The organism is Luteimonas colneyensis (genome assembly GCF_014836665.1).
Taxonomy (GTDB): Bacteria; Pseudomonadota; Gammaproteobacteria; order Xanthomonadales; family Xanthomonadaceae; genus Luteimonas; species Luteimonas colneyensis.
Window position 1 is genome coordinate 166,175 of sequence record NZ_JACSQJ010000004.1, and the last position, 55,504, is coordinate 221,678.

The window sequence follows — 55,504 nt, forward strand, 5'->3', positions numbered from 1 at the left end:
GTCGCGCACCAGCATGTCGGTGAGCGAGGGCGGGCCCTCCTCGTAGCTGCCGCCCAGCCCGGGGATCATGTGCAGCGCCCAGCCGCCGCGGCGCATCAGCGCGGCCTCGACGAAGTCATGGCTGAGCACCGTGCCCGCGAAGGGCTTCACCCCGCGCAGTTCCGGCAGCCCGGCGCATTCGGCGAAGGCGCGCGTGCGGATCATGGCGTTGTGGCCCCAGTAGTTGCTCTCCGCGCCGTGCCACCAGGCCACGCCGTAGGCGATCACCGGCCCGTACACGCGGCCGGCGAACTGCTGCATGCGCGCGAACAGGGTGTTGCCGTTGACGATCACCGGCAGGGTCTGGATCAGCGCGACGTCGTCGTGGCGCTCCATCGCCGCGGCCAGGCGCACCAGGGTCTCGCCGGACATCACGCTGTCGGCATCGAGGATCAGGAACTGCGGCCAGGCGCCGCCCCAGCGCCGCACCCAGTCGGCGATGTTGCCGGCCTTGCGCTCGACGTTGTCCTCGCGCAGGCGGTAGTGCACGCGCGCGCCCGGACCCAGGCGCCCAAGCAGCGCCGCGACCTCCTCGCGTTCGACGGCCTGCAGCTCCGGACGCCGCGTGTCGCTGAGCACGAAGAAGTCGAAGCGCCCGAGCTGGCCGGTCGCCGCCAGCGCCTCGTGCATCGCCTGCACACCGGCCAGCACGCGCACGGGATCCTCGTTGTAGACCGGCACCAGCAGCGCGGTCGGCGTGGACACCGCGGGCAGCGGGCCTTCGGCGTGCATGCCCATGCGCAGCGGCCGCCGCTGCAGCAGCAGCACGAAGCCGGCGATCGCGCCGACGAAGGCCTGCACGATCCACGCGAACAGCGCCACGAACAGCAGCAGCAGCACGCCCTCGAGCACGTCGATGCCGTCGCCGCGCAGCAGCCACCACATCTGGTAGGTCGCGACCAGGGTCAGCAGCACGACGCCGCCGATGACGCCGAAGCGGCGCCAGGCCATGTTCGGCGGCGTGGTCGGGCGCGGCGGGTTGGCGATCCGGCCGCGGTCGAGCGCCTGCACCGGCATCGCCAGCGGCGACTCCGGCGGCAAGAGCGGCAGCGCCGGCCGGAGGTGGCCGTCGGCAGGCACCGCGGTCACGGCGTCCACCGCGACAGCCAGGTCTCGGACAGGCGCCCCGCGTCGCCCTCCAGCCACAGCCGCATCTCCACCGCGGCGGCGTCGCCCGGCAGCAGCTCGAAGCCGACGCGCCAGTGGTCGGTGCCCGGAATGCGGTAGGCGGTGGCGTTGCGGAGTTCGCCCGCGTTCGCCGCCGCCTGCACGCGCACCGCGGCGTCGCCGCCTGGCAGCGCGCCGCCGCTGAAGTCGACCAGGTACTGCCGGCCCTGCGCGCCGTCCAGCGCGCCGCTGCGCGTGGACGCGACGCGCGCCAGCGCGGGATTCCAGTCGTGGCCGGCCGACCAGTGCAGCCGGTAGCGCCAGCGGTGTTCGCGGCCCGGCGCCAGCGGCGCGCGCGGCCGCCAGAAGGCGACGATGTTGTCGGCGTACTCGTTCGCGGTCGGGATCTCCACCAGGTGCACTTCGCCCTCGCCCCAGGCGTCGAGCGGCTCGACCCAGCAGCCCGGGCGCTTCTCGTAGCCGGCCTCGGGATCCTGGTAGTCCTCGAAGCGGCGCTTGCGCTGCATCAGGCCGAAGCCCTTCGGATCACGGTCCTGGAAGCCGCTGTGCTCGACGTGGCGCGGATTGCGCAGCGGCCGCCAGGCCTGCTCGCCACTGCCGGCCAGCAGCGCCAGTCCGTCGGAGTCGTGCACCGCCGGGCGCGGATCGTCGATGCCCGCGCGGTCGCCGGCGTCGAACTCGAACATGCTGGTCAGCGGCGCGATGCCGGCGTGGGCCAGCTCCACCCGCGGATACAGGCGCGCGTCGACGTCGAACACCGTGTCGACGCCGGGCGTGACCGCGAAGCGGAACGCCCCGGCCACGCTGGGCGAATCCAGCAGCGCATGCACCACCGCCTGGCGGGCGCCGGGCGCCGGCGTCTCCAGCCAGAACGCCCGGAACACCGGGAATTCCTCCGGCCCCGGATCGCCGCTGCCCAGGGCCAGGCCGCGCGCCGACAGGCCGTAGCCCAGGCCGCGGGCGACCGCGCGGAAATAGCTCGCGCCCAGGAACGCCGCGATCTCGTCCAGCGTGCCTGCCTGGTGCACCTCGCCGTGCAGCCGGAAGCCGGCGAAGCCGATGTCGCGCCCCGCCGGCGGCGCGGGCACGCCGTGGTCGAAGCGGAACAGCTCGCGCGCATAGTGGAAAGGCCGGCTGCGGCCGGCCTCGACCACGTGCATGTCCACGCGGTCGAGGAACATGTAGCCGCGATGGAAGAACTGCGCCTCGAAGCCGCGCCCCTCGCCGGCCCAGAGCGCACGCTCGGCGCGGTAGCGGTAGTCGCGGTAGCGGTCGTAGCCGAGGCCGGTGAGCGCCGCCGGGAGCTCGCGCGAAGGTGGAGCCCACGGCGCCGCCGCCAGGGCCCTGGCCAGCGCAGGGACGGTGTCCGCATCGAACGCGGTCGCAGCGCCGGCGGCCGTGGACGGAGTCGCCGCGCGAACAGCGGGCAGCGCCGCCGCGACCGGCAGCGACAGGCCTGCCAGCAGGAGTTCTCTTCGTTGCAAGGGGGAACCCGGGGAGCGGGGAAAGCGGCGGAATATAGCGCGCAGGCCCGCGCAGTCTTCACGCAAGGCTAACGATCCCGGCGCTGCCGTGGGGGCACGACGCGGGCGCGACGGCCCGCATGCGATCCTGCCCTGCCGTTCCCGCCGGGACCTTGATGCCGACCACCACGCCCCTCGTCTGGGAAGCCACGATCGCGCTGATCGTCGGCCTGCTCGCCTTCGACTACTTCTTCCACGTCCGCAAGGCGCACGCCCCCGGCCTGCGCGAGGCCGCGGTCTGGTCGGCGCTGTACGTCGGCATCGCGCTGCTGTTCGGCGTGGCGGTCTGGACCTGGGGCGGCGCCGACATGGGCGCGGAGTACTTCTCGGGCTACATCACCGAAAAGGCGCTGTCGATCGACAACGTCTTCGTGTTCCTGGTGATCATGTCGAGCTTCAGGGTGCCTCGCGAGGACCAGCAAAAGGTGCTGCTGTTCGGCATCACCTTCGCGCTCATCGCGCGCACGGTGTTCATCCTGCTGGGCGCGGCGCTGATCGAGCGCTTTTCCTGGGTGTTCTACCTGTTCGGCCTGGCGCTGCTGGTGACCGCGGGCAACCTGCTGGCGCCGGACGGCCACGACGGCGACAGGCCCAACGTCGTGGTGCGCCTGGTGCGCCGCGTGTTCCATGCCAGCCCGCACTACGACGGCGACAGGCTGTTCACCACCTGGCAGGGCAAGCGCGCGCTCACGCCGATGCTGCTGGTGATGCTGGCGATCGGCGGCACCGACATCCTGTTCGCCTTCGATTCGATCCCGGCGATCTTCGGCCTGACCCAGAACGTGTTCATCGTGTTCACCGCCACGGCGTTCTCGCTGCTGGGCCTGCGCCAGCTGTACTTCCTGGTCGGCGGCCTGCTGGAGCGCCTGGTCTACCTGTCGATCGGCCTGGCGGCGGTGCTCGGGTTCATCGGCATCAAGCTGGTGCTGCACGCACTGCACGAGAACAACCTGCCCTTCATCAACGACGGCGAGCCGGTGCCGGTGATCGAGATCAGCACCTGGACCTCGCTGGTGGTGATCGTGGCTATCCTGCTGGTGACGGTGGTGGCCTCGCTGACGAGCCCGAAGGGCAAGGCGAAAGTGGCGGTGTCGGCGCTGCGCGCGAAGGTGGCCGACTACCTGTCGCTGCCGGCGGACGCCGCGCCGGCGGTGCGGCGGGCGGTGTTCGCCGACCTGCGCGGCGCGCAGGCGCGGGTGGACGCGCTGGAGCCGCGCTTCAAGGCGATGGTGAAGCGGCCGGACGTGCTGCAGCACGACCTGCGATGCGCGCACGAGGCGCACGCCGAAGCCACCGCCACGCCACCGCAGCCCAGCGACCTCGGCCTGCCGCCGCCCGCGGACGACGGCGACGACCGCCACGCTCCCACAGCCTGACGCCGCTGCAATCGCCGGCGCCAGCACCGTAGGAGCAGCTATGGCTGCGACCACGACGCCAGGCGTTCCGACCACGAAGCGGTCGCAGCTGTAGCTGCTCCTACAGTTCCGGGCCGGGGGACTGCGGCGCGGCGCTCTCCTCCAGCCAGCCGCCGCCCAGCACGCGGTACAGCGTGACCCGGTTGGCCTGCTCGGCCAGGCGCGTGGCGACCAGCGCCTGCTGCGCGCTGTAGAGCATGCGCTGCGCATCCAGCTGCACCAGATGGCTGTCGACGCCGGCCTCGTAGCGCGCCGTGGCCAGGGACTCGGCCCGGGTGGCGGCATCGACCAGCTCCTGCTGCGCGGCCACCTGCTTCGCCAGCGACTCCGACTGCACCAGGGCGTCGGCGACCTCGCGGAAGCCGGACTGGATCGCCTGCTCGTACTGCGCCAGCGCGATGTCGCGGTCGGCGGTGGCCATGCCCAGGCCCGCGCGCAGGCGCCCACCCTGGAAGATCGGCAGGTTGATGCGCGGGATGAAGCTCCAGACCCTGGTGCCGCTGTCGAACAGGCCGGAAAGATCGTCGCTGGCCGAGCCGAGGCTGCCGGTCAGGCTGATCGAGGGGAAGAACGCCGCGCGCGCCGCGCCGATGTTGGCACTGGCCGCCAGCAGCCGGTGCTCGGCGGCGATCACGTCCGGCCGCCTCAGCAGCACCCCGGAATCCAGGCCGGCCGGCACCGCGGCGATGCCGGTGACCGGCGCGACGCTGGCGTCCGCGGTCGGCAGCAGCGAGGCGTCGAGTGGCGTACCCGCCAGCAGGTCGAGCGCGTTGCGGTCGCGCGCGACCTGGCCCTTGAGCCGCTCGACGTCGGTGCGCGCGGTGGCGACCTGGGTGCGCACCTGCTCGACCTCGAGCGCGGAGGTCGCGCCCAGCTCGTAGCGCCTGCCGGTCAGCTCCAGCGTCTCTTCGTAGGTGCCCAGCGCCTGCTGAGACAGCCGCAGCTGCTCCTGGTCGGCGGCCAGCGTCAGCCAGGCGTTGGCGACCTCGGCCACCAGCGACAGCTGCGCCGAACGCTGCGCCTCCTCCGTCGCCAGGTACTGCTGCAGCGCCGCCTCGCCGAGGTTGCGCACGCGGCCGAACAGGTCGAGTTCGAACGCGGCCAGGCCGACGCCGGCGGTGTAGGTCTCGCTGACCGGGATGTCGCCGCCCACGCGCTCCATCTCCACCGACGCGCCCAGCGAAGGCAGCCGGTCGGCGCGCTGGATGCGGTACTGCGCCCGCGCGCGCTCGACGTTGAGGATGGCCACGCGCAGGTCGCGGTTGTTGTGCAGCGCCAGCGCGACCACCTGCTCCAGCCGCGGGTCGGCGAAGAAGTCGCGCCAGCCGATGTCGGCCACCGGAAGGGCGCCGTTGTCGGCACTCGCCGCGCCCGCGACGGGCGTCACCTCGGGCATCGGCCAGGTGGCGGGGATCCCGGCCTGCGCTTCGGGCGTGGCCGGCACCAGGGTGGCGCAGCCGCTGGCGGCGAGGACCGCCGCCAGGGCCAGCGCGAGGCGTGCGTGCTTATTCATGCTCGATGGCTCCCTTGTTCGCGGACGGTTCGCCCGCCCCGGCCTTGGCCTTCCCACCGAGGAGCTTCTGGATCACCACGAAGAACAGCGGGATGAAGAACACGCCCAGCAGCGTGCCCACCACCATGCCGCCGACCACGCCGGTACCGATCGCGCGCTGCGCGCCGGAACCTGCACCGCTGGCCAGCGCCAGCGGCAGCACGCCCAGGCCGAAGGCCAGCGAGGTCATGATGATCGGGCGCAGACGGTCGCGGACGGCCTGCATGGTGGCTTCGATCAGCTCCATGCCGCTTTCCAGATTGGCCTTGGCGAACTCCACGATCAGGATCGCGTTCTTGCTGGTCAGGCCCACCGTGGTGAGCATGGCGACCTGGAAGTAGACGTCGCGGTCCATGCCCATCAGGGTGTTGGCCAGCACGGCGCCGAGGATGCCCAGCGGCGCGACCAGCAGCACTGCGGTCGGCACCGTCCAGCTTTCGTACAGCGCCGCCAGGCACAGGAAGATGATCAGCAGCGACAGCGTGTACAGCAGCGGCGTCTGCGAACCGGACTCGCGCTCCTGGTAGGAGACGGCCGTCCATTCGATGCCGAAGCCCGGCGGCAGCTGTTCGGCCAGGCGCTCGATCTCGTCCATGGCCTCGCCGGACGACACCCCCGGCGCCGCCTCGCCCTGGATCTCCACCGACGGCGTGCCGTCGTAGCGCTCCAGGCGCGGCGAGCCATAGTCCCAGTGCGAGCTGCCGAAGGCGCTGAACGGCACCATCTCGCCGGCGCTGTTCTTCACCGACCACAGGTTGAAATCCTCCGGGGTCATGCGGAACGGCGCGTCGGCCTGGATGTAGACGCGCTTGACGCGCCCGCGGTCGATGAAGTCGTCGATGTACTGGCCGCCCCAGGCCGCCGCGAGCGTGGCATTGATCATGTCCTGCGACAGACCGAGCGCGCCCGCCCTGGCCACGTCCACGTCGATGCGCAGCTGCGGCGTGTCCTCCTGGCCATTGGGGCGCACGTTGGCGAGCATGGGGCTTTCCCCGGCCATGCCGAGCAGCTGGTTGCGTGCCGCGATCAGGGCGTCATGGCCCTGGCCACCGTTGTCCTGGAGATAGAACGAGTAGCCGCTGGCGATGCCGAGTTCGGGCATGGCCGGGGGCGCGAACACGAAGATGAAGGCGTCCTTGATCTGGCTCATCGCGCCCATGCCGCGGCCGGCCACCGCTTCCGCGCTCAGCTCCGGATCGGTACGTTCGCTCCAGTCCTTGAGCTTGATGAAGGCGATGCCGGTGTTCTGGCCCATGCCCGCGAAGCTGAAGCCCTGCACCGCGAACACCGACTCGACCGCGTCCTTCTCGTTCTCGAGGAAATGCTTCTCCAGCGCCGCGATCGACTCCAGCGTGCGCTCCTGGGTGGCGCCGACCGGCGTCTGGATCATGGCCATCAGCACGCCCTGGTCCTCGTTGGGCAGGAAGGCGCTGGGCAGGCGGGCGAACAGCAGGCCCATGACCAGCGCCAGCGCCGCGAACACGGCCATGAAGCGCCACGGGCGGCCGAGGATGCCGCGCACGCCGCGCTGGTACTTGCCGCTGGTCTTCTCGAAGCCGCGGTTGAACCAGCCGAAGAAGCGCGCGAAGCGCCCGCTGCCGCTGTCGTGGTGCTCGCCCTTCTTCAGCGGCTTGAGCATGGTCGCGCACAGTGCCGGGGTCAGCACGATGGCGACCAGCACCGACAGCGCCATCGCCGAAACGATCGTCACGGTGAACTGCCGGTAGATCACGCCGGTCGAGCCGGACATGAAGGCCATCGGCACGAACACCGCCGACAGCACCACGCCGATGCCGACCAGGGCGCCGGTGATCTGGTCCATCGACTTGCGCGTGGCCTCGAGCGGCGACAGCCCCTCCTCGCTCATGATGCGCTCGACGTTCTCCACCACCACGATGGCGTCGTCGACCAGCAGGCCGATCGCCAGCACCATCGCGAACATGGTCAGCATGTTCACCGAGAAGCCGAGGGCTGCGAGCACGCCGAAGGTGCCCAGCAGCACCACCGGCACCGCGATCGTCGGGATCAGGGTGGCGCGGAAGTTCTGCAGGAACAGGTACATCACCAGGAACACCAGCACGATGGCCTCGAGCAGGGTCTTGACCACGCCCTTGATCGACACCTGCACGAAGGGCGTGGTGTCGAACGGCACGACCACCTTGATGCCCGGCGGGAAGTACGGCTCGAGCTCGGCCAGTGCCTGCTTCACGCCCTCGGCGGTATCGAGCGCGTTGGCGCCGGTGGACAGGGAGATCGCGACGCCGGTGGCCTGCCGGCCGTTGTAGCGGGAGTCGAACTCGTAGCTCTCGGTGCCCATGTCGACGCGCGCGATGCCGCCCAGGCGCAGCGCCGAGCCATCCGGATTGCTGCGCACGATGATGTCGCGGAACTGCTCCGGCGTCTGCAGCCGGTCCTGCGCGTTGATGGTGGCGTTGATCTGCTGGCCGTCGATGGCCGGCGCACCGCCGAGCGAGCCGATGGCGACCTGGGCATTCTGCGCCTGGATCGCGGCGGTGACCTCGGGGATCGACAGCTGGTAGGTGTGCAGCTTGTTCGGGTCCAGCCAGATGCGCATGGCGTACTTGCCACCGAACACCTGGATGGTGCCGACGCCCGGAACGCGACTGAGCGGGTCGACGATGTTGGCACCGACGTAGTCGGCGATGTCGGTCTTGTCCATGCTGCCGTCTTCGGACACGAAGCCGATCACCTGCAGGAAGCTCGACGTCGACTTGCTCACGTTCACGCCCTGCCGCTGGACCTCCTGCGGCAGCAGCGGCATCGCCAGCTGCAGCTTGTTCTGCACCTGCACCTGGGCGATGTCGGGGTCGGTGCCGGTCTCGAAGGTCACGGTGATGCTCGCCATGCCGTTGGAGGACGACTGCGAGGAGAAGTACATCAGGCCGTCGAGGCCCTTCATGTTCTGCTCGATGATCTGGGTCACCGAGTCCTCGACCACCTTGGCCGACGCACCGGGATAGGTGGCGCTGATCTCGATGCTGGGCGGTGCCACGGTGGGATACATCGAGACCGGCAGGCTGGTGATCGACAGCGCGCCGGCGAGCATGATGATGATCGCGATGACCCACGCGAAGATGGGCCGGTCAATGAAGAAACGTGCCATGGGGGTCTCCGTTACTCCTGCGCGGCCGGAGCGGGCGCGGTGGCGGCGTCGGCCGCGTCATTGACGGCGGGGTCCGCCGCATCGGCTGCATCCGCTGCATCCGCTGCGTTGTCCGCGGAAGCAGCGCTCGCAGCGGCCCCCGGGCTGGCGCCCGCGGCGGCCGGCAGGCGCGGCGCCGGCGCCTCTGCGGTCACCTCCACCGCCGCGCCCGGCGCGATCTTCTGCAGGCCCTCGACCACCACGCGGTCGCCCGCGGCCAGTCCGGACTCGACCAGCCACTGGTCGCCGATGGTCTGGCTGACCACCACCGGGCGCTGCTCGACCACGCCCTCGGCGTTGACCACCATGGCCGAGGTGTTGCCCTTGGGATCACGGGCCACGCCCTGCTGCGGTACCAGCAGCGCGTCCTGGCGCACGCCGGCGCCGAGCTTCGCGCGCACGTACATGCCGGGCATCAGCACGTGGTCGGGATTGGGCACCTCGACGCGCAGCGAGAAGCTGCCGGTGCTGGGATCCACGGCCACTTCGGAGAACTTGAGGCTGCCGGGATGGGTGAAGGCGCTGCCGTCCTCCATCAGGATCGTCACCGGCATGCCCTCGGTGCTCTCCAGGCGGCCGTCGGCGAACGCGCGCCGCAGGTCCAGCAGCTCGGTGCTGGACTGGGTCAGGTCGACGTGGATCGGATCCAGCTGCTGCACGGTGGCCAGCGCGGCGCCCTGGTTGGCGGTGACCAGCGCGCCCTGGGTGACGCTGGACTTGCCGATACGGCCGCTGATCGGCGAGGTGATGCGGGCGTAGCCCAGGGTCACGTTGGCGGCGTCGAGCGCGGCGCGCGCGGCGGCGACGTCGGCCTCGGCCTGGCCCAGCGCGGCGGTGGCGTTGTCGTGGTCCTGCTTGCTGACAGCGTTGACCTCGACCAGGTCGGCGGTGCGCTTCGCGGTCAGGCGCGCGGCCACCAGCGTGGCTTCCGCGCGCTTGAGCTGGGCGCGGGCGCTGTTGGCGGCGGCGCGGTAGCTGGCGTCGTCGATCTGGTACAGCGGCTCGCCGGCCTTGACCATGCCGCCCTCGGTGAACAGCCGCCTGGACACGATGCCGCTGACCTGCGGCCGGACCTCGGCCACCAGCCAGGCATTGGTGCGGCCCGGCAGTTCGCGGGTGATGGTCACCGGGCGGGTCTGAAGGGTGGCGACGGTGACGGTGGGCTTCGGGGGCTCCCCGCCCTGCTCGCCGCCGCCGCAGGCCGCGAGTACCGCTGCGGCGAGGAGAGCGAACATCGGGCGGGCACGGCGGAGGGTCGTGGTCATGGGGGGAGGCCTTGTGGGGATTCGAAAACGGCACGCCCAGCGACCGGAACTCCGCGCAGGCGGCGTTGGTGCTGGGCGTTTCAGGTAAGACGATGTAATATACATACATGAATGTATGTCAGTCAACGCGCGTACAGTGTTGTCGGGTCAGGAGGCGTTAATGGCACGCAGGACCAAGGAAGACGCACAGGCCACGCGCGAGGGCATCCTCGACGCGGCCGAGGAGTGTTTCCGCGAGAAGGGGCTGTCCGGCACCAGCCTGGAGGCCATCGCGGCGCGCGCCGGCGTGACCCGCGGGGCGGTCTACTGGCACTTCAAGAACAAGGCCGAAGTGCTGGAGGCGATGATCAACCGCGTCAGCCTGCCGTTCTTCCACGGCCTGGACCGCGTCTCGCGCCCGGACGGCAGGACGCCGCTGCTCGACCTGCGCGAAACGATGCGGCAGGCGTTCGCCGACCTGGTGCACACGCCGCGGGTCCGCGCCACGCTCGAGGTGCTGGAGTTGCGCTGCGAGATCCCGGCGTCCGACGACACCCTGGCCACGCTGCGCAAGACCGGCATGCACCAGACCCTGTCGCGCATCAAGGCCGCCTTCCGCCGCGCCGAGGCCCTGGGCCAGCTGCGCGAAGACATGAGCGCGGAGAGCTGCGCGCGCACCCTGCACTTCATCATCGGCGGCGCCCTGCGCATGCATCTGGTGGATCCGGAGGAGATCGACCTGGAACGCGACGGCCTGGCCGCGGTCGAACTCGCCCTGCGCGGCAGCGCGCGGGATCCCTCGCAGTTCGACGCCGCTCACCGGTAGGCACGAAAAGGCCGCCGCACCTCGCGATGCGGCGGCCCTGGCGATGCTGACGTGGGAAGGGCGCGCTTGCGTCCTGCGCGAACCCTTACTCGCCCTGCTTCGGCACCGAAGCCTCGGTCGTGATGCGCAGTTCCACCTCGTCGCTGACGTTCGGGGCGTACATGCCCAGGCCGAAGTCGGTGCGCTTGATGGTGGCCACGGCGTCGAAGCCGGCCGCCGGCTGCTGGGTCATCGGATTGGTGCCGACCTTGTTGATGGTGGCATCCAGCACGACGGGCTTCGTGATGTCCTTGATGGTCAGGTCGCCGGTGATCTTCAGCTTGCCCTCGCCGGCGGCTTCCACCGCGGTGCTCCTGAAGGTGGCCTGCGGGAACTTCTCCGCGTCGAAGAAATCGGCGCTGCGCAGGTGCTCGTCGAAGGCCTTGACGTGCGAGGACAGGCCGGCCAGCGGCATCACGACCTCGACCTTCGAGGCGGCGACGTTGTCCGGGTCATAGGTGATCGTGCCTTCGACCTGGCCGAAGTGCGCGATCGGGTTGGAGAAGCCGAAGTGGCTCCACTGGGCCACGACGTCGGTATGCGCCGGGTCCATGGTGTAGGTGACGGGCGCGGCGAAGGCATAGGCCGAGGCGGCGAGGAGAGTGGCGGCGAGGACGCCGCGGGACAGGCGGTTGATGGTCATGTCGGTGTTCCGGAATGTGCGATGGCGGGTGGATGCGATGGGCCGGCGGAGGCGACGCCGCCGACCGGTGACGCACAGCATATCGTTCTGAATTTGAGTTTCAGCACTTCAAATTGGAACAAATGATCACAATCACAGAACAATGATGGATTCAAGGCGTGCATGGCACTATGGCTGGACACCTGGCGCCATTGTTTCATCAATGAAACAATAAGGCATTCTCTGAGCGGTTTATCGCCGAATATAACACGATCAAACTGGGCTCCAACGCGGCACCGCCGCCCGGAACCAGGAGCAAGCCACCATGATCACCCTGCGCCCCGCCAGCGAACGCGGCCATGCCAACCACGGCTGGCTCGACTCCTGGCACAGCTTTTCCTTCGCCGGCTACCACGACCCGCGCCACGTGCACTGGGGTCCGCTGCGCGTCATCAACGAGGACCGCGTCGCGGCCGGCCAGGGCTTCGGCGCCCACAGCCACCGCGACATGGAGATCATCAGCTACGTGCTCGACGGCAGCCTCGCGCACGAGGACTCGATGGGCAACGCCGCCAGCATCGTGCCGGGCGAAGTCCAGCGCATGAGCGCCGGGACCGGCGTGACCCACTCCGAATACAACCACGAGGCCGACCGCACGACGCACTTCCTGCAGATCTGGATCATCCCGGACCGCCAGGGCGTGACGCCCGGCTACGAGCAGAAGGCCTACTCGGAGGCCGGCAAGCGCGGCCGCCTGCGCCTGGTCGCCAGCCCCGACGGCGCCGACGGATCGGTACGCATGCACCAGGATGCGCGCATGTACGCGGGACTGTTCGACGCCGACGAGCGCGCCGTACTGGACATCGCGCCCGGCCGCCTCGCCTATGTGCACATGGCGCGCGGCAAGGCCGTGGTCAACGGCCACGCCCTGTCCGCCGGCGACGCCCTGCTGTATGCCGACGAGCCGCAGGTGGAGATTGAGCGCGGCGAGGGCGCGGAGATCCTCGTGTTCGACCTGCCGCGCCTGCAATAAAGACGCATTCGACGACACGGAGCCACGCCATGCAGATCCGCAATTCCATCCACCGCTGGGGCGCCGTCAGCATGCTGCTGCACTGGGCCATCGTGCTGCTGCTCGGCTGGCTGGCCTGGCTCGGCCTGACCATGGTCGACATGCCGCCCACGCCGGCCAAGATCAACGCCTATGCCCTGCACAAGTCGCTGGGCCTGACGCTGCTGGGGCTGGTGTCGCTGCGCCTGCTGTGGCGGCTGTTCGCCGGCGCGCCAAAGCCGGTGCCGGGCACGCCGGGCTGGCAGGAGCGCATCGCCTCGATCACGCACTGGATGCTGTACGTGCTGATGTTCGCGATCCCGATCAGCGGCTGGGTGTTCAACTCGGCCTCGGGCTACCCGCTGCAGTGGTTCAAGCAGTTCAACCTGCCGGCGATCGCCGGCCGCAGCGAGGACCTGTCCGCGACCGCCATCCAGGTGCACGAATACGGCTTCTGGCTGCTGCTCCTGCTGGTGCTGGCCCACGCCGGCGCCGCCTTCTACCACCACCTCTTCCAGGGCGACGACACCCTGCGCCGCATGCTGCCCTCGTGGCGCCGCGCCGATACGCCCGCCACCACTCCGGAGAACTGACATGACGATCCGCAACCGCATCCTTCCGCTGGCCCTGGCCGGCACCCTCGCCGTCTTCGCGGCTCCCGCCACCGCCGCCGACTACGTCCAGGCCTCGGGCGCGCTGAGCTTCGCCAGCGAGTACCAGGGCGAAACCTTCGTCGGCCTGTTCCCCGACTTCCAGGCCACGCTGAGCTTCGACCCAGCGGCGCCGCAGGACGCGAAGCTCGACGTCACCATCCCGCTCGCCAGCGCCGACACGAAGAACGGCGACCGCGACGGCACACTGAAGACCGCCGAGTTCTTCAACGTCGCGAAGTTCGCCACCGCCCGCTACACCGCCAGCGGCTTCCGCAGCGCCGGTGGCGACCAATACGTCGCCGACGGCACGCTGGAACTGCGCGGCGTGAAGAAGCCGGTGTCGCTGGCCATCACCTGGACGCCGGGCGAGCGTCCCGTGCTGCAGGGCAAGGCCACGGTGAAGCGCCTGGACTTCGGCGTCGGCGCCGGTGACTGGGGCGATGTGTCGATCATCCCGAACGACGTTGCCGTTTCCACCAGGGTGACGTTCAAGCCCGCGCCCTGACGCCGTCTCCCGCAGGCTTGCGGCAACCCTTGCCAACGCACTGGCGACAAGGCCGCAAAGCCTCCACTCAGGACATCGGCTCGGGTTCGACGATGCGCCCGATCCTCGGCGGCAGCGGTATGAATTCCTCGCTGTCGAGGTCGGGCAGCTTCATCCGCCCCGCCGCCCAGTCGGCGCGTGCCTGGTCGATGCGCTCCTTCGACGACGACACGAAGTTCCAGTCGATCCAGCGCGGCCCCACCGGCTCGCCGCCCAGGGCCATGACCACCGCGTCGCTGACCGCGGCCACCGTCACCGCGCTGCCCGGCTTCAGCACCGCCATGCTGCCGGCCTCGATGCGCTGGCCGGCCACCTCCACTTCGCCGCTGACGACGTAGACCGCGCGCTCGCTGTACTCGGGCGGCAGCGAGGCGCGCGCACCCGCGCGCAGCTGCCAGTGCACGTAGAACTGCGGTGAATCCACCTTCACCGGGGACACCACGCCCGCCAGCCGCCCGGCGATCAGGCGGCCGACGACGCCGTCGCCATCGAACACCGGCAAGGCATCGCTGCCGTAGTGCCAGAACCCGGGATCCATCTCCTCGCGTTCGTCGGGCAGCGCCGCCCACAGCTGCACGCCGTCGATCGGCCCGCCCTCGCGGCGCAGGCGCTCGAAGCGCTCGGAGTGGGTGATGCCGCGGCCGGCGGTCATCCAGTTGACCTCGCCCGGATGGATCGGCTGTTCGGAGCCGACGCTGTCGCGGTGCATGATCTCGCCGTCGAACAGGTAGGTGATCGTCGACAGGCCGATGTGCGGATGCGGGCGCACGTCGGCCTCGGGCGGCAACCCGGGCGCGAGGTCCTTGGGCCCCATGCGGTCGAAGAAGATGTAGGGACCGACCATGCGGCGCTTCGCGAACGGCAGCACGCGGCCGACCTCGAAGGCGCCAAGGTCACGGCTGCGCTGCGGGATGACGAGCTCGATCATGGTGGTCTCCGGCCCGGGGGGATTGCACGGCAGGACTATGGCAGCTGCGGCGGGACCGTGGCGCGTTCCGCGGGTCTCAGGCCGGCTCGGCCTCGGCCTACGCGCGATACGCCGGGTAGTCGACGTAGCCGGCCGCTCCGCCGCCGTAGAACGTGGCGCTGTCGCCCTCGGCCAGCGGCCAGTCGTTGCGCAGGCGCTCCACCAGGTCGGGATTGGCGATGAACGGACGACCGAAGGCGACGAGGTCGGCAAGGCCGGCCTCCAGGTCGGCCTCGGCGCTGTCGCGCGTGTAGTTCCCGGCCAGCACCAGCGTGCCGCCGTACGCGTTCCGGAACGCACGCAGGAAGTCCTCGCCTACCGTGTCCACGATCGCCCCGCGGTTGCTGATGTGCACATAGGCCAGTCCGCGCGTGGACAGCGCCTGCGCCAGCGCAAGCCAGGTCTCGGCCTCGCCTTCGAAGGCGGGCATGTCGAAGATGCGGTTGAACGGCGACAGCCGGATGCCGACGCGGGCGCTGCCGATCGCCGCCGCCACGGCATCGACGGTTTCGAGCACGAAGCGCAGCCTGTTGGCGATTTCGGCACCGCCATAGGCATCGTCGCGCGTATTGAGCCCGCCGTTGACGAACTGCTCGAACAGGTAGCCGTTGGCCCCATGGATCTCGACACCGTCGAAGCCGGCCTCGATCGCGTTGCGCGCGGCCTCGACGAAGTCCGCGGTGATACCCGGCAGCTCGGCGGCCGCCAGCGCACGGGGCACGCTCACCGGCATCTGGCCGGGCGTGCCGTCCTCGCGGAAGGCGAAGGCCTGCACGCCGGCCGCGGCCCTGGCGACCGGCCCCACCGGCGCGCGCTCGCCGGGCTGCAGCGAGGTGTGCGACAGCCGACCCACATGCCAGATCTGCGCGAAGATCGCGCCGCCTTCGGCGTGCACCGCCGCGGTGACGTCCTTCCAGCCGGCGACCTGGGCCTTCGAATGCAGGCCCGGCGTGAACAGGTAGCCGCGCCCCTGCTCCGAGACCTGCGCGCCCTCGGTGACGATCAGCCCGGCCCCGGCACGCTGCGCGTAGTAGGTCGCGGTCAGTGCGTCGGGCACGGTGGTCACCGCGCGGGAACGGGTCATGGGGGCCATGACGATGCGATTGCGCAGCGCCAGGCCGGCGAGGTCATGGCGGTCGAACAGGGTGCTCATGGGGAGGGTCCGGTGCTCCAGCGACGTGGACATCCAATCTACGTCGCTGGCCGCGGCCATGGGTGCGCGGCCATGGAACGATGGATTCCGGACGGCCCGTGCCGCGCCGCCCGGCCGGGGCCGCGGCACGGAGCGCGCGTCAGGCGCGCGCGAACACCAGGCTGGCGTTGGTGCCGCCGAAGCCGAAGCTGTTCGACATCACCGTATCGAGCTTTGCCTCGCGGCTCTCGCGCACGATCGGGAAGCCCGCGGCGCGCGGATCCAGCTCGTCGATGTGGGCGGAGCCGGCGATGAAGCCGTCGCGCATCATCAGCAGGCTGTAGATCGCTTCGTGCACGCTGGCCGCGCCGAGCGAATGCCCGGTCAAGGCCTTCGTCGACGACAGCGGCGGGATCGCATCGCCGAACGCCGCGCGTACCGCTTCCAGCTCGACGATGTCGCCCAGCGGGGTGGAGGTGCCGTGGGTGTTGAGGTAGTCGATCGGCGCGTTGACGGTGGCCATCGCGTTGCGCATGCAGCGCACCGCGCCCTCGCCGCTCGGCGCGACCATGTCGGCACCGTCGGAGGTCACGCCATAGCCGACCAGCTCGGCGTGGATGGTCGCGCCGCGCGCCTTCGCGTGCTCGTACTCCTCCAGCACCAGCATGCCGCCGCCGCCGGCGATGACGAAGCCGTCGCGGGCCGCGTCGTAGGGACGCGAGGCCACCGCCGGCGTGGCGTTGAAGCCGCTGGACAGCGCGCCCATGGCGTCGAACATCACGCTCATGGTCCAGTGCTCCTCCTCGCCGCCGCCGGCGAAGACGATGTCCTGCGCACCGTGGCGGATCAGGTCCGCGCCCGCGCCGATGCAGTGCGCCGAAGTGGCGCAGGCGGCCGAGATCGAATAGCTCAGGCCTAGGATGCCGAAGGCCGTGGCCAGGGTGGCCGACACCGTCGAGCACATCGTGCGCGGCACCATGTACGGCCCGACCTTGCGCACGCCCTTGCCACGCAGCAGGTCGGCGGTGGCCACCTGCCACTCGGCCGAACCGCCGCCGGAGCCGGCGATCACGCCGACCCGCGGATTGCTGACCTGGTCCGCGCTCAGGCCGGCCTGCGCGATCGCGTCGCGCATCGCCACCCAGGCGTAGGCCGCGGCGTCGCCCATGAAGCGCTTCTTCTTGCGATCGATCTCGGCCTCGAGATCGATCACCGGGACGCCGGCGACCTGGCTGCGCAGGCCCAGCTCCGCGTAGTCCGGCTTCGCGGTGATTCCGCTGCGACCCTCGCGCAGCGCGCGCGAGACCTCGTCGAGCTTGTTGCCGAGGCAGGAGACGATGCCCATGCCGGTCACGACTACGCGGCGCATCAGTTGTCCTCCAGGTCCTTGAACAGGCCCACGCGCATGCTGCTGACCTGGTAGATCTCGCGGTCGTCGACGAAGGTGCGGCCATCGGCGATCACCAGCGGCACCTTGCCGCGCATCACGCGCTTGATGTCGATCTCGTAGCCCACCTTCTTCGCCGTCGGCAGCACCTGGCCGGAGAACTTGAGTTCGCCGCAGCCCAGCGCGCGGCCGCGGCCGGGCTCGCCCAGCCAGGGCAGGTAGAAGCCGGCCAGCTGGAACATCGCGTCCAGGCCCAGGCAGCCCGGCATCACCGGGTCGCTGAGGAAGTGGCAGTCGAAGAACCACAGCGACGGATCGATGTCGAGCTCGGCGCGGATCACGCCCTTGCCGTAGGCACCGCCCTCGCTGGCGATGTGGGTGATGCGGTCCATCATCAACATCGGCGGCGCCGGCAGGCGGGCATTGCCTTCGCCGAACATTTCACCGCGGCCACAGGCCAGCAGCTGCTCACGGTCGAGGGAAGAAGGACGCGTCATGGGACTCCCGGATCAGTGCGGCGCAGGGCGCCGGAAAAGGCCGTCATTGTGCACCACGGTGGGGACAGGCGCGGCTGATCGAAGTCATGTGCGCGGCGCCCGGGGACGCTGGAAACCAGTGCGCTTGCGTATGGTCCGCGTGATCCGTGGCGTCGGCGCGCCGCGGCGGAACTGGTGGGCCCACCAGGACTCGAACCTGGAACCAAAGGATTATGAGTCCTCTGCTCTGACCATTGAGCTATAGGCCCGACTGCGGCAATTGTATGCCGCCAGCCCTCGGATCCCGATCCCGCCCCAGGGTGCCCTCGCCCACTTAGCCGACGATCACCACCCGGCAATGACCACGGCACCGCGTCGCGCACAGGCCACCGGGGCGTCGAGGCAAAAGAAAAATCGCGCGGCCGCGACCAGACGACGAGTGACTGGCCACGACCACGCGATCCGATCCTGCGGCGGGCGGACCCGCCGCAAGGCTCGCGATGACGACGGTGATTACATGCCGTCGGTGTTGTTCTCGCCGTCGGCGGCCGCATTGGCCTCCTCGGCGGCATCCTGCGCCTGCTCGGCGGCGTCGGCAGCCTTCTCGGCGGCGTCGGCCAGGTCCTCGCGGCGGGTCAGCTCGTCCCCGGTGTCCACCTGGCCCGCGATCTGCGAGGCGGCGTCGGCAGCGGCGTCGGCGGCTTCGGCCGCGGCCTGGGCCGACTGGGTGGCGGCCATGTCGCCCGTGGCGGAGGCGTTGGCAGCCGCTTCGTGGGCTTCGGTCGCCGACTCGGCGGCTTCCTGGGCGGAGTTGGCGGCCTGGTCGGTGTTGCTGCAGGCGGCAAGGGCGGCGGCGAAGCCGAAGGCGATGAGGGTCTTGGCGGTGGTGTTCATGTGGTCTCCTGTTCCGGGCGCCTTGGTGCGCCGTGGGACGCACAATGCCGATGGCCGCGTGGTGGCCATGCGAAGACCGCGCCCAGCAGGCAGCCCCCATTCAGGACCGGTTGCGCCCCCCGCCTGCGGGCACCGTGTCCCGGAACGGAAAAGGCGCGCCGGGGCGCGCCTTTTCCTCCATGACCGTTCGCCGGCCTCAGTCGATGTCGAGGAAGCTCCGCAGCTGCTCCGAGCGGCTCGGGTGGCGCAGCTTGCGCAGGGCCTTGGCCTCGATCTGGCGGATGCGCTCGCGGGTGACGTCGAACTGCTTGCCGACCTCCTCGAGGGTGTGGTCGGTGTTCATGTCGATGCCGAAGCGCATGCGCAGCACCTTCGCCTCCCGCGGGGTCAAGCCGGCCAGCACCTCGTGCACGGTCTCCTGCAGGTTGGTGTTGGTGGTGGCCTCGATCGGGGACTCCACGTTGGTGTCCTCGATGAAATCGCCCAGGTGCGAGTCCTCGTCGTCGCCGATCGGGGTCTCCATGGAGATCGGCTCCTTGGCGATCTTCATGACCTTGCGGATCTTGTCCTCGGGCATGTCCATTTCCTTGGCCAGCTCCTCCGGCGTGGCCTCGCGGCCGAACTGCTGGAGCATCTGGCGGGAAATGCGGTTGAGCTTGTTGATCGTCTCGATCATGTGCACCGGGATGCGGATGGTGCGTGCCTGGTCGGCGATCGAGCGGGTGATCGCCTGGCGGATCCACCAGGTGGCATAGGTCGAGAACTTGTAGCCGCGGCGGTACTCGAACTTGTCCACCGCCTTCATCAGGCCGATGTTGCCCTCCTGGATCAGGTCCAGGAACTGCAGGCCGCGGTTGGTGTACTTCTTGGCGATCGAGATCACCAGGCGCAGGTTGGCCTCGACCATCTCCTTCTTGGCCTTGCGGGCCTTGGCCTCGCCGTAGGCCATGGCGCGGTTGATCTCGCGCAGGTCGGCCAGGGTCACCATCATCGCCTTCTCGATGGCGATGGTGGCCTCCTGCTCGGCCACGATCTGGTCCTTGACCTCGCGCAGGCCGCTGGCCCACTTCTGCTTGCGCTTGAGCAGCTCGTCGACCCACTCGAGGTTGGTCTGATTGCCGTCCCAGGCGCGGATGAAGTCCTTGCGGGGCATCTTCGCCACGCGCGTGGACAGGTCGAGGATGCGGCGCTCGTGGTCCTTGATCTCGCCGACCACGTCGCGCAGCTTCTTGACCAGCACGTCGGTCAGCGGCAGCGGCAGCTTGAAGCTGGTGAAGGTGGCGGCCATCTCCTCGCGCAGCTTGAGCGCGGGCTTCGCCTCCGGGCCGCCCTTGGCCACCGCCTTCTGGAACTTCGCGTACGCGGCGGCCATCTCTTCCATGCGGCGCGCGACCTCGGCCGGGTCCGGGCCGGTGGGCGCGGGCTCGTCGGCGGTGGTGTCGTCCTCCTCCTCCTCCTCGGCGGCATCGTCGTCGCTGGTGGCGGTCGCGGTGGCGGCCTCGGGCGCTTCCGGCGCGGCCGGCGGCTCGGGCTCGTCCAGCCCGTCGGTGAAGCCGACGACGATCTCGGCCAGGCGCTTCTTGCCGGCCTTGTGCAGCTCGTAGTCCTCCAGCAGCATCTCGACCGACCAGGGGAAGCTGGCCAGGGCGGCGCCCATCTGGTTCAGGCCTTCCTCGATGCGCTTGGCAATCGCGATCTCGCCCTCGCGGGTCAGCAGCTCCACCGTGCCCATCTCGCGCATGTACATGCGCACCGGGTCGGTGGTGCGGCCGCCTTCGCCGTCGAGCGCGGTCAGCGTGGCCGCGGCCTCTTCGGCCGCGGTGTCGTCGACGTCGCGACCGCCGTCGGACTCGCCGGCCAGCAGCAGCTGCTCGGCATCCGGGGTGGTTTCATGCACCTGGATGCCCATGCTGTTGATCATGCCGATGATGTCTTCGATCTGCTCCGGATCGACGAGATCGTCGGGCAGGTGGTCGTTGACCTCGGCATAGGTGAGGTAGCCCTGCTCCAGCCCCTTTGAAATCAGGAGCTTGATGTCGGACTGGGGGGCTGGACGCTCGTTCGCCATGTGGCGCTCACCGTGGGAAAAGAGAACCCGTAATTATACCATTCCGCGCGCGGGCTCAGGAGCGCAGCAGGAAGGTGACCGGTCCGTCGTTGGTCAGGCTCACGGACATATGGGCACCGAAGCGCCCGGTTTCCACCCCCCCGGGGTGCAGGGCGCGGCACTCCTCCACCAGGGCGCTGAACGTGCGTTCAGCCTCGGCGGGTGCCGCGGCGGTGCTGAAGCCCGGCCGAAGCCCGGAACGGGTATCGGCCGCCAGCGTGAACTGGCTCACCAGGAGCAGGCTGCCGCCGGTGTCGGCCAGCGAACGGTTCATCCGGCCTTCGTCGTCGCCGAAGACCCGGTAGGCGAGCAGCCGCCGGGCCATCCGCGCGACTTCGGCGGCGCCGTCGCCGGGCTCGATGCCCGCCAGCACCAGCAGGCCAGGGCCGATGGCGCCCACGACGTCGCCGTCGACCTCGACGCTGGCGCGGCTCACGCGCTGGAGCAACAGGAGCATGGCGATCCTCTGGGTGTCCGACCGGGCGGCTAGACTCTCGCGAATGACCGACCTCCTCGCAAGCCTGCTGCACGCCCTCGCGACCGCGATCGGGCGGCTGCCGTGGCCGCTCCAGCGCGGGCTGGGCAGCGCGCTCGGTGGCCTGGCCCGGCGCCTGGGCAGCCGCGAAAGCGTGGTCGCGCTGCGCAACCTGGAACTCGCGCTGCCCGAGCTGGACCCCGCCGCGCGGGACGCGCTGCACCGCGAGGTGATGCGCACCACCGGCCGCCAGGCGATCGAGACCCTGCGCCTGTGGACCCGCCCGCACGCGGACAACCTCGCCCTGATCCGCGAGCGCCACGGCGAGGCGCTGTTCGACGCCGCGCTGGCGTCCGGCAAGGGGCTGATCGTGGCCGCGCCGCACCACGGCAACTGGGAGCTGCTCAACCAGTGGCTGGCCGCGCGCACGCCGCTGGCGATCCTCTACAAGCCGCCGGAGTCCAGGGTCGGCGAGGCCTTCCTGCGCCGCGTGCGCGCCGATGCCGACGCCGACCGCGTCACCCAGGTGCGCGCCGAGGGCCCCGGCATCCGCCAGCTGTTCAAGACCCTGAAGGACGGCGGCGTGGTCGGGATCCTGCCCGACCAGCAGCCCAAGGCCGGCGACGGCGTGTTCGCGCCCTTCTTCGGACGCCAGGCGCTGACCATGACCCTGCTGTCGCGGCTGGCCGAGCGCAGCGGGGCGACGGTGCTGTTCTGCAGCTGCGAGCGGCTCGAGGGGCCGGCGCTGGCCTACGCCCTGCGCATCGACCCGGCCCCGGACGGGATCGCCGATCCGGAAACCGCCACGGCTGTGGCCGCGCTCAACGCCGGCGTCGAGCGCATGGCACGGCGCGCGCCGGCGCAGTACCAGTGGACCTACAAGCGCTACACCCTGCGCCCGCCCGGCAGCGGCGAAACCAATCCCTACCGCGACCTGGAGATCGGGCGATGACCGACGACGCCGGCTGGCAGCCGCTGCCGCCACGCGCCCGCACCCTGTTCGTGATCAGCGACGGGCTGGGCTGGGGCCTGCTGGCCGTGCCGGCGATGATCGCGGCCGCGATGTTGCTTCCGCGACCGGTTCCGGCGATGCCGGCGGGATTCGCGGCCCTGGTGCTGCTGCCGGCGTTCGGCGCATGGATGGGGCTGCGTCGGTATCGCTACGCACGGTGGCTGGTCGACGACACCGGTTTCGGCTACCGCCGCGGCCGCATGTGGCAGGTGGAGACCCGGGTACCGCGTACCCGCGTGCAGCACGTGGACCTCAAGCATGGCCCGCTGGAGCGCCACTTCCGCCTCGCCACCCTGGTGGTGCACACGGCCGGCACCCGCGACAGCGCGGTCGCGGTGAGGGGCCTGGGCGCGGACGAGGCGACGCGGCTGCGCGACCTGCTCGCGCGCCAGATCGACCAGGACGACGATGGACACGCAGCCGACTGACCCCACGCCTTCCGTGGACGCGGCGCCCGCGCCCGGCGGACACGAGCGGCGCCTGCACCCCTGGTCGTGGCTGTTCGTGCTGCTGCAGCAGCTGCGCCAGTTCCTGGTGCCGCTGGCGGTGCTGGTGTTCGTGGGCGGCCGCGCCGAGGACGGCTACCTGCTCTGGTCGCTGGTCGGCGTCGCGGCCCTGGTCGCGGCCGCGGTCTGGCAGTACTTCACCTATCGCTACCGGGTCGACGAGGACCGCCTGGTGGTGCGGGACGGCCTGCTGGAGCGCAACGTCCGCCAGGTGCCGTTCGCCCGGATCCACAACGTGACCCTGCACCAGACCCTGCTGCATCGTGCCTTCGGCGTGGCCGAGGTCCGGCTGGAATCCGCCGGGGGCACGAAGCCCGAAGCCGAGATGCGGGTGCTGCCGATGGTCGAGGCGATGGCGCTGGAACGGCTCATCCGCAGCCGCGGCGCGGCGTCCGCGGCCCCCGGTGCGGACGCCGGCGCGCACGGCGTCGACATCGCCGACGCCGGCGAAGGCCGGGTCGTGCTCACGCTCCCCTTCGGCGAACTCGTGCGCCTCGGCCTGGCCAGCAACCGCGGCATGGTCGTGGTGGCCGGCGCCTTCGCCCTGGCATGGCAGGCACTGCCCGACCGCATCATGACCGGCCTGGTACGCGAGTACGCCGGGCAGGCGGTGGGCTATGCCGGAAACCTGGTCCACGGCGCCGCCGCACGGGTGATGGCGCTGGCCGCGCTGGTGGTGCTCGCACTGGCACTGCTGCGGCTGCTGTCAGTGCTGCTGGCGCTGACCCAGTACCACGGCTTCCGGCTGCTGCTCGAGGGCCGACGGGTGACCGTCGAGCGCGGCCTGCTGACCCGCCTGCGCACCAGCGTGTCGCGGCGACGCATCCAGGCCTGGACCCTGCACGAAGGCCTGGTGCACCGCCTGCTCGGCCGGCGTTCGGTGCAGGTCGATACGGTCGGGGGCAGCGGCGAAGACTCCGAGCAGCGCTCGCTGCGCGAACTCGCCCCGATCGCCACGCCCGCGGCCTGCGACGCCCTGGTGCGCGACGTCCTGCCGGGGGCGGCGTGGCCGCCGGTCGGCTGGCGCCGCCTGCATCCCCGCGCCTGGCAGCGCCTCGCCCTGCCTGGCGCGCTGCTTGCGGCCATCGTGGCCGCCGCAGCCTGCTGGCACTTCGGTCCCGTCGGACTGGTGGCGCTCGCGTGGCTGCCATGGTCGATGTTCGCTGCGCGCCGGCACGCCGGACACGCCGGCTACGCACTCGACGAGCGGCTGCTCGCGGTGCGCGGCGGCTGGTGGTCGCGGTACTGGCGGTTCGCCGAGATCGACAAGATCCAGGCCCTGCGCCTGGAGCAGGGGCCGCTGGACCGGGCCTTCGGCATGGCGACGCTGTGGCTGGATACCGCGGGCGCGAAGCCCACGTCCACGCCGCTGCGACTGCGCTTCATCGCGGTGGCCGAAGCGCGCGCCCTGCACCGCCGGCTGGCGGCCGACCTGGCCGGGATGCCGCTGCGCTGGTAGCCCCGCAGGGCTCAGGCGCGGCCCTGCTGCGCCACGCCCGGCAGGCCCGGCGCGGCCGGAATACCCTGGGCGCGCGGTGGCCCGGCGTGGAGGCCGTGCTCGGTCCAGGTCCGTCCGCTGCGGCGGGTCTCGGCGCGCAGCGCGCGGTTGAAGGCGACGCCTTCGGCCGTGACGTAGCCGCGCGCATGGTCGAGATGGACCACGATCGCCCGATGGCGGATCCGTTTTCCACGGATCCCGGCGTTCACCAGCCGCTCGCCGAACTCGCGGTCCTCGCCGCCGTAGCACATGCGCTGGTCGAAGCCGTTGACCGCCAGCACGTCGCGCGTCCAGGCCGACGCGTTGTGCCCGTTCCAGCTCGCCCGCGCCGGGCTGACCAGGTCGAGTAGCCGCGCCATGCCCGGCCCTGCGGTGAGCTTGCGGTCGCGGGAGGAGCGCGGCATGCCGTTGGCACGCAGCCAGCCGGCGTCGAAGCAGCGCTGGTCGCGGATGTCGCCTGCGGTGATCGCCAGGCTCGTGGCCATCGGCAGCTTGTGGTAGCCGCCGGACAGGAACCGGCCCGGCGCACGCTCGCGCAGGTGGGTGGACAGGAAGTCCGCGCGCGGGATGCAGTCGCCATCGATGAACACGAGGTAGTCCGCCCGCGCCGCGGCGATCGCCATGTTCAGCGCCTCGCACTTGCGGAAGCCCTCGTCGGCCTGCCACAGGTGGCGCACCGGCATCGGCAGTCGCGGCCGCAGGGCGTCCAGCGCTTCGCGCGTACGCGCGTCGCTGCCGTCGTCGGCGACCAGCACTTCGAAGTCCACGCGGTCCTGCGCGGCCAGGCCGTGCAGCACCTTCTCCATCCAGGCCGGCTGGTTGTAGGTGGTGAAGATGACGCTGGCGACGGGACGACGTTCCATCATCCGATTATCGCCGGACAAAGTGACGTTCCGGCGACCTTCCCGGGGCACCCGGGGTTTGCAGGGGATAATGGCGCCCCCGCCGCCTGAACACCGCCCCGTGATGCCCCCGATCTCCGCCACCGTGATCACCTTCGACGAAGCCGACCGCCTCGCCGACTGCCTGGCGTCGCTGGCGTTCTGCGACGAGATCGTGGTGGTCGACTCCGGCTCCACCGATGCGACGCGCGACATCGCCGCGGCCGCCGGTGCACGCGTCCTGGTGCGGCCGTTCGACGGCTTCCGCCGCCAGAAGCAGTTCGCCGTCGAACAGGCCACCCACGACTGGGTGCTGTGCGTGGACGCCGACGAACGCGTCGACGCCCGGCTGGCGGAGGCGATCCGCGCGGCGCGCGACGGCGGCTTCGCGGGCGCCGCGGGCTACCGCTTCGCGCGCTGCTCCGAGTACTTCGGCCGCTTCCTTCGCCACGGCAACGCCTACCCCGATCGCCAGATGCGGCTCTTCGACCGTCGCCGCGGCGGCTGGCAGGGAGACCGCGAGATCCACGAGCGCGCCAGCGTCGACGGACCCGTGCGCACGCTGGACGGGCACCTGCTGCACTTGCCGTTTCGCTCCTTCGAACACCAGCTCGCCAAGGGCCACCAGTACGCGCGGATGATGGCCGAGCACGCCCATGCCCGCGGCAAGCGGGCCTCGCTGGAGAAGCTGGTGCTGGCCCCGTGGTGGCGCTTCTGGCGCGGCTACGTCCTGCGCGGCGGCTTCCTGGACGGCTGGGCCGGCCTGGTCCACGCCTACGTGACCGCCGACAACGCACGCCAGAAGGCCATCCAGCTGTGGTTGCTGGAACGCGGCCTCAATGCCCCGTCGGCCCCCAGTAGCCCAGCTCCCGGCGGATCTGCAGGCCGCGATACAGGGCCGTGAACGGCCGGCGGCGCAGGCGGCCCAGTTCGCCTGCAAGCAAGGCATCCGTCGCCGCGATGACCCGCTGCGAAGACCGCCCGTCGCGCCAGGGATGGATGCTGTCGGCATAGGCGTCCAGGGCGGCCTGCAGGGCGGGCTCCGGCGCGAAGGCGCGTTCCAGCATGGCGGGCAGTCGCGCCGGGTCGTCGAAGTCGATCATGTGCGGCTTTGGCGCCCGGTTGCGGAAGGTCACCACCGGCTTGCGCTGCACCGCGAACTCGCTGACCACCGAGGTGGTGTCGGCCAGCAGCACGTCGGCCGCGCATTCGGCCTCCACCAGCTGCTCCGGCTCGATGAAGGTGGCGTTGGGGCCGGCCAGGGCGCGGTAGCGCTCGAACAGCGCCGGCGCGCACTTCGGATGCAGGGTCAGCAACCAGTAGCGACGACCTTCGGCGACCTCCGCCGCGATCGCTTCGTACAGGTGCGGGGCCGCGCTCAGGCGCTCGGTGAAGGTGGCGGCGGACATCACGATCCCGCGTCCACCGGCCTGCGCGCGCAGCGCCGCCACCAGCGGCGGCGGCGGCCCGAACAGCGGATCGAGCTTGGGCCATCCGGTCTCGACCACCCGGAAGTGCCCGGCGCGCGCGGCGAGCGCCTGGAATGGCAGCGTGGTGGCCGGCCCCTGCGTGCAGTAGAGGTCGAACAGCCCGCGCAGCCGGAAATGGCCGCGGGCGTCCTCGCGCTTCTCGACGTTGAAGCCGTGGAACAGCTGCACCTTGGCCCCGCCCACGAACGGGGGCACCCAGTTGGCCGCGCTGAACACCGCCCGCGGCCGCAGGTCCACCGCCTCGCGTGCGCCGGCGATGCGCCTGACCGGCGGCGCCAGGCGCGACTGCGCGGCGCCGTCCACCAGCCAGGCGTGCGCGGCGTGGCCGGCATCTTGCAGCGCATCGGCCAGCGGCTGCAGGATGGGCAGCGCGTAGCGTTCCGTCGCGAACAACAGGTAATCCGCCATCGACACGTCCTCGAGCCCAGGCTCCGCCCTCTCGGCCTGCATTATCGCGTTCAACGAGGCCGACCGGATCGGCGACTGCCTCGCGTCGCTGTCGTTCTGCGACGAGATCGTGGTGGTCGACTCCGGCTCGACCGACGACACCGCCGCCATCGCGCGCGCCGCGGGGTCCCGGGTGCTGCAGCGCCCATTCGACGGCTTCCGCAGCCAGAAGGCCTTCGCGGTCGCCGAGGCGGCGCACGACTGGGTGCTGTGCCTGGACGCCGACGAGCGCGTGGGCGATGAGCTGCGTGATTCGATCCAGGCCGCGCGTGCGGCGGGGTTCGAGGGTGCCGCCGGCTACCGCTTCGCCCGCCTGGACAATTACTTCGGCCGCTTCCTGCGCCATGGCAACGCCTATCCCGACCGCGTGCTGCGCCTGTTCGACCGTCGCCGCGGCGGCTGGCGGGGCAGCCGCGAGGTGCACGAAGCCGCCAGCGTCGACGGTCCCGTCCGCACCCTGCGGGGCGACCTCGTCCATTACCCCTACCGCTCGTTCGAGCAGCAGCTGGCCAAGACCCAGCGCTATGCGCGGATGATGGCCGAGCACGACTTCGCGCGCGGCCGGCGCGCCTCGCTGCGCAAGCTGGTGCTGGCCCCGGCGTGGCGCTTCTGGCGCGGCTACGTGCTCCGGGCCGGCTTCCTCGACGGCTGGCACGGACTGGTCTACGCCTATGTGCGCGCCAACTACGTGCGCCAGAAGACGGTGATGCTCTGGCTGCTGCAGAACGGGCAGCCGGTGGCGACGCCGGCCGTCGACGCGGCGCGCGACTGAGGCCGGCGGCGTGTGTGGAATCGCAGGCGCCTGGGCGCCACGACCCGGGGACGCGGCCGTCCTGCACGCCCTGGGCGCGGCCATGGGCGCCGCGATCGCACATCGCGGCCCCGACGACGCCGGCACCTGGGCGGACCCCGGCGCCGGGCTGGTGCTGTCCCATCGCCGCCTCTCGATCCTCGACCTGAGCCCGCACGGCCACCAGCCGATGGCCTCCGCCGACGGCCGCTGGCAACTGTCCTACAACGGCGAGGTCTACAACCACGCCGCCCTGCGCGCGGAACTGGCGGCGCTGGGCCACGGCTTCCACGGCCACTCCGACACCGAGGTGCTGCTGGCGGCGATCGCACAATGGGGCGTGGAGGTGGCACTGGCGCGGGCGAACGGCATGTTCGCGCTGGCGGCCTGGGACACGCGGGCACGCGAGCTGTGGCTGGCGCGCGACCGCGTGGGCAAGAAGCCGCTGTACTACGGCTGGGCCGGCGACGGCAGCTTCGTCTTCGGCAGCGAACTGAAGGCGCTGCGCGCCCACCCGGCGATGCACGCCGGGGTCGATCCGGACGCGCTCGCGCTGCTGCTGCGCTTCGACTACGTCCCGGCCCCGTACGCGATCCTGCGCGACGTGCACAAGCTGTGCGCGGGTCGGCTGCTTCGCATCGACGCGTCGCGGGTGGCCGCCGGCGCCGCCGGCCACGACCCGGCGCGCGACCAGCAGGTCTGGTGGAACGCACGCGAACGCCAGGAGGCGATGATCGCGCGCGGGTTCGCAGGCGACGAGGCCGCAGCGCTCGAGGCCCTCGACGCCCTGCTGCGCGACGCCACCGCGCTGCGCATGGAGGCCGACGTGCCGCTGGGTGCGTTCCTCTCCGGCGGCACAGATTCCTCGCTGGTCACCGCGCTCATGCAGGCACAGTCCGCGCGGCCGGTGCGCAGCTTCTCCATCGGCTTCGACAGCGCCGTGCACGACGAGAGCGCCCACGCCGCCGCGGTCGCCCGCCATCTCGGCACCGAGCACACCGAACTGCGCGTCGACGGCCGCGCCGCGCTGGACCTGGTGCCGTCGATGCCGCGGATCCACGACGAGCCCTTCGCCGATTCCTCGCAGCTGCCCACCGCACTGCTGTGCGAGCTGACCCGTCGCCACGTGACGGTGGCGCTGTCGGGCGACGGTGGCGACGAGCTCTTCTTCGGCTACGGTCGCTACGCGCGCGCACTGCGCAACCACCGGATGGCCGCAGGGGTACCGGCACCGCTGCGCCGCCTGCTGGGACGCGAACACGGCGAGGCCGCGCGCCTGGGCGGACTGGCCGCGCTCCGCGCCGCCCTGGCGGCGGACGGCCTGCAGGGCGTCGCGCGCCAGCGCGTGCAGCGCTGGCGCGCGCCCGAGGCAGTGGTCCAGGGCGCCCGCAGGCGGCCCACGGCGTACGACGATCCGCGCGCGCTGCCCCGCAACGGCACCCCGGGCGACGCGCTGATGGCCCTGGACTTCGCCTGCTACCTGCCCGAGGACGTCCTCACCAAGGTGGACCGCGCGAGCATGGCGGCGTCGCTGGAAGCGCGCGCGCCGCTGCTCGACTGGCGCGTGGCCGAGTTCGCCTGGTCGCTCCCGATGTCGATGAAGTGGCGCGACGGGCGCCTCAAGCACCTGCCCAAGCGCCTCCTCGGCCGCTACCTGCCCGACGCGCTGGTGCAGCGCCCGAAGTCCGGCTTCGGCGCGCCGGTGGGCGACTGGCTGCGCGGGCCGCTGCGCGACTGGGGCGAGGCGCAGCTCGATCCGCGCCGGCTGCGCGAGGAAGGGCATTTCGATCCCGCTCCCGTCCGCGCGCTGTGGGAAGCGTTCCAGGCCGGCGAGCGCAAATGGCACACCCATCTCTGGGGCGTGCTCATGTTCCAGGCCTGGCGCGAGAACCTGCACCGGGACCCGCCGTCTCCGGAACGGTCCCGATGAAGATCCTCTACACCAACTTCCACGACGGCGACGGCGGTGGCCACACCACGTACATCCTGGCGCTTTCGCGCGGGCTCGGCGGCCGCCACCGCATCCATGTCGCGGCCCCCCCGGGCAGCCGGCTGCTGGCCGGTGCAGAGGCGCTCGAGGGGGTGGTCGCGGTGCCGCAGCCGTTCCCCAATGGCCTGCGGCGGCTCGCCGCCCGCCGCGGCGCCCGCGTGCACCTCCGCGCGCTGCTGTGCGACCAGCGCTTCGACCTCGTCCATGTCAACGGATCCGCGGACCATCGCCTGGTCCTGTCGGCACTGCGGGGACTGCCGCAGCGCCCGCGGATCGTGTTCACCAAGCACAACTCCAAGCCGGTCTCCGGCCCCGGCGCCTGGTGGCGTGCCCGCCGCGGCACCGACCGCGTCATCGCGGTCTGCGAGGACACCCGCCGGCACCTGCTCGCCACCGCCTACGGCGACCTGCCGGTGGAGGTGGTCGCCAACGGCGTCGACCTGGCGCACTACCACCCCTGGCCGGACGCGGCCCGCCTGGCGGCGCGGCGGCAATGGCTGGACGGCGACGACGGCGACGACGTGCTGCTGCTCGGCTCCAACGCCGGCACCGCCGCCTACAAGGGCTGGATGGACCTGGTCGAGGCGCTCGCCCTGCTGCCGGAGCCGGCGCGCGCGCGCGTCCGCGTGCTGCTGGCGGGCCTGCCACCGGCCGCGGATGCGCTGGCGAGGATCCAGGCGCTGGGACTGGCACGGCACGTCCGCTTCGCCGGGCTGCTGGACGACGTCCGGCCGCTGGTGGCGGCGATCGACGCGGGCTTCGTGCTGTCCTGGGACGTGGAGACCATCTCCTTCGCCTGCCGGGAAATGATGGCGATGGGCAAGCCCGTGCTGGTCAGCGACTACGCCGGTCTTCCGGAAAACATCGAGCCCGGCGTCGACGGCTGGATCGTGCCGGTGCGCAGTCCGCCGCGCGTCGCCGACGCCATCCTGCGGATGCTGGACGCGCGCGACCGGCTCCCCATGATGGCGGCGGCAGCCCGTGCGCACGCCGAACGCGCATTCGGGATCGAGCGCTTCCTCGATGCCACCGAGGCGGTCTATCTCCGCACCGTGGCCGTCACGTCCTGAGCCACGCGCCGCGGCCCACGCCGTCAGTCGGCGCGTTTCGCCAGCCGGGCCAGGAAGAACCCGTCCATGCCGCCGTCACCGGGCAGGCGCTGGCGCCCGTGGCGCGCGTCCCCGGAGGCCGGCGCGCGCCCGAAACATCCGGGCAGGGGCTCCGCCACGGCATCGGCAGTCCGGGCCAGGAAGGCCTCGACCTGCGCATGGTTCTCGGCGCGCAGGATCGAGCAGGTGGCGTACACCAGCACGCCACCGGGCCGCAGCATCGTCCAGGCCGCATCCAGCAGCCGCGCCTGCAGCGCCACCAGCGCCTCGACATCGGCGGCGCGGCGGTGCAGCAGCACGTCGGGCTGGCGGCGGACGATGCCGGTGGCCGAACAGGGCGCGTCGACCAGGATCGCGTCGAAGGGGTCGCCGTCCCACCAGGCCGCCGGATCGGCGGCGTCTGCGACGCGCGCGGCGGCGCCGGGATCGACGCCCTCGCCCACGCCCAGCCGCCGCCAGGTGTCGCGCACGCGCGCCAGCCGGAGAGGATCGACGTCGAGGGCGAGGAGGCGCAGGGTCCGGTCGCGCTCGAGCAGGTGGGCCGACTTGCCGCCGGGCGCGGCGCAGGCGTCGAGCACGCGCGCGCCGGCCGGCGGGTCGAGCGCGTCGGCCACCGCTTGGGCGGCGCCGTCCTGCACGGACACGTCGCCGTCGGCGAAGCCGGGCAGGGCGCCCACGGCGATCGAGGCCGGCAGGCGCAGGGCGTCGGCCAGCACTGGATCAGGCGTCGCCTCGATGCCCGCGGCCTGCAGCCGGGCCAGGTAGTCGTCGCGTCCGCTGCGACGGCGGTTCACCCGCAGCCAGGTGCCGGCGGGCCGCGCGCTGGCTTCGAAGATGGCGTCGGCGTCGTCCGGCCAGTCCGCGCGCACGCGCTCGCGCAGCCAGCCCGGCCAGGCGTCGGCGGCCGCCGGCGTCGGGAGGCCTTCGCGCTGGGCGCGGCGCAGCAGCGCATTGACCAGCTTCGCCTGGTGGGCACGTCCGATGCCGCGGGCGGCGTCGACGGTTTCGGCCACCGCGGCGTGCGGCGGCAGCCCGAGCGGATCGAGCTGTGCGAAGCCCGCGTGCAGCAGCGCGCGCAGGTCGCCGTCGCGGCGACCGGGCGGCCTGGGCATCCAGGCCGCCAGCGCGGCGTCGGCGCGGGCGGTCTGGCGCAGGGCGGCGAAGCAGATCGCCTCGACCAGGGCGCGGTCGCGCGGGTCCGGCAGCGCCGGCAGCGCGCGCGCGAGTTCGGCCTTCAGCGAGCGGCCGTGGTGCAGCACCGCGTCGAGCACGCGCGCGGCCGCCACGCGCGGCGCCTCGCCGCTCATGGCGCGGCGAGGTCGCGGCGGGCGTTGAGCCAGTCGGCGGCGGTGATCGCCTTGCCACCGTCGCGCTGCAGCACGCGGATGCGCAGGGCGCCCTCGCCGCAGGCGACGTCGATCCCGTCGCGGCCGGCGGCGAGCACCGTGCCGGGCGCGGCGCCCGCCGGGGCGTCGATCGCCACCGCACCGTGGATGCGCAGGCGCTCGCCGGCCAGCACCGCCTCGGCGACCGGCCAGGGATTGAAGGCGCGGACCCTGCGCGCGAGGACGGCGGCCGGCTGCGACCAGTCCAGCTTCGCCTCCGCCTTGTCCAGCTTGTGGGCATAGGTCACGCCCATGGCCGGCTGCGGCCTCGGCACCGGACGGATGCCGGCGCGCAGCAGCCCGAGGCCGTCGGCCAGCACTTGCGCGCCAAGCTCGGCAAGGCGGTCGTGCAGCTGGCCGCCGGTCTCCTGTTCACCGATCGCCAGCGACTGCGACAGCAGCACCGGACCGGTGTCCAGGCCCTTCTCCATCTGCATGAGGCAGACGCCGGTTTCGGCATCGCCGGCCTCGATCGCACGCTGGATCGGCGCCGCGCCGCGCCAGCGCGGCAGCAGCGAGGCGTGCACGTTCCAGCAGCCTTCTTCCGGGATGTCGAGGATCTTCTGCGGCAGCAGCAGGCCGTAGGCCACCACCACCATCAGGTCGGGCTTCAGCGCGCGCAGGGCGTCGCGCGAGACCTGCGACTTCAGCGTCTCCGGCTGCAGCACCGGGATGCCGCGCGCCAGCGCCTCCTGCTTCACCGGCGAGGCCTGCAGGCCGCGGCCGCGGCCGGCGGGCCGGTCGGGCTGGGTGTAGACGGCGACCACTTCGGCCTTGCCGCAGGCGGCGCGCAGCGACGGCACGGCGAACTCCGGCGTGCCGGCGAACACGATCCTCATCGCGACGCTCCGCGGGCCGCGCGCGGGGCGCCGCGGTCAGTCATGCCGGCGCAGCTTGTCGTACTTCTTCATCGCCCGCTCGCGCTTGAGCGGCGACAGGTAGTCGATGAACAGCTTGCCGTCGAGGTGGTCGACCTCGTGCTGCACGCAGGTGGCGAGCAGGCCGTCGACGGCCAGGGTGAAGGGCTTGCCGTGGCGGTCCAGCGCCTCGACCTCGATGCCGTCGGCGCGGGTGACGTCGGCGAAGATCCCCGGGATCGACAGGCAGCCTTCCTGGTGCACGCGCAGGTCCACGGAGCGCTCGCGGATCACCGGATTGATGAACACCAGCGGCTGGTCGCGCTCCTCGGTGACGTCGATCACCATGAAGCGCTCCATGACGTCGACCTGGGTCGCGGCCAGGCCGATGCCGGGCGCCGCGTACATGGTCTCGAACATGTCGTCGAGCAGGCGCTGGAACGCGGGATCGGCGATGGCCGCGGCGTCGCGCTCGCCGGCGACCTTGCGCAGGCTGGGATGGGGATGCTCGAGGATCGTGATCAGTGACATGCTGGCTTTGAATAAGGTGGCGGCCGTCACAACCGTGCGGCGCGGCGGTCGATTGTACCGCCGGCAGGCTTGCGCAGGGTCCATTCCTGTAGGCATAGTGCGGCCGCTATTCGGGGAAATCTCCAAGGGGAGCAGGTAGATGGCCGGCAAGGTTGAGCGCCTTTCGAATGCGCTGCGCACGGGTGTTGCGGTAGCGATGCTCACGGTGGCGACGTACGCGGCGGCCCAGGGCCTGCGCGGCGACCACCCTGATACATATGTGGTGGTCCGCGGCGACACCCTCTGGGACATCGCCGGGCGCTTCCTGCAGAAGCCGTGGCTGTGGCCGGAGATCTGGCAGGCCAACCCGCAGATCGCCAACCCGCACCTGATCTATCCGGGCGACGTGATCAGCCTGGCCTACCTCAACCGCGTCGGCGTCACCCCGGGCCCGCGGACCGAGGCGGCGCCGATCAACGCCGTGCCGCTGTCCGAGATCGAGCCTTTCCTGAAGGACCTGCGCGTGGTCGACGAGTTCGACCAGATGCCCTACGTGGTGGGCCTGGAAGAGGACCGCATGCGCGCCAGCCGCGGCCAGGTCGTCTACGTGCGCGGCCTTGGCGATGCCTCTCCCGGCACCCGCTACGCGGTGCTGCGCCCGACCGTGCGCTACACCCACCTGCTGCGCGCCGGCATGTGCTGCGACACCTTCGGCAAGGATGAGCTCGACGCCACCGGCCGCCGCAGCATCGACTGGGGCCAGTACTGGGCCAACGTGGTCATGCCCGACAAGGGCCAGGAAGTGCTGGGCCACGAGCTGATGCGCGTGACCGCCGGCACCCTGACCCGCGGTGAAGTGGGCGGCATCCAGGCCAGCACCCTGCTGCTCGACGAGGAGGGTCGCGAGGTCCGCATCGGCGACCGCGTGGTGCCGGTGGACGCCCAGCCGTATGACCTGCAGTTCTTCCCGCACCCGCCCAAGGTCCAGACCGACTACGGCAAGGCGCGCGTGCTGGCGGTGACAGACATGCTCACCTCCGGCGGCCCGCGCGACGTGATCGCGCTGTCGGTCGGCGCCCGCGAAGGCGTGGACAACGGCACCGTGTTCTCGATCTGGCGCGAAGGCACCAATACGGTGGACCGCGTCGAGAAGGGCCTGGATCGCGACGAGGACACCGTGTTCTTCGAGAACAAGGTGCGCCTGCCCGACGAGTTCGCCGGCCACGTCATGGTGTTCCGCACCTTCGACAAGGTGAGCTACGGCCTGGTGATGGACAGCATCAAGCCGACCCGCGTGGGCTACCACCTGAAGCATCCCGACTCGCCCTACTGAGTCGCGGGCTTTCCCCACGGCAGGACACGACGGCGCCCCAGGGCGCCGTCGTCGTTTCCGGCGCAGGCTGGGGACATGGACAGCGAAGACACCCTGGCCCTGATGCGGCTGCTTGCGGGCGGGGGCCGCAGCGAGCCGCGGCGGCACCTGCTGCAGAGCCATGGGAGCGCCGCCGCCGCCGTGCGTGCGGGGCCCACCGCCTGGCGCCGTGCCGGGCTGGAGCCCGCGCAGCGCGCGGCGCTGATAGCGCCCGACCCGGGTCCCGAGGTCACGCGATGGCGTCGCTGGCTGGAAGGCGGGCCCGGACGCCACGTGATCGGCCTGCACCACGCCGACTATCCCGCCCTGCTCGCCCGCCTGCCCGGCGCACCGCTGGCACTCTGGGTGCTGGGAGACCCGGACCTGCTCTGGCATCCCTCGGTCGCCGTCGTCGGCAGCCGCGCCGCCAGCGCAGGCGGCCTGCGCAACGCCTTCGACTTTGCGCGGACCTTCGCGGCGGGCGGCCTCGCCGTCACCAGTGGACTGGCGGCCGGCATCGACACCGCCGCCCACGAGGGCGCGCTGGCGGCACCCGCGGGCCGCACCGTGGCGGTGCTCGGCACCGCAATCGACCAGCCCTACCCGCGCCGCAACACCGCGCTGTACGCGCGCATCGCCGACTGCGGCGCGGTGGTCAGCGAGCTGCCGCCGGGTGCCGCGTACAGACGCGGGACCTTCCCCAGCCGCAACCGGATCGTGATGGGGCTGTCGCTCGGGGTGCTGGTGGTCGAGGCCGCCCTGCGTTCGGGCGCCGCGATCACCGCCCGGCTGGCCGGCGACGCCGGGCGCGAGGTCTTCGCCATCCCCGGCTCGATCCACAACCCCAAGGCACGGGGCTGCCATCGCCTGATCCGCGACGGCGCCGGGCTGGTGGAAACCCCGGAGGAGGTGCGCGAGGCGCTGGCCCCGCTGGCGATCAGCCTCGGCGACGCCTTGCGCGGGCGCCTGGCCGCCCCCATACAGCCTGCCGGGAGCGTCACCGGGGCGACCGGCACGGCCGGTCCGCCCACACACCCCGACCACCAGCGCTTGTGGCAGGCACTGGGTCACGACCCTACCGGTATGGATGAACTGGTCTCGCGCACCGGATTGACGGCCGCGGAGCTAGGCAGCATGCTGCTGCTCATGGAGCTGGAGGGTCGCGTCGAGGTCGGGCACGGCCGCTATTCCCGAAAGTCTCAGTAACGCGCCCCCGGGCGCAGGCCGGGGGGAAATGAAAGAGAGCATCCTGGACGTCCTGCTCTATCTGTTCGAACACTACTTCACCGAAGACGCGGACCTCATCCGCGACCGCGACTCCCTCCAGAACGGCCTGCTCCAGGCCGGATTCAGCCCGGCGGAAACCAGCAAGGCCTTCGACTGGCTCGACGGCCTGGCGGAGCAGCGCCCGTCCGAAGGCGCGGCCCGCGCCGACGGCCCGGTCCGCCTGTTTTCGCCGGGCGAGGAGGCCAAGCTGGACCTGGAGTGCCGGGGTTTCCTGATGTTCCTCGAGCAGCACGGGGTGATCGACGCCGATCGCCGCGAACTGGTGCTGGACCGCGCCATGGCGCTGGACCAGGACGAGCTCGACCTCGACGACCTCAAGTGGGTGGTGCTGATGGTCCTGTTCAACCAGCCCGGCGCCGAAGCGGCCTATGCCTGGATGGAAACCCAGATGTTCGTGGACGAGCCCGAAACCGTGCACTGAGCCACGCCCCGGCCGCGGAGCGGGCGTCCACCGACGCCTTGACAGCCCCACCGCGGCCGTGATTCCACTATAAATAGCAGCCGCCACGCGCCCGGGGCCTCGTCCCGGGCGTTGCCGTCTACACGTCCACACCCTCAAGGCACGGCCCCGCCGTCCCGGAACCCCCGCCCGCATGGCCAAGAACCTCCTCATCGTCGAGTCGCCCGCCAAGGCCAAGACGATCAACAAGTACCTCGGCAAGGACTTCCAGGTCCTGGCCTCGTACGGCCATGTCCGCGACCTGGTGCCGAAGGAGGGCGCGGTCGATCCCGAGCACGGCTTCCGGATGCGCTACGACCTGATCGACAAGAACGAGAAGCACGTCGAGGCGATCGCGAAGGCGGCGAAGGCGGCCGACGGCATCTACCTCGCGACCGACCCGGACCGCGAGGGCGAGGCGATCAGCTGGCATATCGCCGAAATCCTGAAGGAGCGTGGCCTGCTCGAAGGCAAGGACCTGCAGCGCGTGGTGTTCACCGAGATCACGCCGCGCGCCATCAAGGAGGCGATGCTGAAGCCGCGCGGCATCGCCAGCGACCTGGTCGATGCCCAGCAGGCGCGCCGCGCCCTGGACTACCTGGTCGGCTTCAACCTCTCGCCGGTGCTCTGGCGCAAGGTGCAGCGCGGCCTCTCCGCGGGCCGCGTGCAGTCGCCCGCGCTGCGCATGATCGTCGAGCGCGAAGAGGAGATCGAAGCCTTCGTCGCCCGCGAGTACTGGACCATCGAAGCCGAACTCGCGCATCCCTCGCAGGCCTTCAGCGCCAAGCTGACGAAGCTGGACGGGAAGAAGTTCGAGCAGTTCACCGTCACCGACGGCGACACCGCCGAGGACGCGCGCAGGCGGATCACCGCCGCCGCGCAGGGCGCGCTGCACGTCACCGACGTCGCCAGCAAGGAGCGCAAGCGCCGCCCGGCGCCGCCGTTCACCACCTCCACGCTGCAGCAGGAGGCCTCGCGCAAGCTCGGCTTCACCACCCGCCGCACCATGCAGGTGGCGCAGAAGCTGTACGAGGGCGTGGCCATCGGCGACGAGGGCACCGTCGGCCTGATCAGCTACATGCGTACCGACTCGGTGAGCCTGTCGGCCGAGGCGCTGTCCGAGATCCGCGACGTCATCGCCCGCGACTACGGTACGCGCGCGCTGCCGGACAAGCCGAACTTCTACCAGACGAAATCCAAGAACGCGCAGGAGGCCCATGAGGCCGTGCGCCCGACCTCCGCCCTGCGCACGCCGGCCCAGGTCGCGCGCTTCCTGTCCGACGACGAGCGCCGCCTGTACGAACTGGTCTGGAAGCGCGCGGTGGCCTCGCAGATGGTGCCGGCCACGCTCAACACCGTGTCCGTGGACCTGGCAGCCGGCAGTGAGCACGGCTTCCGCGCCAGCGGCACCACCGTGGTCGATCCCGGCTTCCTCGCCGTGTACGAGGAGGGCAAGGACACCAGGGGCAAGGACGACGAGGACGAGGGCCGCAAGCTGCCGGCGATGAAGCCCGGCGACCGCGTGCCGCTCGACCGCATCCACGCCGACCAGCACTTCACCCAGCCACCGCCGCGCTTCACCGAGGCGTCGCTGGTGAAGACGCTGGAGGAGTACGGCATCGGGCGCCCGTCCACGTACGCCTCGATCATCCAGACCCTGCTGTTCCGCAAGTACGTCGAGATGGAGGGCCGCGCCTTCCGCCCCAGCGACGTCGGCCGCGCCGTGTCCAACTTCCTCAGCGGGCACTTCACCCGCTACGTCGACTACGACTTCACCGCGAAGCTCGAGGACGAGCTCGACGCGGTCAGCCGCGGCGAGGAGGACTGGGTGCCGCTGATGGAGAAGTTCTGGGGTCCGTTCAAGGAACTCGTCGACGAGAAGACCGAGAGCGTCGACCGCAGCCAGGCCACCGGCGCGCGCGAACTCGGCATCGATCCCACGTCCGGCAAGCCGGTCAGCGTCCGACTGGGCCGCTACGGACCCTATGCCGCGATCGGCAGCACCGCCGAGGACGCCGAGGACAAGCCGCGCTTCGCCTCGCTGCGCCCCGGCCAGAGCATGCACACGATCACGCTGGAGGAGGCGATCGACCTGTTCCGCCTCCCGCGGATGCTCGGCGAGCACAACGGCGAGGACGTGAGCGTGGGCATCGGCCGCTTCGGCCCCTTCGCCAAGCGCGGCAGCACCTACGCCTCGCTGAAGAAGGAGGACGATCCGTACACGATCGAACTCGACCGCGCCGTGTTCCTGATCGAAGAGAAGGAAGAGATCGCGCGCAACCGCATCATCAAGGCGTTCGAGGGCAGCGACATCCAGGTCCTCAACGGCCGCTTCGGCCCGTACATCAGCGACGGCAAGCTCAACGGCAAGATCCCGAAGGACCGCGAGCCGGCGTCGCTGACGCTTGAGGAAGTGACGCAGCTGCTGGAAGAGACCGGCAAGCCGGCGCGCGGACGCTTTGGCAAGAAGACTGCGGCGAAGAAGGTGCCGGCGAAGAAGGCAGCGGCGAAGAAGGCAGCGGCAAAGAAGGCCCCTGCGAAGAAGGCTGTCGCGAAGAAGGCTGCCGCGAAGAAGGTCGCGAAAAAGGCTGCGAAGAAGGTCGCAGCGAAAAGGACGCCGGCGAAGGCCGTCGCGTCGGTGGATCCCGACGACGCTCCGTTCTGATCCCCGCGCGGCTGCCTGTCCCGTCCATCGCGGACACCAGCACGGACTTCCCCGATGAGCCAGGCCACCCAGCTCGACGCCGCCATCGCCACCCTCCACCGCGGCGGCGTCATCGCCTGCCCGACCGAGGCCGTGTGGGGCCTCGGCTGCGACCCCTTCGACGAGGCCGCGGTCATGCGCCTGCTGGCGATCAAGCAGCGCGAGGTCGCCAAGGGCCTGCTGCTGGTCGCGGCCGACGCCGGCCAGCTCGAGGGCCTGGTCGACTGGGATGCGCTGCCGGCCGACTGCCGCGAGGCGGTGCATGCATCCTGGCCCGGTGCCAACACCTGGGTGCTGCCCGCCACGGCGCGGGTGCCGCGCTGGATCACCGGCGAACACGCCGGCGTGGCGATCCGGGTCACCGCGCATCCGCTGGTGCGAGCGCTGTGCCTGGGATTCGGCGGCCCCCTGGTCTCGACCAGCGCCAATGCCGCCGGCGAGCCGCCCGCACGCACCGAGGCCGGGCTCACGCCGGCGCTGCGCGCGTCGGTCGATGCGATCCTGCCCGGCGCGACCGGGGGCCTCGACCGCCCGACGCCGATCCGCGACGCGCGCAGCGGTGCGGTGCTGCGGTCCTGAATCCCCGCGCCCACGCGCGCTTCCGTCCACGGCGCCGCCGCGTCACACTGCGGCCATGAGCCCGGTTCCCGCCCGCATCGCCGCGCTGCTGCTGCCCGCATGCCTCGCCGGGTGGTCGCCGGTCGCGCTGGCGCAGGACGCCGGCGGTGACGTCACCATCTACCGCTGCACCGGCGCCGACGGCCAGGTCGTGATCGGCAACGTGCCCTGCCCGGACGCCGCGAACCAGCAGGTGCGCAGCATGGTGCGTCCGGTGGACGGTACGCCGCCACCGCGCCAGGCCGAGGCCCCGCTGCTCCCGCCCCCGGCGCCGCAACCGGTGGTGCAGTACGTGCAGGTGGCGACTCCGCAGCCGCTGTTCGAATGCGTGCGCGATGACGGCAGCACCTACGAGAGCGACACCGGCGTCGGCGAGGAGCGATGGGTCCCGGCGTGGAGCGGCGGGGGCTGGCCGCTGGGCGGCTACGGCCACGGGCGCAGCCGCCCGGATCCGGGCCGGGCCGGCATCGGCGCGCGCGGGCCGACCACGCGCGCGGGCAACGGCCTGAGCGCGCCACCGGTCAGCCGCATCAGCATTCCCTCCGACCCTCCGCGTCCCGACCCGGACGCGGCGATCGGTCCGCGGCCGCGGCCTCCACGCGGAGGCCACTGGCACGGCGTCGTCGGCGGCTACGTCGAGCGCGACCCCTGCACCGCGCTGCCCCCGATGGAGACCTGCGCGCGCCTGCACGACCGGCGCGAGGAGCTGCGCCGCCGCTTCTTCAACGCCCAGCAGGTCGAGCGCGATACCCTGCGCGTCGAAGAGCGCGGGCTCAACGCCCGCATCGACCGCGACTGCAGGACGTATTGATGCCCCGATCCACCCGACGCCGGCGCAGCCTGGCGATCGCACTGGCCCTCCTGGCGTGCGCAACTCCCGCCGCCATCGCGCAGCAGGTCGTCATCTACCGCTGCACCGACGCCAGCGGCGCCCTCACCGTGCAGAACGACGAACCTTGCCCCGCAGGCAGTCGCGAGGAGCGCGCGATCATCGAGCCGCCGCCGCCGATGCCGGTCTACGTTCCACAGACGCCTGCGCCCGCCCCGGCGGCGACCGGCACGGTGACGGCCGCCGCGGCTGCCACGCCGGTCGCACCCGAACGCCCCGACGCCCCTGCGCCCGCCCGCATCGCCGACGCCGACCGCCTGCCACCGCCGCCGATCTTCCGCTGCCACACGCCGGGCAACGACCGCTACGTCAGCGAGGACGCCGAGCCCAAGCCGCGCTGCGTGCCGCTGCAGACCGTCGGCATCAACGGCGATCCGGGCCTCGCCGCCGGCGCGGCCTGTGAATGGCAGTACGACCGCTGCGAGCGCATCCCCGATGGCGAGGCCTGCGACGGCTGGCGCCAGCGCGGCCGCGAGATCGAGTCCACCTGGCGCTACGCCCGCGGCGATGCCCGCGCGCCGCTGCAGGAGGCCTTCGCGCGCGTGTCGACGATCCTGTCGGATACCACCTGCGGACTGCCGCCCGGCTGACGCGCGCTCAGGCGCCGAACAGCGCCGCCTGGGCCGGCGGATACACCAGCAGCCCACCCGCAGGGCGCGCCGCCTGGTGGAGGACGTGCGGCTGCGCCGGCTTGTCGTCGATAACGTGCAGCACCTCCATTCCCCGGTGCACCAGCAGGTCGGCGATGAGCCGCCGGTGGCAGCGCCACCACACCGCTTCGGCGCACATCAGCGCGGTGCGGCGCATCGCCGCCAGTTCGAGCGCCTGCGCCAGCCCCTCGGCGAACTCCGCGCTGGCCGTGTGGTCGGCGTAGCCCTGGAAGGCGGCGTTGCGCCAGGCGCCATTGGGCGAGCCAGGCTGCGCGCGCCGGCGCCCGCCGAGCTGTGGCAGCCACCGGTAACCGAAGCCGGCCGCGGGCAGCGCCACCGCCATCGCCTCGCTGGCGAACCATGGATGGCGCCGCGAGCCGGGGAAGCGGCGCACGTCGGCGATCGCCTCGACGTCGTGCAGCCGCAGCAGCCCGAGGAACTCCTCCCAGCCGCGCGTGGAGTGGCCGATGGTCCAGATCCTGCCGGTCACTGGAACGTCCTTCGTCAGCGGTAGTCCGCCCCGCATGCTGCGCAGCCCGCGATGCCCGCGGCGTGAACCGGCCGCCGAGCCGTGCGTTCCGGCGACCGGTCAGCAGTGCTCGCGACCTCGCTGGCCGGGCGGATCCACCTGCACCGTGACATGGTCGATCGCGTAGCGGTCGTGCAGCCAGGCCGACACCAGCGCCGGCAGCCGCAGCGGATCCACGCCGGGCGCCGGGCTCACGTGCACCGTCGCCACGCTGGACTCGTCGGTCAGCGTCCAGGCGTGGAAGTGCCAGGCCTCGGCGATCTCCGGCAGCGACGCCAGCCCCGCCTCCGCCACCCGCGCGTCGACGCCCTGCGGCACCGCCTGCAACAGCACCCGCAGCGACTCCGACACCAGCCCCCAGGCCGAGCGCACCACCAGCAGCGCCACCAACACCGACAGCAGCGGATCGAGCACGGTCCAGCCGGTGAGCATGATCCCCACCGCCGCCGCGATCGCCCCGACGGAGCCCAGCAGGTCGCCGACGACGTGCAGCAGCGCGCCGCGCAGGTTGCCGTCGCCGCGATGGCCGCGCGACAGCACCCACGCGCCCGCCAGGTTCACGCACAGGCCGACCACCGCCACCGCCAGCATCGTCCCGGCCATGACCTCGACCGGCTGGCGCAGGCGCGCCACCGCCTCCCATGCGATCCACGCCACCAGCAGCAGCAGGGCCGCACCGTTGGCCAGCGCCGCGAGCACCCGCACCCGGTGGAAGCCGTAGGTACGCGTCGAATCGGGCGGCCGCCGCGCGATCCGGTACGCCACCAGCGCCAGCAGCAGCGCCGCCGCGTCGGAGACCATGTGCCCCGAGTCCGCGATCAGCGCCAGCGACCCCGACCACCAGCCGCCGATGGCCTGGACGATCGCGTAGCCCGCGGTCAGGACGAAGACGAAGCGCAGCCGGCGCTCGTTGCCGGCGGTGACCGCGGGTGCGTGGGAGTGGGCGTGCGCGTGGGCATCCGCACCATGACCGCCGCGACCATGGTCGTGGTCACCGTCGTGTGCGTGGCCGTGCGCTTCACCGTGTGGATGCTGCGTCATGGGGCGGGTCCTCGGATCGACCAGCATGATCCCTGCCCCGGTGGCCGGGTCAAGCGCCGCGAGGGTGCCGTATCCTCGGCGACGGGGCATGGCCCTGTTGAACCTCCCACGAAAAGGACCTCACGCACGATGAAGACCCTGATGCTGTTCGCGGCGCTGTCCGCCGCCGTGATCACCGGCTGTGCCACGGTGCCTGCGCCATCACCGTCATCCGACGCCCGGGGGTCGTGGATCACGCCGCGCGACGCGATCAACCTCGCGGCCGACGCCGCACCCCGCGGCGTCGAAGGCACCTTCGCCCTGACGGTCAAGGCCACGGGCGCCGAGGGCGGCGAAACTTTCCTGAACTCGGAGCTGGACTACCGCGACCAGCGCAACCTCACCGTCGCGGTGTCGCCCGCGGCGACCCGGCAACTGGCGGAGCGGCTGGGTGAGCATCCGCGTACGGCGCTCATGGGGCGCGACATCCTCGTGCATGGCGCCGCGGTGCGCACCAGGATCGACTTCACCAGCCAGGGCCGCCCCACCGGGAAGTACTACTACCAGACGCACGTCAAGGTCATCGACGCGCGCCAGATCACGATCCGGTAGCCGGTTTCAGGGAGTCCTCCATGCGCGAGATCGGACTCACGATCCTGCTGCTGACGCTCGGCAACGTCTTCATGACGTTCGCCTGGTACGCGCACCTGAAGGAGCTGGGCTCCAAGCCCTGGTTCGTGGCGGCGCTGCTCAGCTGGGGCATCGCCTTCTTCGAATACATGCTGCAGGTGCCAGCCAACCGCATCGGCTACACCGTGCTGTCGCTGGGCCAGCTCAAGATCCTGCAGGAAGTGATCACGCTGGCAGTGTTCGTGCCGTTCGCGGTGTTCTACATGAAGGAGCCGCTGAAGCTGGACTATCTGTGGGCCGGTCTGTGCATCCTGGGCGCGGTGTACTTCGTGTTCCGCGGCGGGACGAACGCCGGGGCCTGAGACCCGCACGTTCACGGGATGAGATGCGGGTGGCTGCTATCGATGCGGCCTGCCCGCCCCGTGTCCCGATCCATGGCAAGCGCGTCCACGTCCATCGTCCGCATTGGCACCGCCGGCTGGTCGATCGCGAGCGCGCACCGCGACCTGTTCGGCCCCGGCGCCAGCCTGCTCGAACGCCATGCGACGCGGTTCGACGCGGCCGAGATCAATTCGTCCTTCTACCGTCCCCACCGCCGCGGGACCTATGCGCGGTGGGCGGACACGGTGCCCGCGCATTTCCGCTTCTCGGCCAAGCTGCCGCGAACGATCACGCACGAGCACCGGCTGCGGGGCGCGCTCCCGCTGCTCGACGACTTCCTGGCGCAGGCCGGTGGCCTTGGCGACCGCCTCGGCTGCCTGCTGGTGCAGCTGCCGCCGTCGCTGGCGTTCGACGCGCGCGTGGCAGGGACGTTCTTCGCAGGCCTGCGCCGCCGCTGGGACGGCGGCGTGGCCTGCGAGCCGCGCCATGCGAGTTGGTTCGCGTCGCGCGTCGACGCGCTGTGGCAGCGCCACGCCGTCGCGCGGGTGGCCGCCGACCCGGCGCCGGTGCCAGGCGCGGGCGAACCCGGCGGCCATGCCGGACTGCGCTACTGGCGTTGGCATGGTTCGCCGCGGATCTACTACAGCGACTACGACGCGGCGGCGCTGGGGGCGCTGGCGGCACGCGTACGCGCGGGCCTGCCGCCGCGCGGCGAGGCCTGGGTCATCTTCGACAACACCGCGCACGGGCATGCGACGCCGAACGCTTCCGATTTCCAGGACCTGGTACGCGCATGAGGCGGAAGCCTCGGCGTCCGGCCCCGTGCCCGCCTGCGCCCGCCCTTCCGCCCCGACCTTCAGCGCACCGATCCACCGATCGCCGATCGACCCGTCAGCCACTCAGCCGGGCGCCTTCACCACCACCCACGTCGGCGCATGGTCGCTGGCCTTCTCCTGCAGCCGCACCCAGCGGTCGACGCCGGCCTCCTTCAGCCCCTTCGCCAGCACCGGGTTGAGCAGCAGGTGGTCGATGCGCAGGCCGCGATCGCGCTCGGCGTGCTGGCGGAAATAGTCCCAGAACGTGTACGGCCGCTCCTCGCCGAAGGTCTCCAGCAGCGCATCCGTCCAGCCCTGGGCCAGCAGGGCCTCGTAGCGCTCACGCACTTCGGGCTGGAACAGCGCGTCCTTGCGCCAGGCCTTCGGGTCGTAGACATCGGACTCGTGCGGGATCACGTTGAAGTCGCCGATCATCGCGACCGGATGCGGCAGGTCGACCAGGCTCTCCGCATGCCGGTGCAGCCGCCGCATCCAGGCCAGTTTGTAGTCGTACTTCGGCCCCGGAACGGGATTGCCGTTGGGCAGGTAGATCGCGGCGACGACGATGCCGTGGATCGCCGCCTCCAGGTAGCGGCTCTGGGTGTCCTTCGCGTCGCCGGGCAGGCCGCGCCGGCTCTCCACCGGCACGGTGTCGCGGCCCAGCAGCGCGACGCCATTCCACGAACGCTGTCCGTGCCAGAGCGCGCCGTAACCGGCAGCTTCGAGCGCGTCGGCCGGAAACGCCTCGTCCAGCGCCTTCAGCTCCTGCAGAGCGACAATGTCAGGCGCTTCCTTTTCCAGCCACGCCAGCAGGTGCGGCAGCCGCGTGCCGATGCCGTTGACGTTGAAGGTCGCGAGTTTCAGCGTCTTCCTGCGGGCCACCGGCGCCTCCACGCGATGCGGAGCGCACGACCGTAGCGCCGCCGCGATGGCGGGTCCGTGAAGCGGCGGGCGCCGGCGGTCGGAGGCGGGTTCACGCCAGTGCCATCCCGCGGGCGCCAGGATCGCTGCACCATTCCTCGTGGAGCGACCGATGGCCGCCAAGCCCGAGCCGCGCGGGATCCCGGGGCAAGCGCCCCACCCGGCCCGCGACCCGATTCCCGACCGGCCGATCGATCCGGTCCCGGACCAGCCCATTGACCCCGTGCCCGACCAGCCGAAGGATCCCGTCCCCGACCGCCCGGTCGACCCGGATCCCGAGCGTCCTTCCGAACCGGTCCTGCCGCCGCGCGACCGCGGCATGCCCGTGCAGGAGCCGCCGCAGGACGCTCAGAAGCCGTAGCGCAGGAAACCCCCGTCCACCGCGATGCATTCGCCGGTGACGTAGCCCGACGCCGGCAGGCACAGGAAGGCCACCGCGGCCGCCACTTCCTCCGGCTCGCCGATGCGCCCCATCGGCGTGCGCAGCAGCACGTCGTCGAGGTAGTCGGGATCGGCCAGCGCCGGCGAGGTGCGGCGGGTGCGGATGTACCAGGGCGCGACGCAGTTCACGCGCACGCCGTCCTCGGCCCACTCGACCGCGAGGTTGCGCGTCATCTGGTGCAGCGCGGCCTTGCTCATGCCGTAGGGCGCGCCGGTGCGCACGTGGGTGGCGCCGGAGACGCTGCCGACGTTGACGATGCAGCTGGCCGCGTGCTGCGCCAGCAGCGGGTGCGCATAGCGGCTGAGCTCGAATGCGCTGAACAGGTTGACCTCGAAGATCTCGCGCCACTCGTCCTCGGTGTAGTCGACGGCCGCCTTGCTCAGGTTGCCGCCGGCGTTGTTGACCAGGATATGCAGGCCCTCGCCCTGGTCCTCGACCCAGTCCAGCAGTTCGCGGCGCTGCTCGTCGTCGGCGACGTCGGCGATCAGCGCGCGCACGTCGCCGTCGGGATGCTCGTCGAGCAGCTCCTCGCGCGCGGCCTCGAGCGCGTCGCCGTCGCGCGCGGCGATCAGCACGCGCGCGCCGAAGCCCAGCAGCTCGGAGGCGATCGCGCGGCCGATGCCGGCGCTGCCGCCGGTCACCAGCGCAAGCTGTCCGTCCAGCCGCCAGCGCGAGCGGTCGGCGCCGCTCACGGCATGCAGAAGCAGTGGGCGACCGCCTTCACCGGGTGGCCGCCGCGGGACATGGCCTGCTCGATGAAGCGCAGGTCGCCGGCGACGCCGGGCAGCGCCTGCAGCAGCAGACCGTTGGCGAGTCCGCTGCGCGCAAGCAGCGCCGCGCCGGCTCGGGTCTCGGCCATGCCGGCGACGAAGTTCTCGAACGGCGTCAGCGGCTTCTCGATGTACTTCACGCCCCAGGCGTCCGCCTCGCCCAGCTCCGCCCGCGAGGCGGCGTTGGCCAGCGCGTCGCGCAGGCCGCCGAACTCGTCCACCAGGCCGCGCTCCTTCGCCTGCGCGCCGCTCCAGACGCGGCCGCGGGCCACGCTGTCGATCTCCTCGACGCTGCGCCCGCGCGCGGCGGCGACCTTGCCGGTGAAGTCGCGGTAGCCCTTGTCGATCACGCTCTGGATCACCGCGCCCACCTCGGGCTGCAGCGGCCGCGTCGGATCGAACGCGCCTGCGAACGACGTGGTGCCGACGCCGTCGGTGCGCACGCCGATCTTCTCCAGGGTGCGCGGGATGGTCGGGAACATGCCGAAGATGCCGATCGAGCCGGTGATGGTCGACGGGTCGGCGTAGATCGCGTCGGCGTCCATGCTGATCCAGTAGCCGCCGGACGCGGCCAGGTCGCCCATCGAGGCCACCACCGGCTTGCCGGCGGCCTTCAGCGCCACGATCTCGCGGCGGATCTGCTCGGAGGCGAAGACCTCGCCGCCGGGCGAGTCGACGCGCAGCACCACCGCCTTGACCTCGTCGTCCTCGCGCGCGGCGCGCAGCAGGGCCGAGGTCGACTCGCCGCCGACGCTGCCCGGGTTCTGCTCGCCGCCCATGATCTGGCCTTCGGCCACGACCACCGCGACCTGCGGCCGGGTGTCGGCGGCCGCCACCGGACTGGTGACGTGCTTGAGGTAGGCGTCGTATGCGATCTCGCGCACGCCGCTGTCGCTGTCCTCGTCGGCCTCGCCGCGTTCGGCCAGCATCACCTGCACCTCCTCCAGGGTCTTCAGGCCGTCGACCAGCTTCTGGTCGAGCGCGAGCTGCGCGAGGTCGCCGCCAGCGGCCTCCACGCCGGCCGGCAGGCCTTCCACCGCGGCCGACAGCGCGCCGGCGTCGAGGCCGCGCGCGGTCGCGATGTCGCCCACGAAGCGCTGCCAGATGTCGTTCATCCAGTAGAGGTCGGCTTCCTTGGCCTCGGGCGAGGCGGCGTCGAGCACGTAGGGCTCGGCCGCGGACTTGTACTCGCCGACCTTGAACAGGTGGATGTCGACGCCGAGCTTGTCCTGCAGGCCTTCGCGGTAGTACTGGCGGTAGCGGCCGATGCCTTCCAGCACCAGCCCGCCGTAGGGATCCATGTAGACCTCGTCGGCCTGCGCCGCGAGCAGGTACTGCGCCTGGCCGAAATAGTCGCCGTAGGCGATCACTTCCTTGCCCGCCTCGCGCAGCGCGCCGATGGCGTCCGCCAGTTCGCGCATCGAGGCGTAGCCGGAGAAGGCCATGCGGTCGGTGCGCAGCAGCACGCGCTCGATGCGCTTGTCGTCGGCCGCCTTTTCGATCACGCGCAGCAGGTCGCGCAGGCGCACCTCGGGCGTGTCCTGGCCGCTGAGCTTGCCGAAGGCCCGGCTGACCGGATCGACGCTGAACTGCTCGACCAGCGCGCCCTCCGGCGCGATTACCAGCGTGGTGCGCTCGAGCAGCGGCTTGGCGCGCTCGGCGCTGAAGATCGCCACCAGCACGACCACCAGCAGCAGCAGGAACAGCAGGTTGAACACCAGGCGTCGGGTGAAGTTCAGGGCATCCCAGGCACCGACGACCACGCGGGCGATGGGGCCGCGGCGGCGCGGGGCGTTGCGGGGGGATTCGGACATGTGACAACCAGGGGCGGAGGATGCGATGCCGCAGTATCACCGCTGGCGCCGAGCGCCGTCACCCGCCTTTGGTCACTGCGCCGTCCGGGGCAGGTGGCCGCTGGTGCGCAGGAAACGCGCCGCCATCAGCACCGCGGCGACCACCAGGCCGGCGATCAGCCCGATCCACATCCCGCGCGGCCCCATGTCCAGCCCCAGCCCCAGCCAGGCGCCGGTGGCCATGCCCACCGCCCAGTAGGCGAAGGCGGCCAGCAGCATCGGCACGCGCGTGTCCTTGAGCCCGCGCAGCGCGCCGGCCGACAGCACCTGCACGCCGTCGGGGAACTGGAAGGCGGCTGCGAACAGCAGCAGCGAGGCGGCCAACGTCGCGACCGCGGCGTCCGCGGTGTAGATGGCCGCGATCGCGTCGTGGCCGAGCACCAGCACCAGCGCCGACACCGCCTGGGTGCCCAGCACCAGGGCCAGGCCGGCGTACGTCGCCCGGCGCACGCCGTCGCGGCCGCCGCCTGCCCCCATCGCATGGCCGACGCGCACCGTGGTCGCCTCCGCCAGGCCGAAGGGGACCATGAAGCAGAGGCTGGCGACGTTGATCGCGATCTGGTGCGCGGCGGCCTCGACCTGGCCGAGCCGGCCGATCAGCAGCGCGGTGACGATGAACAGCCCACCCTCCATGGCCACGGTCACGCCGATCGGCAGGCCGGTGCGCAGCAGGTCGCGGATCGGCGCCCGGCGCGGCGGCTCGAAGCGCGCGAACAGGCCCAGCGGCGCGAAGCGCTTCGAACAGGCGAGATACGTTGCGAAGCCCAGCGCCTGCGCCCACATCATCAGCGCCGAGGCCAGGCCCAGCCCGCCCGCGCCCATTTCGGGCAGTCCGAAGCGGCCAAAGGCGAAGGCATAGCCCAGCGGCACCAGCAGCAGCAGGCCGCCGAAGCCGAACAGCATCGTCGGCAGGGTCCAGTGCAGGCCGTCGCTGAGGTAGCGCATGGCGTAGTAGAGCGTCAGCGCCGGCACGCCCCAGCGGATGCCGTGCAGGAAAGCGCGCGCGCCGGGGCGGATGTCCTCGGCAATGCCCATCGGCGCCAGCGCCGCGGTCGCCACGCTCAGCAGCGCGAACAGCAGCAGGCCGAGGCCCAGCGCCAGCCACAGCGACTGCCGGAACAGGGGCGCGATTTCATGGCGACGGCCGGAGCCGTCGAGCTGCGAGACCGAGGGCGGCAGCGCCATCAGCGTGCCCATCGGGATCATCATGGGCAGCCAGAACATGGCCGTGCCGACCGACACAGCGGCCAGGGTCGCGGTGCCGTGGCGGCCGGCGATGACGCTGTCGACGAAACCGATCAGACCGGTGGCGACATGGCCGGCGACCAGCGGCGCGGCCAGGATCGCGGTGGCGCGCATTTCGCCGCGGAAGCGCGCGGGGTGGCTCGATGGAGACATGCGGGAGGCTGCGGTCAGGGCCCGCTGGCGCCGGGCGGCGGGGCGACCTGGCGCCGCAGCCAGCGACCGCGCTGCGGGGCCGGCGTGGCCAGCAGCTCCACGCGCAGCCCGGCGCGCGCCTGCGGCGGCGTGCGCGCGGCCAGCACCGCGAGGTCGTCGCGGGCCTGGGGATCGAGGCCGCGCAGGGCATCGAGCACCGCCGCGCGCGCATCCTCCGGCACCTGTGCGACCAGCGCGTGCAGGCGGGGGTAGTCGCTCCCCAGGTCGGGTCCGAGCAGCCAGCCATGGCGGACGCTGGCGTCCAGAGCGTCGAATCTCGCCCGCAGCGCGGCCTGCTCGTCCGCGGGCAGGGCGTCGAAGCGCGCCGCCGCGCCGCGAAGCGCCGCGCGTTCGGGCGCGGCGAGGTCGCGCCAGGCGAGCCAGCGCTCGCGGCGCTCGCCGCGTTCGGCGTAGGACAGCGCGTCCCAGCGGTCGCGCTGGCGGGCGAGGTCGCTTCGGGCCGCCGCATCGAGATCGGCCAGGCGCTGGTCGGTCGGCCGGGCGGCGGCGGCATCCGCCCGGCTGGCGGCCGCCGGCACGGGCACTGGCGGCGCCGGCGTCGTGGCATCGCCCGCCGTCGCGTCGCCACTGTCTTCGGCCATGCCCTCGGCCAGCAGCCAGGCATGGAAGGCGGGATCAGCGGCCGCGGCCTCCGCATCGGCGGCGTCCAGCAGCAGCGCCAGGTCGGGATGCAGGGCCAGGGCATCGTCGTCGCCATAGCGGCCGGCCGGCGCTTCGGCCTCTGGCAGCGGCTCGGCCAGGATGTGGCCAGGCGCCTCGTCCAGGCCCGCGGGCAGGCGGTCGAGCGGCAGGAAGGTCAGGCCCAGCGCAAGCGCGGTGAGCAGCACGACCAGCCCCAGCGCCAGGCGCAGGCCGCGGCCCGCGGGGCGGCGCGCCGCGGTCGTCGCCGGGGCCGCTTCGACCCGGTCCAGCCGCACCGGCTCGGCCCCCGCGGCCGGCTGTTCGGGCGGCAGCTCGCGGACCAGTTCCTGCGCGGCGCGGCCCAGCGCTTCCCAGGCCTCGACGTCGGCGCTGCCGTCGGCGCGGTGCGGCAGCGCGCGCTGCAGGCCCAGGCGATAGGTCGGACGCGCGATCCCGAGCACGGTGGCGGCGTCCGACTCGGCGAGTCCCGCCACCAGCCGCAGCAGCAGGGCCGCCCGCGGCCCATGGCCGATGCCCGCCAGCCATTCGAAGCCCGGTGCCCAGCGCGGGTCGGCCGGGGGCCGGCGCAGCGCCGGCGCGGCGAGCAGCAGCGCCCAGAAGTGCCGCGGCCAGTCACCGAAGCCGACCCGGCCGGCCTCGCGCCGGAACCGCTCCAGCGCCCAGTCCAGCGCCGCCGCACCGGTGCCGCGGGAGCCCGCGAGCAGCCAGGCGAACACCAGCCCGCGGCGCTCCACCCCACGGAGGAAGGCACCAAGCGCGGTGGACGCCGGGGCGTCGGAAGGGTCGGCGGGGCGTCGGGGCGTCATGGAAGGGCGGGCACAGGCAGGGCGCCATCATAGCGGTCGCGGACACACGCACCGGGCTTGACGGAACGCACAGTTCGCGTTCCATGGCCTTCCCGCGCCCATCCGCGGCCGGCGAAGGTTGTTCACAGCGGTCATGCGGATGTCATGGATCCACGGTTCACGCTGGCGTGGAGCAATGCTTCACTCATGTTTCACGAGCAAGTCCTTGAAAACACTGGAAATACGGTGTTTGGTCATTTTTTAGCCAAAGCGGCGGAAGGGCCGCTTTCACGGGCCTTGCGGCATGTCCCGGCGCGGCCATGCACAGACTTATCCACAGATCGTGTGGATAAGCTGAATATCCTTTCAGGTCCGTGACTTGCAGACGAATCGTAGTTTGCAAGGCAGCTTTGGGCTGCAACCGACGCAAGTGGGTCCACGGCGACTCGCTAGACTCTCCCGATGCCCGTTCCCGTCCTGAAGATCGCCCTGCCGCTGCCCCTGCCGCGGCTGTTCGACTACCGCGCGCCCGCGGGCGTCGGGGCGGTGCCCGGGGACGTCGGCCGACGCGTGCGGGTGCCGTTCGGGCCACGGGAACTGGTCGGCGTGGTGGCCGCCACCGGCCCGGCCGACGGCGAGGCGCCCGCCCTGCGCGAGGCGCTGGCCTGGCTTGACCCGGAGCCCCTGCTCCACGGCGAGCTCCTGGCCAGCGCGCAGTGGCTTGCCCGCTACCTGCACGCACCGCTGGGCGAGGTGCTGTCCACCGCCCTGCCCGCGGCGCTGCGCCGCGGCGAGCCCGTGCCGGATACGGCCGTCCATGCCTGGGTGCTGACTGCTGCCGGCCAGGGCGCGGTCGACGGCCTGCGCCAGGGAGGCCGCCCCCGCCGCCTGGCCGAGTCGATCCGCGGTGCCGCCGTCTCCGAGGACCTGCTGGATGACCTGGTCGAGGGCTGGCGGCCGGCGGCGCGCAGCCTGGAGGCCCGCGGCCTTGCGCAGCGCGTCGTGCTCGACGGCCCCGCGCAGGCCGGCGGGGCACCGGCGTTGATGGGCCATGCGCCCAACGCCGAGCAGGCCGCGGCACTCGAGGCGCTGCGCACCGCCGAGGGCTTCGCCCCGGTACTGCTCGAGGGCGTCACCGGCAGCGGCAAGACCGAGGTCTACCTGCAGGCGATCGCCGGGCGCTGCCTGGCGCAGGGCCTCCAGGCCCTGGTGCTGGTGCCGGAGATCGGCCTCACGCCGCAGATGCTGGCGCGCTTCCGCGCGCGCCTGGGCGTGCCGGTGCACGCGCTGCATTCGGGCCTGTCCGACGGCGAGCGCGCGCGCAGCTGGGCCGCGGCCTGGCGCGGCGAGGCGCAGGTGATCGTGGGCACGCGCTCGGCGGTGTTCGCGCCGCTGCCGCGGCCCGGCCTGATCGTGGTCGACGAGGAGCACGACGGCAGCTACAAGCAGCAGGACGGCATCCGCTACCACGCGCGCGACGTCGCCCTGGTGCGGGCCCGTGCGCTCGGCGTCCCGGTGGTCCTGGGCAGCGCGACGCCATCGCTGGAGACGCTGCACAACGCGCGCGCCGGCCGCTACGCCCACCTGCAGCTGCGCAGCCGTGCCGGCGACGCCAAGCCGCCGCGCGTGCGCGTGCACGACGTGCGCAAGCGGCCGCTGCAGGCGGGGCTGTCGGAAGAACTGCTCGTGGCCGTGCGCACCGCGCTGGACGGCGGCGGCCAGGTGCTGGTGTTCAAGAACCGCCGCGGCTATGCGCCGGTGCTGCTCTGCCATGACTGCGGCTGGAGCGCGGCCTGCCCGCGCTGCAGCACCGCCGAACATCCCGTGCCGATGACCGTGCACGCCGGCGGCCGCCGCCTGCAGTGCCACCACTGCGGCTCGCGGCGGCCGGTGCCGATGGCCTGCCCCGACTGCGCCAGCCTCGCCCTGCAGCCGCAGGGCGTGGGCACCGAGCGCATCGAGGAGCTGCTGGCCGCGCGCTTCGGCGACGTGCCGGTGCTGCGCATCGACAGCGCCAGCACGCGCCGCCGCGACGGCCTCGCGCGCGAACTGGCGAAGCTCGGCGACGGCCCGGGCATCCTCGTCGGCACGCAGATGCTGGCCAAGGGCCACGACCTGCCCAAGCTGGTGCTGGTGTGCGTGGTCGGCATCGACGAGGGCCTGTTCTCGGCCGACTTCCGCGCCAGCGAGAAGCTGGCCCAGCTGCTGATCCAGGTGTCCGGCCGCGCCGGCCGCGCCGCGCGGCCGGGCGAGGTGCTGCTGCAGACCCACCACCCGGAGCACCCGCTGCTGCAGGTGCTGGTCGGCGGCGGCTACCGCGCCTTCGCCGACGCCGAGCTCGGCCAGCGCGAGGCGGCCGGCTTCCCGCCGTTCGCGCACATGGCCATGCTGCGTGCGGAAGCGCAGCAGGCCGGCCAGCCCGAGGCCTTCCTGCAGGCCGCGGCCGCGGCCTGCGTGGCCGCCCGCGACCGGCTGCCCGCGGCACAGGCGCGCGCGCTGATGGTGTCGGGACCGGTCCCCGCGCCGATGCCGCGCCGCGCCGGCATGCACCGCGCGCAGCTCGTGCTGTCATCGCCCGGCCGGCCGGGCCTGCATGCGGTGCTTGGCGCCGTCATCGCCGGCCTGCACGCGCTGCCCGAAGCCAGGCGCGTGCGCTGGTCGCTGGACGTGGATCCGGTGGACCTCTACTGACTCACTCAGTCGCCGGCCACCGGCTTCGACCTGGACGGCCGGGACGTGGACGCGCGCCTGGCAGGTTTCGCCGTCTTCGCCACCTTGCCGCCGTCAGTCGCCGGGCTGGCGGCCTCGGGCTTCGGCTTCGCGTCCGGCGACTGCCGGCGACCGCGGCCGCGCCGGCTGCGCACCTCGATCACCTGCCCCTGCCGGCGCACTTCGAACAGGCCGATGGCCTCGATCAGGTCGCTGAGCTTGCGGTAGCCATGGTTGCGCGAGTCGAACGAGCCCTGGTTGCCGATGTGGCTGCCGACCGCGCCCAGCTTCGACCAGCCGTCCTCGCCCTGGGTGGCGTCGATCGCGCCGCGCAGCAGGCGCACGAGGTCGGCGTCGTGCTGCAGCTGCGCCGGCGACGGCGCATCGGCCGGCGCGCTGTCGTCGTCGCCGTCCGGCTCGCCCAGCTTCTCGAGGTACAGGAAGGTCGAACACGCGCGCACAAAGGGCTGCGGCGTCTTCTCCTGGCCGAAGCCATAGACCGCCACGCCGTCGTTGCGCAGGCGCATCACCAGCGGGGTGAAGTCGGCGTCGGACGAGACGATGGCGAAGCCATCGAGGTTGCCCGCGTACAGCAGGTCCATGGCGTCGATCACCATCGCCATGTCGGACGCGTTCTTGCCGCTGGTGTAGGCGAACTGCTGGATCGGCCGGATCGCCCAGGTGTGCAGGCACTTCTCCCAGCCCACCAGGTGCTGGCTTTTCCAGTTGCCATAGGCGCGGCGCACGTTGGCGACGCCGTGCCGCGCGATTTCGGCGAGGATCACCTCGATCTTCGACGCCGGGGCGTTGTCGGCGTCGATCAGCAGGGCGATGCGCTTCTCGGTGTCGGCCATGCGGCTGGATCCTTCCGGGCGCCGCGTCGGCGCGATGCGCGCACA

At 71.9% G+C, this 55,504-nt stretch carries 50 protein-coding genes and 1 tRNA gene (1 of these 51 only partly in view); 24 read left to right on the forward strand and 27 right to left on the reverse strand.

Translation table 11 applies throughout. The annotated features are described in order from the left end of the window. Positions 1-1,137, reverse strand: the 5' portion of a protein-coding gene (mdoH, locus tag H9645_RS09210) for a glucans biosynthesis glucosyltransferase MdoH (protein ID WP_425490225.1). The gene continues 795 nt to the left of window position 1, outside the view; only the first 1,137 of its 1,932 coding nucleotides appear in the window; its start codon is at positions 1,135-1,137; its stop codon lies off the left edge, out of view. After that, positions 1,125-2,651 carry an OpgD/OpgG family glucan biosynthesis protein gene (locus H9645_RS09215; RefSeq protein WP_191729404.1) on the reverse strand — a complete coding sequence of 509 codons (1,527 nt, stop codon included), beginning with the start codon at positions 2,649-2,651 and terminating at the stop codon, positions 1,125-1,127. The genes mdoH and H9645_RS09215 overlap by 13 nt, the downstream gene beginning before the upstream one ends. A 155-nt stretch (positions 2,652-2,806) precedes the next feature. Here H9645_RS09215 and H9645_RS09220 point away from each other — a divergent pair, with 155 nt between their 5' ends. Continuing rightward, positions 2,807-4,066 (forward strand): TerC family protein, encoded by a 1,260-nt coding sequence (locus H9645_RS09220; protein ID WP_191729405.1) that lies wholly within the window; start codon positions 2,807-2,809, stop codon positions 4,064-4,066. 100 nt (positions 4,067-4,166) lie between these two features. Here H9645_RS09220 and H9645_RS09225 read toward each other — a convergent pair whose 3' ends face one another. The 3 genes from H9645_RS09225 to H9645_RS09235 are packed head-to-tail and all read right to left on the reverse strand — an operon-like array spanning position 4,167 to position 10,085. Next, positions 4,167-5,618 (reverse strand): efflux transporter outer membrane subunit, encoded by a 1,452-nt coding sequence (locus H9645_RS09225; RefSeq protein ID WP_191729406.1) that lies wholly within the window; start codon positions 5,616-5,618, stop codon positions 4,167-4,169. Then, positions 5,611-8,781: an efflux RND transporter permease subunit gene (locus tag H9645_RS09230; RefSeq protein WP_191729407.1), complete on the reverse strand. Its 3,171-nt coding sequence runs from the start codon at positions 8,779-8,781 to the stop codon at positions 5,611-5,613. Before H9645_RS09230 ends, H9645_RS09225 begins: the two co-directional genes overlap by 8 nt. Before the next feature lie 11 nt (positions 8,782-8,792). After that, positions 8,793-10,085 carry an efflux RND transporter periplasmic adaptor subunit gene (locus H9645_RS09235; protein WP_191729408.1) on the reverse strand — a complete coding sequence of 431 codons (1,293 nt, stop codon included), beginning with the start codon at positions 10,083-10,085 and terminating at the stop codon, positions 8,793-8,795. Between the two features lie 160 nt (positions 10,086-10,245). Here H9645_RS09235 and H9645_RS09240 point away from each other — a divergent pair, with 160 nt between their 5' ends. Further along, positions 10,246-10,890: a TetR family transcriptional regulator gene (locus tag H9645_RS09240; RefSeq protein ID WP_191729409.1), complete on the forward strand. Its 645-nt coding sequence runs from the start codon at positions 10,246-10,248 to the stop codon at positions 10,888-10,890. Positions 10,891-10,975: 85 nt separating this feature from the next. Here the strand turns inward: H9645_RS09240 and H9645_RS09245 are convergent, their stop codons facing one another. Then, positions 10,976-11,572 carry a YceI family protein gene (locus H9645_RS09245; protein WP_425490226.1) on the reverse strand — a complete coding sequence of 199 codons (597 nt, stop codon included), beginning with the start codon at positions 11,570-11,572 and terminating at the stop codon, positions 10,976-10,978. 304 nt (positions 11,573-11,876) lie between these two features. Between H9645_RS09245 and H9645_RS09250 the strand changes: the two genes are divergently transcribed. The 3 genes from H9645_RS09250 to H9645_RS09260 are packed head-to-tail and all read left to right on the forward strand — an operon-like array spanning position 11,877 to position 13,760. Continuing rightward, complete coding sequence (locus H9645_RS09250; RefSeq protein WP_191729411.1) at positions 11,877-12,584, forward strand: pirin family protein; 708 nt, start codon at positions 11,877-11,879, stop codon at positions 12,582-12,584. Between the two features lie 29 nt (positions 12,585-12,613). Then, positions 12,614-13,195 (forward strand): cytochrome b, encoded by a 582-nt coding sequence (locus H9645_RS09255; protein WP_191729412.1) that lies wholly within the window; start codon positions 12,614-12,616, stop codon positions 13,193-13,195. A 1-nt stretch (position 13,196) separates the two neighbouring features. Beyond that, a complete protein-coding gene (locus tag H9645_RS09260) occupies positions 13,197-13,760 on the forward strand; it encodes a YceI family protein (protein WP_191729413.1) in 564 nt (187 codons plus the stop codon). Between the two features lie 67 nt (positions 13,761-13,827). Here H9645_RS09260 and H9645_RS09265 read toward each other — a convergent pair whose 3' ends face one another. From H9645_RS09265 to dtd, 8 genes are all read right to left on the reverse strand, one after another. Next, positions 13,828-14,727, reverse strand: coding sequence for a pirin family protein (locus H9645_RS09265; RefSeq protein ID WP_191729414.1), 900 nt, complete (start codon positions 14,725-14,727; stop codon positions 13,828-13,830). 97 nt (positions 14,728-14,824) lie between these two features. After that, positions 14,825-15,919, reverse strand: coding sequence for an alkene reductase (locus H9645_RS09270; RefSeq protein ID WP_191729415.1), 1,095 nt, complete (start codon positions 15,917-15,919; stop codon positions 14,825-14,827). A 139-nt stretch (positions 15,920-16,058) separates the two neighbouring features. Beyond that, positions 16,059-17,267 carry a beta-ketoacyl-ACP synthase I gene (fabB, locus tag H9645_RS09275; RefSeq protein ID WP_191729416.1) on the reverse strand — a complete coding sequence of 403 codons (1,209 nt, stop codon included), beginning with the start codon at positions 17,265-17,267 and terminating at the stop codon, positions 16,059-16,061. Further along, on the reverse strand, positions 17,267-17,782 hold the full coding sequence (fabA, locus tag H9645_RS09280; protein WP_191729417.1) for a 3-hydroxyacyl-[acyl-carrier-protein] dehydratase FabA: 516 nt from the start codon (positions 17,780-17,782) through the stop codon (positions 17,267-17,269). Before fabA ends, fabB begins: the two co-directional genes overlap by 1 nt. 172 nt (positions 17,783-17,954) lie before the next feature. After that, positions 17,955-18,030 (reverse strand) — tRNA-Ile (locus H9645_RS09285). Between the two features lie 244 nt (positions 18,031-18,274). Then, on the reverse strand, positions 18,275-18,655 hold the full coding sequence (locus H9645_RS09290; RefSeq protein ID WP_191729418.1) for a hypothetical protein: 381 nt from the start codon (positions 18,653-18,655) through the stop codon (positions 18,275-18,277). Positions 18,656-18,851: 196 nt separating this feature from the next. Beyond that, positions 18,852-20,723, reverse strand: coding sequence for an RNA polymerase sigma factor RpoD (gene rpoD, locus H9645_RS09295; protein ID WP_191729419.1), 1,872 nt, complete (start codon positions 20,721-20,723; stop codon positions 18,852-18,854). Positions 20,724-20,778: 55 nt separating this feature from the next. Further along, positions 20,779-21,219 (reverse strand): D-aminoacyl-tRNA deacylase, encoded by a 441-nt coding sequence (gene dtd / locus H9645_RS09300; RefSeq protein ID WP_191729420.1) that lies wholly within the window; start codon positions 21,217-21,219, stop codon positions 20,779-20,781. 43 nt (positions 21,220-21,262) lie between these two features. Between dtd and H9645_RS09305 the strand changes: the two genes are divergently transcribed. From H9645_RS09305 to H9645_RS09315, 3 genes are read left to right on the forward strand one after another with little or no spacing between them, the layout of a single operon-like run. Continuing rightward, positions 21,263-22,189 carry a lauroyl acyltransferase gene (locus tag H9645_RS09305; protein ID WP_191729421.1) on the forward strand — a complete coding sequence of 309 codons (927 nt, stop codon included), beginning with the start codon at positions 21,263-21,265 and terminating at the stop codon, positions 22,187-22,189. Next, positions 22,186-22,677 carry a PH domain-containing protein gene (locus H9645_RS09310; RefSeq protein ID WP_225218140.1) on the forward strand — a complete coding sequence of 164 codons (492 nt, stop codon included), beginning with the start codon at positions 22,186-22,188 and terminating at the stop codon, positions 22,675-22,677. Before H9645_RS09305 ends, H9645_RS09310 begins: the two co-directional genes overlap by 4 nt. A gap of 13 nt (positions 22,678-22,690) precedes the next feature. Continuing rightward, entirely contained in the window at positions 22,691-24,214 is a 1,524-nt protein-coding gene (locus H9645_RS09315; protein WP_425490230.1) for a PH domain-containing protein, read from the forward strand. Positions 24,215-24,225: 11 nt separating this feature from the next. Here H9645_RS09315 and H9645_RS09320 read toward each other — a convergent pair whose 3' ends face one another. Further along, on the reverse strand, positions 24,226-25,116 hold the full coding sequence (locus H9645_RS09320) for a glycosyltransferase family 2 protein (protein WP_191729423.1): 891 nt from the start codon (positions 25,114-25,116) through the stop codon (positions 24,226-24,228). Positions 25,117-25,219: 103 nt separating this feature from the next. On the opposite strand from H9645_RS09320, the gene H9645_RS09325 reads away from it, so the two are divergent. Next, entirely contained in the window at positions 25,220-26,038 is an 819-nt protein-coding gene (locus tag H9645_RS09325; protein ID WP_191729424.1) for a glycosyltransferase family 2 protein, read from the forward strand. On the opposite strand, the gene H9645_RS09330 is transcribed toward H9645_RS09325, so the two are convergent. Beyond that, positions 25,971-27,032 carry a CDP-glycerol glycerophosphotransferase gene (locus tag H9645_RS09330; RefSeq protein WP_191729472.1) on the reverse strand — a complete coding sequence of 354 codons (1,062 nt, stop codon included), beginning with the start codon at positions 27,030-27,032 and terminating at the stop codon, positions 25,971-25,973. The genes H9645_RS09325 and H9645_RS09330 overlap by 68 nt on opposite strands. On the opposite strand from H9645_RS09330, the gene H9645_RS09335 reads away from it, so the two are divergent. Genes H9645_RS09335 through H9645_RS09345 form a run of 3 tightly spaced genes read left to right on the forward strand, consistent with a single transcriptional unit; the run spans position 27,031 to position 30,921 of the window. Continuing rightward, positions 27,031-27,843: a glycosyltransferase family 2 protein gene (locus H9645_RS09335; protein ID WP_191729471.1), complete on the forward strand. Its 813-nt coding sequence runs from the start codon at positions 27,031-27,033 to the stop codon at positions 27,841-27,843. The genes H9645_RS09330 and H9645_RS09335 overlap by 2 nt on opposite strands. A 10-nt stretch (positions 27,844-27,853) precedes the next feature. After that, a complete protein-coding gene (asnB, locus tag H9645_RS09340; protein ID WP_191729425.1) occupies positions 27,854-29,791 on the forward strand; it encodes an asparagine synthase (glutamine-hydrolyzing) in 1,938 nt (645 codons plus the stop codon). Then, a complete protein-coding gene (locus tag H9645_RS09345) occupies positions 29,788-30,921 on the forward strand; it encodes a glycosyltransferase (protein ID WP_191729426.1) in 1,134 nt (377 codons plus the stop codon). Before asnB ends, H9645_RS09345 begins: the two co-directional genes overlap by 4 nt. Positions 30,922-30,944: 23 nt before the next feature. Here H9645_RS09345 and rsmB read toward each other — a convergent pair whose 3' ends face one another. Genes rsmB through def form a run of 3 tightly spaced genes read right to left on the reverse strand, consistent with a single transcriptional unit; the run spans position 30,945 to position 33,733 of the window. Beyond that, positions 30,945-32,267 (reverse strand): 16S rRNA (cytosine(967)-C(5))-methyltransferase RsmB, encoded by a 1,323-nt coding sequence (rsmB, locus tag H9645_RS09350; protein ID WP_191729427.1) that lies wholly within the window; start codon positions 32,265-32,267, stop codon positions 30,945-30,947. Continuing rightward, on the reverse strand, positions 32,264-33,184 hold the full coding sequence (fmt, locus tag H9645_RS09355) for a methionyl-tRNA formyltransferase (RefSeq protein ID WP_191729428.1): 921 nt from the start codon (positions 33,182-33,184) through the stop codon (positions 32,264-32,266). Before fmt ends, rsmB begins: the two co-directional genes overlap by 4 nt. 36 nt (positions 33,185-33,220) lie before the next feature. Next, positions 33,221-33,733, reverse strand: coding sequence for a peptide deformylase (def, locus tag H9645_RS09360; RefSeq protein ID WP_189496292.1), 513 nt, complete (start codon positions 33,731-33,733; stop codon positions 33,221-33,223). Between the two features lie 139 nt (positions 33,734-33,872). Here def and H9645_RS09365 point away from each other — a divergent pair, with 139 nt between their 5' ends. The 7 genes from H9645_RS09365 to H9645_RS09395 all read left to right on the forward strand — a co-directional run bounded on the left by H9645_RS09365 (position 33,873) and on the right by H9645_RS09395 (position 41,590). Continuing rightward, a complete protein-coding gene (locus H9645_RS09365; RefSeq protein ID WP_225218141.1) occupies positions 33,873-35,045 on the forward strand; it encodes a LysM peptidoglycan-binding domain-containing protein in 1,173 nt (390 codons plus the stop codon). 75 nt (positions 35,046-35,120) lie between these two features. Next, positions 35,121-36,269: a DNA-processing protein DprA gene (gene dprA, locus H9645_RS09370; RefSeq protein WP_191729429.1), complete on the forward strand. Its 1,149-nt coding sequence runs from the start codon at positions 35,121-35,123 to the stop codon at positions 36,267-36,269. Positions 36,270-36,297: 28 nt separating this feature from the next. Continuing rightward, complete coding sequence (locus tag H9645_RS09375; RefSeq protein ID WP_189496296.1) at positions 36,298-36,771, forward strand: DUF494 family protein; 474 nt, start codon at positions 36,298-36,300, stop codon at positions 36,769-36,771. 172 nt (positions 36,772-36,943) lie between these two features. Beyond that, positions 36,944-39,454, forward strand: coding sequence for a DNA topoisomerase I (locus H9645_RS09380; protein WP_191729430.1), 2,511 nt, complete (start codon positions 36,944-36,946; stop codon positions 39,452-39,454). A gap of 54 nt (positions 39,455-39,508) precedes the next feature. Next, positions 39,509-40,072: an L-threonylcarbamoyladenylate synthase type 1 TsaC gene (tsaC, locus tag H9645_RS09385; protein ID WP_191729431.1), complete on the forward strand. Its 564-nt coding sequence runs from the start codon at positions 39,509-39,511 to the stop codon at positions 40,070-40,072. 55 nt (positions 40,073-40,127) lie between these two features. Then, complete coding sequence (locus tag H9645_RS09390; RefSeq protein WP_191729432.1) at positions 40,128-40,922, forward strand: DUF4124 domain-containing protein; 795 nt, start codon at positions 40,128-40,130, stop codon at positions 40,920-40,922. Beyond that, positions 40,922-41,590 (forward strand): DUF4124 domain-containing protein, encoded by a 669-nt coding sequence (locus H9645_RS09395; protein ID WP_191729433.1) that lies wholly within the window; start codon positions 40,922-40,924, stop codon positions 41,588-41,590. The genes H9645_RS09390 and H9645_RS09395 overlap by 1 nt, the downstream gene beginning before the upstream one ends. Positions 41,591-41,597: 7 nt before the next feature. On the opposite strand, the gene H9645_RS09400 is transcribed toward H9645_RS09395, so the two are convergent. Both H9645_RS09400 and H9645_RS09405 read right to left on the reverse strand, forming a co-directional pair. Further along, positions 41,598-42,176 (reverse strand): DUF488 domain-containing protein, encoded by a 579-nt coding sequence (locus tag H9645_RS09400; RefSeq protein ID WP_191729434.1) that lies wholly within the window; start codon positions 42,174-42,176, stop codon positions 41,598-41,600. 63 nt (positions 42,177-42,239) lie between these two features. Beyond that, positions 42,240-43,220, reverse strand: a complete 981-nt coding sequence (locus H9645_RS09405) for a cation diffusion facilitator family transporter (RefSeq protein WP_191729435.1) — start codon at positions 43,218-43,220, stop codon at positions 42,240-42,242. A 129-nt stretch (positions 43,221-43,349) separates the two neighbouring features. On the opposite strand from H9645_RS09405, the gene H9645_RS09410 reads away from it, so the two are divergent. From H9645_RS09410 to H9645_RS09420, 3 genes are read left to right on the forward strand one after another with little or no spacing between them, the layout of a single operon-like run. Then, complete coding sequence (locus tag H9645_RS09410; RefSeq protein ID WP_191729436.1) at positions 43,350-43,811, forward strand: hypothetical protein; 462 nt, start codon at positions 43,350-43,352, stop codon at positions 43,809-43,811. A gap of 20 nt (positions 43,812-43,831) precedes the next feature. Next, the gene (locus tag H9645_RS09415) at positions 43,832-44,191 is read left to right on the forward strand and encodes a DMT family protein (RefSeq protein ID WP_191729437.1); all 360 of its coding nucleotides are present in this window, start codon (positions 43,832-43,834) and stop codon (positions 44,189-44,191) included. Between the two features lie 42 nt (positions 44,192-44,233). Continuing rightward, on the forward strand, positions 44,234-45,007 hold the full coding sequence (locus tag H9645_RS09420; protein WP_191729438.1) for a DUF72 domain-containing protein: 774 nt from the start codon (positions 44,234-44,236) through the stop codon (positions 45,005-45,007). A gap of 102 nt (positions 45,008-45,109) precedes the next feature. Here the strand turns inward: H9645_RS09420 and xth are convergent, their stop codons facing one another. Continuing rightward, positions 45,110-45,907: an exodeoxyribonuclease III gene (gene xth / locus H9645_RS09425; protein ID WP_229823175.1), complete on the reverse strand. Its 798-nt coding sequence runs from the start codon at positions 45,905-45,907 to the stop codon at positions 45,110-45,112. 151 nt (positions 45,908-46,058) lie between these two features. Here xth and H9645_RS09430 point away from each other — a divergent pair, with 151 nt between their 5' ends. Then, positions 46,059-46,307, forward strand: coding sequence for a hypothetical protein (locus H9645_RS09430; RefSeq protein ID WP_191729474.1), 249 nt, complete (start codon positions 46,059-46,061; stop codon positions 46,305-46,307). Here H9645_RS09430 and H9645_RS09435 read toward each other — a convergent pair. The 4 genes from H9645_RS09435 to H9645_RS09450 form a co-directional block, all read right to left on the reverse strand. After that, positions 46,295-47,080, reverse strand: a complete 786-nt coding sequence (locus H9645_RS09435; RefSeq protein ID WP_191729440.1) for an SDR family oxidoreductase — start codon at positions 47,078-47,080, stop codon at positions 46,295-46,297. The genes H9645_RS09430 and H9645_RS09435 overlap by 13 nt on opposite strands. Then, entirely contained in the window at positions 47,077-48,972 is a 1,896-nt protein-coding gene (gene sppA / locus H9645_RS09440) for a signal peptide peptidase SppA (RefSeq protein WP_191729441.1), read from the reverse strand. Before sppA ends, H9645_RS09435 begins: the two co-directional genes overlap by 4 nt. Positions 48,973-49,044: 72 nt before the next feature. Next, positions 49,045-50,409, reverse strand: coding sequence for an MATE family efflux transporter (locus H9645_RS09445; protein WP_191729442.1), 1,365 nt, complete (start codon positions 50,407-50,409; stop codon positions 49,045-49,047). Between the two features lie 14 nt (positions 50,410-50,423). Next, positions 50,424-51,917 (reverse strand): DUF3106 domain-containing protein, encoded by a 1,494-nt coding sequence (locus H9645_RS09450; RefSeq protein ID WP_191729443.1) that lies wholly within the window; start codon positions 51,915-51,917, stop codon positions 50,424-50,426. A 441-nt stretch (positions 51,918-52,358) separates the two neighbouring features. Between H9645_RS09450 and H9645_RS09455 the strand changes: the two genes are divergently transcribed. Then, positions 52,359-54,587: a primosomal protein N' gene (locus H9645_RS09455; RefSeq protein WP_191729444.1), complete on the forward strand. Its 2,229-nt coding sequence runs from the start codon at positions 52,359-52,361 to the stop codon at positions 54,585-54,587. Between the two features lie 5 nt (positions 54,588-54,592). Here the strand turns inward: H9645_RS09455 and H9645_RS09460 are convergent, their stop codons facing one another. Further along, on the reverse strand, positions 54,593-55,459 hold the full coding sequence (locus H9645_RS09460) for an NYN domain-containing protein (RefSeq protein ID WP_191729445.1): 867 nt from the start codon (positions 55,457-55,459) through the stop codon (positions 54,593-54,595). Between the last annotated feature and the right edge of the window lie 45 nt (positions 55,460-55,504).

What these genes read in the sequence shown, in the direction of transcription:
- H9645_RS09220 (WP_191729405.1), top strand. Translation starts at nt 2,807, where the DNA reads ATGCCGACCACCACGCCCCTCGTCTGGGAAGCCACGATCGCGCTGATC.
- H9645_RS09225 (WP_191729406.1), bottom strand. Translation starts at nt 5,618, where the DNA reads ATGAATAAGCACGCACGCCTCGCGCTGGCCCTGGCGGCGGTCCTCGCC.
- H9645_RS09230 (WP_191729407.1), bottom strand. Translation starts at nt 8,781, where the DNA reads ATGGCACGTTTCTTCATTGACCGGCCCATCTTCGCGTGGGTCATCGCG.
- H9645_RS09235 (WP_191729408.1), bottom strand. Translation starts at nt 10,085, where the DNA reads ATGACCACGACCCTCCGCCGTGCCCGCCCGATGTTCGCTCTCCTCGCC.
- H9645_RS09240 (WP_191729409.1), top strand. Translation starts at nt 10,246, where the DNA reads ATGGCACGCAGGACCAAGGAAGACGCACAGGCCACGCGCGAGGGCATC.
- H9645_RS09245 (WP_425490226.1), bottom strand. Translation starts at nt 11,572, where the DNA reads ATGACCATCAACCGCCTGTCCCGCGGCGTCCTCGCCGCCACTCTCCTC.
- H9645_RS09250 (WP_191729411.1), top strand. Translation starts at nt 11,877, where the DNA reads ATGATCACCCTGCGCCCCGCCAGCGAACGCGGCCATGCCAACCACGGC.
- H9645_RS09255 (WP_191729412.1), top strand. Translation starts at nt 12,614, where the DNA reads ATGCAGATCCGCAATTCCATCCACCGCTGGGGCGCCGTCAGCATGCTG.
- H9645_RS09260 (WP_191729413.1), top strand. Translation starts at nt 13,197, where the DNA reads ATGACGATCCGCAACCGCATCCTTCCGCTGGCCCTGGCCGGCACCCTC.
- H9645_RS09265 (WP_191729414.1), bottom strand. Translation starts at nt 14,727, where the DNA reads ATGATCGAGCTCGTCATCCCGCAGCGCAGCCGTGACCTTGGCGCCTTC.
- H9645_RS09270 (WP_191729415.1), bottom strand. Translation starts at nt 15,919, where the DNA reads ATGAGCACCCTGTTCGACCGCCATGACCTCGCCGGCCTGGCGCTGCGC.
- fabB (WP_191729416.1), bottom strand. Translation starts at nt 17,267, where the DNA reads ATGCGCCGCGTAGTCGTGACCGGCATGGGCATCGTCTCCTGCCTCGGC.
- fabA (WP_191729417.1), bottom strand. Translation starts at nt 17,782, where the DNA reads ATGACGCGTCCTTCTTCCCTCGACCGTGAGCAGCTGCTGGCCTGTGGC.
- H9645_RS09290 (WP_191729418.1), bottom strand. Translation starts at nt 18,655, where the DNA reads ATGAACACCACCGCCAAGACCCTCATCGCCTTCGGCTTCGCCGCCGCC.
- rpoD (WP_191729419.1), bottom strand. Translation starts at nt 20,723, where the DNA reads ATGGCGAACGAGCGTCCAGCCCCCCAGTCCGACATCAAGCTCCTGATT.
- dtd (WP_191729420.1), bottom strand. Translation starts at nt 21,219, where the DNA reads ATGCTCCTGTTGCTCCAGCGCGTGAGCCGCGCCAGCGTCGAGGTCGAC.
- H9645_RS09305 (WP_191729421.1), top strand. Translation starts at nt 21,263, where the DNA reads ATGACCGACCTCCTCGCAAGCCTGCTGCACGCCCTCGCGACCGCGATC.
- H9645_RS09310 (WP_225218140.1), top strand. Translation starts at nt 22,186, where the DNA reads ATGACCGACGACGCCGGCTGGCAGCCGCTGCCGCCACGCGCCCGCACC.
- H9645_RS09320 (WP_191729423.1), bottom strand. Translation starts at nt 25,116, where the DNA reads ATGGAACGTCGTCCCGTCGCCAGCGTCATCTTCACCACCTACAACCAG.
- H9645_RS09325 (WP_191729424.1), top strand. Translation starts at nt 25,220, where the DNA reads ATGCCCCCGATCTCCGCCACCGTGATCACCTTCGACGAAGCCGACCGC.
- H9645_RS09330 (WP_191729472.1), bottom strand. Translation starts at nt 27,032, where the DNA reads ATGGCGGATTACCTGTTGTTCGCGACGGAACGCTACGCGCTGCCCATC.
- H9645_RS09345 (WP_191729426.1), top strand. Translation starts at nt 29,788, where the DNA reads ATGAAGATCCTCTACACCAACTTCCACGACGGCGACGGCGGTGGCCAC.
- rsmB (WP_191729427.1), bottom strand. Translation starts at nt 32,267, where the DNA reads ATGAGCGGCGAGGCGCCGCGCGTGGCGGCCGCGCGCGTGCTCGACGCG.
- fmt (WP_191729428.1), bottom strand. Translation starts at nt 33,184, where the DNA reads ATGAGGATCGTGTTCGCCGGCACGCCGGAGTTCGCCGTGCCGTCGCTG.
- def (WP_189496292.1), bottom strand. Translation starts at nt 33,733, where the DNA reads ATGTCACTGATCACGATCCTCGAGCATCCCCATCCCAGCCTGCGCAAG.
- H9645_RS09365 (WP_225218141.1), top strand. Translation starts at nt 33,873, where the DNA reads ATGGCCGGCAAGGTTGAGCGCCTTTCGAATGCGCTGCGCACGGGTGTT.
- dprA (WP_191729429.1), top strand. Translation starts at nt 35,121, where the DNA reads ATGGACAGCGAAGACACCCTGGCCCTGATGCGGCTGCTTGCGGGCGGG.
- H9645_RS09375 (WP_189496296.1), top strand. Translation starts at nt 36,298, where the DNA reads ATGAAAGAGAGCATCCTGGACGTCCTGCTCTATCTGTTCGAACACTAC.
- H9645_RS09380 (WP_191729430.1), top strand. Translation starts at nt 36,944, where the DNA reads ATGGCCAAGAACCTCCTCATCGTCGAGTCGCCCGCCAAGGCCAAGACG.
- tsaC (WP_191729431.1), top strand. Translation starts at nt 39,509, where the DNA reads ATGAGCCAGGCCACCCAGCTCGACGCCGCCATCGCCACCCTCCACCGC.
- H9645_RS09390 (WP_191729432.1), top strand. Translation starts at nt 40,128, where the DNA reads ATGAGCCCGGTTCCCGCCCGCATCGCCGCGCTGCTGCTGCCCGCATGC.
- H9645_RS09395 (WP_191729433.1), top strand. Translation starts at nt 40,922, where the DNA reads ATGCCCCGATCCACCCGACGCCGGCGCAGCCTGGCGATCGCACTGGCC.
- H9645_RS09400 (WP_191729434.1), bottom strand. Translation starts at nt 42,176, where the DNA reads ATGCGGGGCGGACTACCGCTGACGAAGGACGTTCCAGTGACCGGCAGG.
- H9645_RS09405 (WP_191729435.1), bottom strand. Translation starts at nt 43,220, where the DNA reads ATGACGCAGCATCCACACGGTGAAGCGCACGGCCACGCACACGACGGT.
- H9645_RS09410 (WP_191729436.1), top strand. Translation starts at nt 43,350, where the DNA reads ATGAAGACCCTGATGCTGTTCGCGGCGCTGTCCGCCGCCGTGATCACC.
- H9645_RS09415 (WP_191729437.1), top strand. Translation starts at nt 43,832, where the DNA reads ATGCGCGAGATCGGACTCACGATCCTGCTGCTGACGCTCGGCAACGTC.
- H9645_RS09420 (WP_191729438.1), top strand. Translation starts at nt 44,234, where the DNA reads ATGCGGCCTGCCCGCCCCGTGTCCCGATCCATGGCAAGCGCGTCCACG.
- H9645_RS09430 (WP_191729474.1), top strand. Translation starts at nt 46,059, where the DNA reads ATGGCCGCCAAGCCCGAGCCGCGCGGGATCCCGGGGCAAGCGCCCCAC.
- sppA (WP_191729441.1), bottom strand. Translation starts at nt 48,972, where the DNA reads ATGTCCGAATCCCCCCGCAACGCCCCGCGCCGCCGCGGCCCCATCGCC.
- H9645_RS09445 (WP_191729442.1), bottom strand. Translation starts at nt 50,409, where the DNA reads ATGTCTCCATCGAGCCACCCCGCGCGCTTCCGCGGCGAAATGCGCGCC.
- H9645_RS09450 (WP_191729443.1), bottom strand. Translation starts at nt 51,917, where the DNA reads ATGACGCCCCGACGCCCCGCCGACCCTTCCGACGCCCCGGCGTCCACC.
- H9645_RS09455 (WP_191729444.1), top strand. Translation starts at nt 52,359, where the DNA reads ATGCCCGTTCCCGTCCTGAAGATCGCCCTGCCGCTGCCCCTGCCGCGG.
- H9645_RS09460 (WP_191729445.1), bottom strand. Translation starts at nt 55,459, where the DNA reads ATGGCCGACACCGAGAAGCGCATCGCCCTGCTGATCGACGCCGACAAC.